This window comes from Clostridium sp. MCC353 (genome assembly GCF_018785315.1).
Taxonomy (GTDB): domain Bacteria; phylum Bacillota; class Clostridia; order Lachnospirales; family Lachnospiraceae; genus CHH4-2.
This window is the reverse complement of the sequence record NZ_WQPN01000012.1, coordinates 1-46,740: the sequence shown is the minus strand read 5'-3', so window position 1 is coordinate 46,740 and position 46,740 is coordinate 1. Positions and strand designations below refer to the sequence as shown.

Below are 46,740 nucleotides of genomic sequence, written 5' to 3'. Positions count from 1 at the left end.
AGGCGGCGGATGGAGGACCGTTCCAAACCCCCGGTCCTCCATCCGCCGCCTCGCCCCGCTTTCCTGCGTAACTTCCACAATTCAATTAATACCCGCTATTATAAATCTCCACCTCAATCCCCGGAAGCACCTCAATCCCGTTCTTCCTCAGTTTCAGCCACTCACTATAAGCCATCATAGCCGCTCCCGTACCCTTCTGCTCGTCGTGCACAACACCTTCCGCCAGATAATAAGCTACGGTTCCGTCCCTTCTGGGGTTATCCGCAGGCCCCAAGCCGGCTCCTACACACATGCCGCCCAGTTCCAGCTTGCCGTTTTTTATAGTGAACATCCTGGTTTCCAAGGCGATCAGGATTTCCTCTCCCTTCGCGCGGTAAACCGCCTCAGGAAGCACGCCTAACCGGCATCCTTTCAGGATGGAATATGCCACCATGGAGGAAGAAGAAGTCTCCAGATAGTTTCCTTCCACATCAGAAAGAGCGGTAAGCTGATAGAACAATCCGCTTTCTTTATCCTGGTATTCCAGCATTCCGTCTATGGCCTCTTTCCAAAGGTCCGCCAGAACCTTTCTGTAATCCTCCTGCTCCTCGGGCATCAGTTCATAGCAGTCCGCCAAAGCCATCAGATACCAGCCTGTGGCCCGTGACCAGAAATTGGGGGATAATCCCGTCTCCTTATCAGCCCAGAACATCTCCTTTTTCTCATCATACGCATGGTAATAGAGGTGTTTTTCCTCATCGTACAGGTATTTTCTGGCATTCAAAAACTGGTTGATGATGTCGCCGTAATTCTTTCCGCCGTCGAAATCATTTTCATACATCATGTAAAACGGCATGCCCATGTATAAACCATCTAGCCAGATTTGGTACGGATAGATTTTCTTGTGCCAGAAACTGCCGCATTCTGTACGCGGATGCTCCCGGAGCTGTCCCATCAAAAGCTCAATGGCTTTGCGGTAAGTTTCATTGCCGGTCCGTTTGTACAGCAGGTAGAGCACCCGGCCGGAAGGGATCTTATCGATGTTGTATTCCTTGGGATCATAATACATGATCCCGTCCTCTTTCACATAGCGGTCGATGAAATTGCGGATGCTGTCAAAGTAATATTCATCTCCTGTGGCTTCATACATGGCCTGGGCGCCGATCAGCACACATCCGTCCTCATAATTCCAAAAACAGCGGTCAAGCTGGTCAAATTCGTACATATAGTTTTTAATATAACGTTCAAATATCATAGTTTCAGTTATCCTTTCTCTTTCCTGATAAGCCGGGGCATTTATTTGCGCAGGCATTCGTTGAGAATTTCAGATTCTCAACTGAGATTCATCCTTGCGGCTCCGACACTAATTTTTCCACATGATACATTTCCACCGCCTCGCCTTCCTGGCCGTGTACTTTCACATCCTTCAGCTCCAGCTTTTTCACGTTGTTGATATAGATCCCCTTCCTGCTGCTGGGTTCCAGATCATCCATCATTGCCGCGTAGTCCGTCACCGGATCTTTTGCGAAGCTGATATCAATGTGTTCAAATTTCAGCTCTTCAATAGGCGCTTCCGGCAGCCCGTAGATAAAGGAGGCCGCCACATGGCAGTTTTTCGCCTCAATATTGGAAAATGTCATCTTACCGGTTGCCGGCGTCCGTTCATCCACTGGATAAGGTTCCTTGCTCTGGGCATAATCCGAGTGGCCGTCCGGGTCACAGCGGTTATAGAACGAGTTGATCACAAACGGCGTCAGCACCCCGTCCATTTTAATATTGTCAAAGGTGATATCGTCCAGCACCGCATCCTCGCCGCGGCCCCGGCGCGTCTTAACCCTAAGGCCTCTGTCCGTATCCTCGAACAGGCAGTCCCGGCACACCAGGCCCTGTACCCCGGCCGCGATCTCGCTTCCCAGGGTCAAAGCTCCATGGCCGTGTCTCATATAACACTGCCTGATCTCCAGGTTCCGGGATGTTTTCTTATATTTATGGCCCATATAAAACTTTCCTGACTTCACCGCTATACAGTCGTCCCCCAGGGAGAAATACACGCCCACGGCCTCCAGCCCGTCCACCGATTCCGGATCCATGCCGTCCGTATTAGGCGACACTTTGGGGTTGATGATCCTCAAATCAATCCATCTGGTATCATCGGAAAAATAAGGGTGAAGGTTCCAGGCCGGACTATTCTGTATGGTAAGTCCCTGTACCGTTATGTGGCTGCAATGGTTTAAAAAGATCATCCTCGGCCGGAATGCGCCGCCTGCCTTTTCCCTTCCCGTACCAGCCCACCAGTTGTCATAGCTGCTGTTGCCATCCAGAACTCCGCCTCCCGTAATCACCACATTGGAGACATTGATTCCCGTTATGATAGACGCAAACATGTCCAGCGGATTGCCTTCCCATGTACCCAGGTTATATTCCTCTTTTTCATCATAACTCTCAATCATACCCGGCAGAACCGGGAACCGGGGTTTCTCCGTAAATGCGGACAAAACCGCTTCATCGTCCAAATCGATGGTAATATCGCTCTTTAAAAACAGGCATACCACCTTGTAAACGCCCTTAGGCAGATAAACCCTTCCGCCCGCCGGACAGGCTGAAATGGCAGCCTGTATGAACAACGTGTCGTCGCTGACCCCGTCCCCTTTTGCTCCAAAACGCTTCACGTCCAGGGTCACAAATTCATAATCTGTCCGAAACGACTGAACTTCCGATTTTCCGTCTTCATTTTCAATCCATATCGTATATTCCGTGTCCGGCTTCAGGCCGGAAACTGTCTGAACCACACGGCCCGAGGTCATGACCGGTTCCCCATTGATATAAATCCGGTAATTCCTGCGGGCATACCAGATCCCATAATCTTTCACTTCAATCGTAATCTTTCTGGATGTTTGAAAAATGATGTTGAACTCCATACGAATCCTTCCCTCTGCCTATATTTGTCGTTTCCATTCTCCATATGCCATCATGCAGGCGGCCGCTCCGTGCTTATTGTCCGCTCTCTGCGGCTCGCCCAGATAGTATTCCGGGCTTCCGTCCCGCTCCTCTTTCGGCCCTAAACCGGCGCTGGCACAGATACCGTTCAAATGAAATTTCTTTTTCTCCACGGTAAACATCAGCGCCTCCAAAGCCATGAGGATCTGCTCTCCCAGCTCAAAATACTTCTCTTTTTGCAAAAGCCCCAGGCGGCAGGTCTTTAAAACCGAGTACGCCACCATGGCTGATCCCGAAGTCTCCAGATAGTTCCCGGGCAGGTCCGCCCTGTCAATCAATTGATAGAACAGCCCGCTTTCCGGATCCTGATATTTTAAAATACCCCTCAGAGCTTCTTTATACAGATCTCCCAGATACCGGAACTGGTCATAGGATTCCTCCGGAATGATCTCATAACAGTCCACCAGAGCCATCAAAAACCATCCTTCAGCCCTGAGCCAGAAACAAGGTGACAGCCCCGTCTCTTTATCCGCCCACACCATCTGCCGTTTCTCATCAAATGCGTGGTAATACAGTTGTTTTTCTTCATCATACTGATAACGCCTGACCCGTTTAAACTGGCCGATGATATCATTGTAATGTTTCCGTCCCCCATAAAGGGTATCGTATTTCAGGTAAAACGGCATGGCCATATAAAGGCCGTCCAGCCAGACCTGGTAAGGATAAATCTGCTTATGCCAAAAACTGCCCTCTTCCGTTCGCGGAAAATGTTTCAGGTTTTCCATGAACAGATCCATGGCCTTTCTGTACTTTTCATTTCCCGTCTGTTCATAGAGGAAAAAGAAAGCATTCCCGCACCTGAGCTGGTCCACATTATATTCAGATGGGTTAAAACCGGCCACAGAACCGTCCTCACCCACATATTTATCGCCAAAACACAAAAGGCTTTTCAGATACCGGTCATCCTGATCCGCTTCGTACAGGATCTTTGCGCCGGTCATGACGCAGCCGTCCTTATACGACCAAACTTCCGGATATTCCTGGTCAAACAGATCCAAATAGTCTTTAAAATATTTGTCAAATACCATAATGCCGCATCCGGGTATTCTTCTTTTGGCAGTTTTCCGTTAAAAATGCCGTCGGATTATGTAGTTTTACATTTGGGAAATCACGAAAAAACGGCTCATTTTTCACATGTGGAAAAGCTGTCAAAAATACCCCCTCCTCTCTCTTTTTCTTACTATTGTCTATTATAAATAATAAACGATAGAAAAAGAGGAAACTATTGGCAGATTGCCCTATAAACGGGGCGTATTTTTTGCACTTCCTACATTGTTTTCAAAATGAGCCGTATACATTGCATTTTCATTGCATTATTTTCAGATATGTAATATTTTGAAATGTCTAAGATTTTACTTTTCCTTCAAAAAAGCCGGAAAATTCGAGAAAAACATTCTCTCCCGTGCTCTTCATGAAAGCCGTTAAACCGCCTTCAAAGAAAGCCGCCTGTATGGAAACAGAGCTGGAATCCTCCCCTGTGATCTGGATTTTAATCATGAGGTCTCCATCCTCCGTCCATCCTCCGCTGGCCGCATATGACTGGCCGTAAAAGGGAAATTCCGAACAGACCCAAACCCCCATACCAAATTCCAGAACCCCTTCTCCCTGTTCACAGGAGTAGCGCAGCCGTCCTCTGCTTTTGTCCTCAGAGAAAGAGAATCCCATATTCTTAAAATAACCGCCTTCTTTTACGGATTCATATAAACCTTCCGCTTTCTCCCAGGCGGACGCGGGAATTTTCTTATTTTCAACCGGAGGCATGGAAAGCCGGGCCAAATATTCTTCCAGTTCCCCTTCTTTTCCGTCTTCCTCCATATCCAGATACGGAAAAATGCAGTCAAACACAGCATCCAGAACCTGTTGGTGGCCTCCTGTTACAGCCAGCGTATCCGCCGTGGTAACGCAGACCAGCTCCTGCTGGGGACAGCAGAGCACAAACTGCCCCCCCATGCCGTAACATCCAAAACAGCCATGGCGGAACTGCCAAAACTGGTATCCGTAACCCTGGCGTTCATCTTCACAATTTCTGGAACCTGCGGTCTGCGTTTGGCATTTGACCGCTTCCTCCAGATACCATTTGGGATAAATCTGCCGTCCCCCGTATTCTCCCTGACGCAGGAGCAGAATGCCTGTTTTCAGCAGATCCATGGGCGTTGCCATCAGGCCGCTGCCTCCTATGGAAACGCCGAAGGGATCTTTTTTAACATAAGATTCCGCTGAAAATCCTATCTCATTCAGACATTCACCCTTTAAGAATTCCAGAAGCTCCATTCCGGTCAGCTTTTCCACCAGAGCGCAGAGGGTATGGGCCGAGGACGTATCATAGGAAAAAATGGTTCCCGGCCTGTGATCCGGCTCCGTGATAAAGAAGCTCTCCACCCAGTTTTTCGTCAGATCCTTTTTGTAAGTGGTGCCCTCATGGCAGGTTTTCATCTCCAGCATATCCCGTATGGTCATGGACGCCAGCCAGGGGTGCACCGTTTGAGGAAGATATTCCTCAAAATACTTGATGACAGGATCATCGAGCCCTATCAGGCCCTTATCTGCCAAAAGCCCCACCGCCAAAGACGTAAAACTTTTCGTGATGGAATACATCCGGTGCAGACTGTGTTTTTCATAGGGAAAAGAATAGGCTTCTGTAATCACCTTTCCCTTTCTGTACAGCAGCAGGCTGTGCAAAGGCACATTCTGTTCTGCCAGGCGTTTCAGGCAGGACAGCACCGCCCCGGAAGGCACTCCTGATTCTTTTGGACTGCCAAATACTAATTCCTCCATAAGATCCCCCATCCTGTCTGTTATTTTCCTTCGTATGTGATCACGGATTCCACCGGATATCCGGCCAGTTTTTCTCTGCCGTTAAGCCCCGCAAGTTCCATTACAAAACAGATTTTCACCACAACTCCGCCCAGCTTCTCGATCAGTTTGATGATGGCCTCAATGGTTCCTCCCGTGGCGATCAAATCGTCTACAATCACGACCCTCTGGCCCTTTTTAATTGCGTCCTTATGCATCTCAATGACCGCGCTGCCATACTCCAGGTCATATTCCATGGAAATGGTCTCGCAAGGCAGTTTGCCCTGTTTGCGCACGGGAACGAACGCTTTGTGAGCCGCGTAAGCTACCGGCACGCCGAAGATAAACCCTCTGGATTCCGGCCCTACCACCACATCATAATCCGTATCTTTCAGTTTATCCAGAATGCCGTCGATGGCCAGATGAAGCCCGTCCGCATCCTGTAAAATTGTTGTTACATCCCTGAAAATGATCCCCGGCTCCGGAAAATCCGGTATGCTTCTCACATAATCTTCTACCTTTTTCATACGTTTCCTCACATTCCGCCGCATAAACGGCATTTTAATCAATATTATATTTTTTCATCTTCCGCCACAATGTAGTGGTGCTGATATGGAGCGCTTTTGCCGTCAGGCCCTTATTGCCGTTATATTTCCTCAAGGTATTTCTGATCAGCTCCTCGTAGGAATCTTCATAAGCCGGCGCTGCCTGTTTCATCTCATCCTTTTCCTTGTTTTCGTGATGCCCATATAGCTGATCCAGGAGCAGGGTCACATAATTATCCGTGATCGTCCGTTTACCAGCCGTCAGAATCAGCCGTTCACAGAAACGCTCTAACTGAACCCGGTTGCCCTCCCAGCTGTATTGGAGCATAACCCGTTTGGCCCCTGCTGTAAATACATGGAACTTGGAGTATTTTTCAATATATCTGGGTATATAAATATCGATCAAACGCTCCATATCCGTCTTTCTCTTCCGCAGGGGAGGGATCACCAGGGTGAGCGAATGAAAGATATAGTAAAGATCATCCCGAAACAGCGTCTTTTCCACCAGCAGATACAGATCTTTGGTGCAGGCGCCGATGATCCTCGTGTTGACATCCTGAATCCGTTCCAAGTCATTATAGATGAGTGTGTTGTTCTGAATGATATTATTTACAAAAAACTGGGTTCTCACCCCCATCTTATCCAGGGCGTGAATGACCAACGTACCATTGGCGGCGGCCATCAGCGCTCCCTGGGTGCGGTCTTTGGAGTCAGGGTTTAAAAACCGCTTTCCAAATAACAGGTCGATCTGGGCTTCATCCGAAAGACCGGCAATATTTACCGAGATATAAGGCCCTGATTTCCTCATGCTGTGGTTGTGTATGGCCTGGGCGATCTCTTCCCTTTCATCCCCGGATTCCCCTTTTATCAGAATGGGGCTGGTGGACAGCGCATAGCACTTGGCCATTTCTATGGTTTCCGGCATTCCTCTGGTCAGCGGCTCCAGGCTCTCAAAGGTATTGCGGGCCACATAACCGCGCAGATACTGGTCCTGCATCTGCTTTGTTTCATTGAAACCGGAGGAACGGTTCACCTTATTGCAGGAAATGATGGCTCCGTCCACTTCCTCAGCAATCACCACAGGAATCATAAGCACAACCATGTTCTCATTTCCAATTTTAACAAAGGTGGCATAGCTTTCCTTCGGGCTTTTCAATACCCGTTTCACAGCGTTGCTGTCCAGACCGTCAAGAACCGATGTAATCTTTTTCCCCACTACATCCGTCACGGACTTTCTCAGCATCAGTTCCATGGCATGATTAATTACGGTGACTTCCCCTTTTTTATTAACCTGGATCAGCCCATTAATAGCGCTTTCCAAAATGGATGTAAAATGGACATAGTTATTCCGCTCCACCTCGCTGACCCGGTAAAGGGCTTCCGCCTGGTTGATGGAATTGCGGACGGATTCTCCCGTAGAATTAAAATATCCCGTGACGATATTGCGGTCCTTCACATAATCCAGCACATTGGCCCCGCTTATGATCGCGTCTACTTTCTCCTCAATGGCAAGTTCCACCATCTGCTGGAAGTTATATCCCTCGTCCAGGGGATATTTCCGCAAATCCGCATCGAACAGTTCCCCCAGATGGGTGGTATCACAAAACATCTGTGAATTGCCCACCAGACCGATCCTGGGGTAATCCTTGCCAATCTTTTTCTTCATATCCCTTATTAAAATACCGATCTCCTGGGCGGTCAGAGTAATATCCACAACGGAAATGTTGGTATACTGGCGGATCAGGCTGGCCTGGCGGCCCCTGGCTATGATAATGTTAATCCCGTCCGATACCGCTTTCCTGGCTTCTGTAACAGCATCCTCGCCGCCCTCCGTCATCTTCAAAACCGTGATGTGCCCCGGATTCTCAGCCAGAATCTCCCTTGCCCTGTCATAAACCTGCTGATCCGGCGCAAAAAATGCAATTCCTGCCACTTTTCCTGTGTTCCTTTCTAAAAACGCGTTTCTGATTCAAAACGCGTTTCTGGCTAGTATGATCCATATTAAATGCCTTACTGATTCATACTAGTTATGAACAGTATCTTGTCTTTTTATAGAACGTTTCGTAACAGTTCAGACCTATCTGAATTGTTACAACGTTTCTTCATTCGCAGAATATCCGTTCCTGATAACATAACAATAAAACTGCCTTTGCCGTTTTTCACAGCAAAGACAGTTTTAGTATACTCCATTTAGAGCGCTCCTTCAAGTTTTTAATCACGAATATCAGCCAGATTTCTGCTTAGAATCCTGTTGCTCATAATTGGGGGGCTTTAACAGATGCCGCTGCGTCAGCCATCACAACCACACTCCAATCAATTCTTTCACACGCTTTTGCACACGCAATACCATCGCATACTCCATAAGATTCGGTATATTTTTTTTCGGATCTCTTACATAACCTTGTATTGCCTTATTAAAAATCTCTCTGTCCATTTTGTTCATGTTCCGAAGTACATCGCAAATGGTGCGGTCACGGTCATAGATACGGACATCGACAAAGTTAATAGTGCCTTTCGTTTCGCCAAGAGGCACTAGAAACGGTTCAACCCGGTATGCTTTTACAAAGGGATAGTCAATCTTTGTACGGCTTCTGGAGACATTTTTATCAATCGTAATATTCCACTCGGCAGGATTGCGGTCGCTGTACTGGTAGTAAAAGAGGGCAGTTTCCATACAAAGCACCGCATCGGGGAATAGACGGTTAATAATTTTAATCTCCTGTTCATCGTAGGTTTCTACCCAATGATAATAGCCCCGTTTGATTTTTTCAATAAAGCCCTCGTTTAATAGCTGCTGAATATCAGCATAGTAAATTCTGTAGGAATCAAGTTGGGCTGTTGTCATTATATAATCGTGTTTGGAAAAAGCATTCCTAACAACGTCTATCATTTTTTCATCAAGCATTGTCTTACCTCTATTAAACCACACGCAAATTTTTCATCGATTGTGTACTTTACTATAGTATATCCAATTTTCCCAAAAAGTCAACTTAGCAAAGCACGCATGATTGAATTTGGCAATGTTGTGGTTTAGTATAATGAAGGACAGAAAAAACGCCGACAGCTTCTATCATTAGCCAACGGCGCCTTTATGTAAAATCTTGCTTATTTCTTGCTAATTTTTCTGATACCCTATTCTATATTGTGTTTGAAAATTCATTTCCGTCATCTGCACGCCCCACTTTGCGGGAGATTTGCCCGAATTCGGTCAACGTAGCCCGCTACGCCTCCCTCGTTAGGAACAAATCACCCACAAACTGTGACGCACAGCTGCCAGAAAGTAATTTTCGAACACACTCTAACATCCCGTATTCTTCATCAGCTTCTTCACAATCTCATTCGCCTTCCCATAAATGTCTTCCGGCTCCTCCCCTACAAAGAACTCCCCGTTCTCATAGAGAATCTTCCCGTTAACCATAGTCAGCTTCACATTGGCCTTGCTGCCGCTGTACACCACATTTTTTGCGATATTGTTAAGCGGCTGCATATTGGGCTGGTGCAGATCTATCATGATCAAGTCCGCCAATTTCCCAGGCGCCAGCACATCGCAGTCCGTTAGGCCCATAGCGCCCGCCCCGTTCACAGTGGCCATGGTGAGCACCGAACCGGCCTCCACGGCGGAGGCGTCATTTTCCCGGATCTTGGCAAGTCCTGTCACCAAAAACATCTCACGGAACATATCCAGGCAGTTATTGCTGGCCGGGCCGTCGGTTCCGATGGCAACTGGGATATTCAGCTCCAGCATCCGCTTGATAGGCGCGATCCCGCTGGCCAGTTTCACATTGGACCCCGGATTCGTAACCGCGGTCAGCTTCTTTTCTGCGAATACAGCCAAATCCTCTTCCGTCATATGGACACAGTGGTATCCTCCGCCTCCATATTCAAACATTCCCAGGCTGTTTAAAAATACCGTAGGCGTCATGCCGCTCCGTTTTATACACTGCTCCACCGAATCCACAGTCTCGGAATTATGGTTAAACACAGGGGCATGATACTTCTGTGAAAGCTTCGCGATCTCTTCCAGCAGCGGCGTTTCCGCCGTATATTCCGCATGAAAGCCCAGGGTGTAGCTGATTAACTCATGGTAAGTATTATATTTTAAGAAGTTTTCTTCCACCGTTTTGGCCGTTTCCCCTGAAAATGATGTGATCGGGCAGCACAGGGCCGTCCTGAATCCCATCTCTATGGAAGCCCGGGCGATCTGGTCCGGGAAGAAATACATGTCGTAATTAGCCGTGATCCCGCTGGTCAGATACTCCAGTATGGCCAGTTTGGAAAGATGGTACACATCTTCCCCGCAGAGCTTTGCTTCCAGCGGAAACACCTGTTTATTCAGCCATTCTTCCAGAGGCAGGTCGTCCGCGCTGGAACGCAGGAAGGTCATGCCGGAATGGGTGTGGGCATCCTTGAATCCGGGCATGATCAGATTGCCGCGGGCGTCGATTTCCCGGTCAAAATTCATTTCTTCCGCCCCGGCCTTTGCCGGCCCCACATAGCTGATCCTGGTTCCGTCCGTCCAGACTTCCCCTTCCGTCACGGCGCATCCGCCGTCCATGGTCATAATCCGGGCATTATAAAATCTTATCTTCATCTTTCTTCCGCCTTTCCTCACCTGAACCGGTCCAGTCCCAAACGGATATACTGTTCCTTAGGCGCGTCATTTTCCTCCATGAGACGGATCATGCTGCGGATCATCCGCTCTTCATTCTCCGGATCATCGAGAGGGTGCTGCTGGCCCGGGTCATTTATCACATCAAATAGCATGTGGCCTCCGTCATAGAGGGAAGACGGCGGGAATCCCATGGTGGGGATCTTCTCCGTTCCCGGAACCGATAATACCTTCATTCCTTTTGTGAAGGAAAATCCGTCCACCAGTTCCATGTTCAGCAGTTCATCCCGGTCAAAGCTTTCCTTCATATGAACCGGCATCAGGGTGTAGTTGCTGAGATTTTCATTGTTGTGCTCCACTCCGGTATCACAGGCTCTCATATAGACATAGTGTCCGTCGGTGATGTTCACATGGCATCCATGCATTCCGAACAGCGCGTATTCCCTCACCGGTTCATCCCTGCTGATCACATCCGCCAGGGATTTGCCCATCACGTCTTTTGGAATCTCCACATGGAAATACTCCAAAAGTGTGGGACATAAATCGATGGTCTGCACCAGGGAATTTCTTCTTTCCCCCTTCTTTTTGCATCTGGGGTCCCAGATGAACAGAGGAATGTGAGCGATTTCATTGTAAAACGGCATCATCACCTTGCCCCACCAGTCGTGCTCGCTCAAAAGGAAACCGTGATCCGTATTGACGATCAGCATGGTATCCTCCCACATGTTATGTTCGTCCATCATGTCAATGACTTTTCCCAGATAGTGGTCGCACATGGACAGCACCGCCGCATACTCATTGATGCAGTGTTTCACCTGCTCCGGCGTCTCCCGGATCTTGTGGTAAGCCGGCCAGTCAAATACCGGGCCGTCATATCCGTCTGCATAAAGTTCTTTATAATTCTCCTGGCTGTAAAATGGTTCATGGGGATCAAATGCTTCCAGCTGTAAAAACCAGTTGTCCTCCCCGTGGTTACTTTCTATAAATTCCAATCCGTTTTTAAATGTGACCGCAATGGGCTGATCCTCTTCCTTCTGCATGTAAAGGCGGTTCACCCAGTCCTGTCTTCCCCAAAGCCCCGGCTTTCCGTCGATGCACTCGGGAATAGGGAAGTCCGGCAGATAGCCCTTCCAGCCGTCCCCTTCCTGTCCTCTGGCCCACTCATAGGAATTGTACTTCGTATGATAGTTTGCCCCGCCTTCTTCCCAGTAATGCCAGTGATCGCTGGCTAAATGGGTATACACCCCGTTATTTTTGAGAAGTTCCGGCATGGAATCGTCAAACGGTTCCATAGGGCCCCAGCTCCGGTGCAGGAAATTATACCTGCCGGTATGAAGTTCCCGCCTGGCCGGCATACAGGGCATACTGCCCACATAGCACTGGTCAAACACCACCGTCCGCTCCGCCAGCCGCTTGAAATTCGGCGTCTTCGTCCAGTCACATCCGTAGCTGGAGAGCATGTGGCGGTTTAATGAATCAAACATTACCATAATCGCTTTCATCTATCTAACTCCTTCCCGGCGTATGCCGTTAAAAGCTTATTCCAATGCGCCCCAGGGTATGAATTCTCAAACACACTCTAGTGTTCCAGCACCTCCCCAATTCCTGCCGGGGTAGATACATAACGCACTGCAAATATAATCACAAACAAAGTAACCGCATAGGGAATCATCTGCAAAATCTGTCCCGGAACCAATGCCGACGGAATCACAAGCTGCAAAGAATCGGCAAATCCGAAGAGCAGGCCTCCGCCCAGAGCTCCTAAAGGATTGAACCGGCCCAGGATGTTCACCGCCACAGCGATAAATCCACGGCCCGCCGTCATTTCACGGACAAACATGTTCACATGGTCGATGGACAAAAAGCTTCCCGCCATGCCGCAGACAGCTCCGGAAATCAAGATTCCCAGATATTTATAGCGGTTCACCTTCAAACCGATGGAATCGGCGGTGTGGGCGCTCTCCCCCACAATCCTCATCCGCAGCCCCGAAGGCGTCCTGAACAAATAAAACCAGGAGACAGCCACCACGATCAGCATCACAGGGATCAGGATTGACAAATCCCCAACTCCCGGCACGTGAATCCTTGGAAGGGTGGGAACCTGAGCCGAATTCGCCCTGGTCCCCCAGATCATCTGGGTCATGGAAGCCGTAAAACCTGAAGCAAACAGGTTAAAACCGATTCCGCAGATCACCTGGTTTACCTGGAACCGGATTGTAAACACTCCGAATAACAGGGAAAATATTAATGAAACCAGAATCCCCATAAAAAGCCCTAAAAACGCATTTTGGAACAGATAAGAGCCCAGAGCGGCTCCCCATGCGCCCATGAGCATAAATCCTTCCAGCCCAAGGGCCATGGTCCCGGACCTGGCCGAGAACGCGCCGCCCACTGCCGCCAATGTAATCGGCGTGGACATGCGGATGGTGGAAACAATCAAAATTAACAGCGTCACCTTCCAATCGCTCATGAAACCGCCCCCCTCTTCTTTTTAAAGATTTTTGAAACTCCTCCGTTTATCTGGCTGATCAGCTTAGGCGCGGCGATGAACACAATTACCAGAGCCTGGATGATCAGTATGTAGTCCATGGGGATATTTGCCACACGGTTGACCGACATAGCACCGGCTTTCAGGCCTCCGAACAGGATTCCTGAAACCAGGATAGCCACCGGATGGTTGGCTGCCAGAGCGGCCACCGCAATTCCCTCAAACCCGTATCCAGAGGAAAAGTTATCGATAAAACGGTAATGGACGCCCATGATCTGGCCCGCTCCGCACAGTCCTGCGATTCCGGCGCTTAAAAACATGGAAATCACCGTAACCGTCTTATAATTGATCCCGGCTGTCTCCGCCGCCAGACGGTTAAAACCTACCGTTCTCATGTGAAAGCCGAATTTCGTATATTTAATCACCAGCGCGATGATCACCGCCGCGGCCACCGCCATAAAAAATACGGCCGAAAGCTGATGATCCGGGAAAATCCTCCCGATCACCGAATTGTCATTGATCAGGGCCGTCTGTAGGGTGCTTTCATCGGCCCGCAGAGGCGATGCCACCAGATAGCCGCAGAAGTTCTGGGCGATGTAGTTGAGCATGATCGTAACGATTACGATATTGGAACCGAACTTCACGTCTAAAAATCCGGCGATTCCTCCGTAGAGGCCGGACGCCGCAAAAGCGGCCAAAAGTACCAGCGGCACACAGATAAATTTGGGAAGCCCCGGGAACATGGTTCCCACCACAGCCGCAGTCATGGCTCCCACATAGATCTGGCCCTCTCCGCCTAAATTCATGATGTTGGCCTGTTTTGCCACGGCAAAAGCCAGACCGGACAGGATCAGCGGCGTCGCATAGGACAGAGTGGTCAAAAAGGAATTCCTGCTGCCAAAAGCCCCTTTTAGAATCAACCCATAAACCTGGATCGGATTATAACCGCTGACCATAAAGAAGATCCCGCCTGCCACCAGGGCAAGAAACAGGGCCGCCAATACCTCCAACAGTTTCTTCGAACTGCTTTTTGCTTTATTACTGGTTAAGGACATCTGCATTCCCTCCTATTCCCTGGCCCCGGTCATCAGGGTTCCGAGACGGGTATCGTCAAACCGGTCCGCCTCGTCCTGTGCCACGATTTTTCCTTTGTAGAGCACCGCGATGGTATCGCTCAAACTCTTGACCTCATCTAAGTCAGCGCTGACTAAAAGCACCGCTTTCCCTTTGTCCCTGTAATCCAGGATCACGTTATGGATGTACTCGATGGCGGATACGTCCACCCCTCTGGTGGGCTGGGCACAGATCACCACTTCCGGTTCCTGGGCAAATACCCTGGCAATGACCACCTTCTGCTGGTTTCCGCCTGAAAGATTGCCAGTTTCCGTCTCACTGTCCTCGGCTTTGATTCCAAAACGGTTCAACTGTGTCTGCCCATAACTGCGGATGTTCTTCCAGTTCAGAATCCCGTGAGTGATGAAGTCGTCTTTATCCTCATATCCCAGAATCAGATTCTCCTTGATGCTCATATCCAGAACCAGCCCCCGGGTCATCCGGTCCTCCGGCACATGGCCGATTCCCGCCTGGATGAACTGATAGGCATTGCCCGACAGCGGCTTTCCACCCAGCCGGATTTCCATCTGGTCCGGTTTCCTGATTCCTGTCAGCGCCTCCAAAAGTTCCGTCTGTCCGTTTCCTTCGATTCCGGCAATTCCCAGGATCTCTCCCCTTCGAATGGCCAGATTTATATGGTCCAGTACGGGAATCTGCCCTTTTTTCAGGCACAAGTCCTTTACTTCAAACAGGACCTCTCCCATCTTTTCCGATCTGCGCTTCACCGAAAGCTGAACCTCCCGGCCCACCATCATCCGGGCCAGGCTGTCCTGGGAAGCGGTTTTGCTCTCCACCGTCCCGATCAGCTCCCCGTCCCTGAGAATGGTAACCCGGTCCGAAATCTCCAGCACTTCATACAGCTTGTGAGTGATAATGATGATGCTCTTTCCGGCCTCCCGCATCTGCTTTAAGGCCTCAAACAGTTCCTTTACCTCGATGGGCGTCAGCACAGCGGTGGGTTCGTCCAGGATCAGGATATCCGCCCCCCGGTACAGAACCTTTAAAATCTCCACTCTCTGCCGTTCTCCAACAGACAGATCCGAGACCTTTGCCTTTGCGTCCACACCAAAACCGTACTGCTCCGACAGGGCGTTCACTTCCTCCACCGCCTTGTCAAAATCAAAGCGAAGCCCCTTCTTAGGCTCCATTCCCGCCACAATATTCTCTGCCACAGTGAGCACGGGAACCAGCATGAAATGCTGGTGAACCATACCGATGCCCAATTTTATGGCCTCTGCGGAACCGGTGATCTCCACCTGCTTATCCTGATAATAAATTTTTCCTTCATTGGCCTGGTACATGCCGTAAAGAACTTTCATAAGCGTCGTTTTTCCGGCTCCATTTTCCCCTAAAAGGGCGTGGATTTCCCCCTTTTGCAGTTGGAAATCCACATTTTTTAAGGCCCGGACGGTTCCGAAGGTCTTCGTAATCTGTTCCATTCTTATGAGATCCATGGATACACTCCCTTATTTTACGTTCTGGCTCACCCAGTTATCTACTTCATCCGGGGTAGACGGAAGAACTACGTTCTCATCTAAGAACCATTTCTTCGCCTCTTCTACTTTGTCGATGATCTCCTGGGGGATTTTTACGTTGCTTCCTTCCACGCTATAGCCTACAGCCCCTTCTTTCAGGCCCCAGACCTTTGCGCCGCTCTTCCATGTGCCGTCGGCCACAGTCTTCACCTCATCATAAACGATGTTTGGAAGTTCATAGGTAGCCGTCGCGATAATTTCGTCCGGGCTGGTGCTGTTCTGGTTCACGCCGGTTCCGATGGCATATCCGCCGTCCTCTTTTGCCGCGTTAAACACGCCCATTCCGGAACCTCCCGCTCCCTGTAAGATGATGTCCACGCCCTGTTTGTACATGGAATCCGCCATCTCTTTCGCCTTGGCCGGATCGTTGAAGGAACCTACATAAGAGGCTGTCACTTCCACATCCGGGTTGGCGTATTTCGCTCCGGCGGTAAAACCGGCTACAACGGAGTTTAACAGCGGGATATCGAGGCCCATAACCGCGCCGATCTTATTGTCAGCGTTAATCTTGTCAAAACCTTCTTCTTTTGTTAAATATCCGGCCAGCACGCCGCATAAGAAGGACTGGTCGGCCCCGTTTTTAGAGATGGAGCTCACATTATCAAGAGCGACCACGGTATCGATGATTGTGAAGTTCTGTTTCGGATATTCGCCTGCAACCTGCTCTAAAGCCGATGCGGAATCAGCTCCCAGGGCCAGTACCAGGTCATATTCCCCGGTCTGGGCAAAATCTCTCAGCATGGTAACCACTTCACCGTTGGAGCTGGGTTCTGAATAATCATAGGTAATCTTCAAATCCGCTTTTGCCTTCTCCAGACCGCTGTTTACCATGTCGTTAAAGTTGTTGTCTCCCAAACCTGCTGTGGTATAGACCACTCCGATCTTGACGCCGCCTTCTGTTTCCTCAGGAATCTCAATTTTCTTGCCGCAGGCAGTCAGGGACATGGCCGCCAGTGATGCCGCCATCGCAAGCGCTGCTAATCTTGTAACTCTTCTCATAATCCGTTCCTCACTTTCATCTCTTTCACTTTCATCTTTCTCATTTCATTAATCAAACAGTTTTGCCAGACTTTCCGTATATGGCGCCCTGCAGATCCCTTTTTCCGTTACAATCCCTGCGATCAGGCTGTGGTCCGTCACATCAAAAGCCGGATTGTAGCATTTCACTTCTTCTAAAGCCATAGGCTTTTCATAGAATTTCTTCTTGATTTCATCCGGGTTGCGCAGTTCAATCTCAATATCCGCTCCGGTTTTGCAGTTCATATCTATGGTTGAGGTAGGGCCTAACACGTAGAATGGGATTCCATAGTGTTTTGCCAGGATCGCCACTCCGCTGGTTCCGATCTTATTGGCCGCGTCCCCATTGGCTGCCACCCGGTCACAGCCTACGAAACAGGCCTGTACCCATCCGTTCTTCATGACCATGGACGCCATGTTGTCACAGATCAGAGTCACGTCCACACCGGCTTTTGCCAATTCGTAGGAAGTCAGCCGGGCTCCCTGCAGAAGCGGCCTGGTTTCATCGGCAAACATGCGGAATTCCATTCCTCTCTCTTTTCCCAGAAGAATCGGCCCTAAGGCGGTTCCGTAACAAGATGTGGCCAAAGGCCCTGCGTTGCAATGGGTCAGGATGCCGTCCCCGTCTTTTACAAGGGTTAATCCAAACTCGGAAATGGCGCGGCACATGGCGATATCCTCTTCCTGGATCTTCCTGCTTTCGGCTTCCAGCAGGCATTTAATCTCTTTCACAGGCGTTCCCTTATGGCTTATCACCACTTCTTCCATCCTCTTTAACGCCCAGCTCAGATTCACCGCCGTAGGCCGGGAGGAATTTAAATATTCCTTGTGCTTCCTGAACGTTTCAAGAAAAACGTCATAGTCCTCCGTTTCAATGGAGCGGGCCAGCACATAGATGCCGTATCCGGCGCAGATGCCGATGGCAGGCGCTCCCCTCACCTTCAGTTCAAAAATAGCGTCATAAATATCCTCTGCCGTCTCCAGCGTCAGATATTCCGTAATGTTAGGCAGCTTTGTCTGATCGATAATAACGAGTTTTCCCTCTTCGTTCAGTCTCACATTATCAGCGCCTGCGGTTATTTCCTGATTCATCCTTCCTGTCCCTCCTATTCTCTTCCTATGAGAAAACCTGCTTTAAATTCGGGAGAAGAAAATGCCTCCCCAAAGTCTTTCAGGTCATATAATTTCACATCCGGCAGCTTTACGCGTCCGCTGGCCAGAAGCTTTAACGCCGGCTCAAATGGGCCGCACCTGCTCCCCACCAACGTGATCTCATTGACCACCAGGGAGGTCATATCCACGTTAGCCAGGCCGCTGTACGTGCTCTTTAATATGATGACGCCCTGTCTGCGCACAATCTTGAGCGCCAGTTCAATCCCGCTGGCCGAACCTGTGGCATCCACCACATTGTCAAAGGTTTCCTCCGTCTTTGTAACGGTCTTCCCGTACTCCTTAAACAGTTCCAGCTTTTCTTCATGCTTTCCGATCACCGTCAAATCCGTCCCGGTAAGGGCCAGCACCTGGGCGATCATAAAGGCCAGCCGTCCGTCTCCGATCAAAGCCGTCTTGGATTCCGGTTTGATATGTACCTGGGACAATATTTCCAGCGCCGCAGCCAGGGGCTCCGTAAATACCGCAACCTCTGTGGGAAGGCTTTCCGGCACCTCATGGAGCAGATGGTTTTCTATGGTCATGTACTCCGCAAAGCAGCCGTCCTTTCCGCCGCTCATGCCCAAAGTCCTGCGGCTTTCGCAGTGTTTCTCCCTTCCGGTTTTACAGTATAAGCAGTTCTGGCAGCCTGCGTTGATCTCTCCTGCCACCCGTTTGCCAACCCAGAACGGATCTTTGGATTCTTCCACAATGCCGATGAACTCATGTCCCATCACGCCTCTGAAATCCGGCCGGTATCCCTTTAAAATCTCTTTATCCGTGTTGCAGACCCCGCTGACTAAAATCCGCACCAGGCTTTCCGTATCCCCCGGCTTTGGTATCTCCCTGTCTTCCGTATAAACTGCCTGTGTTCCGTCATAACAAAGTGCTTTCACCCTTACGCCTCCTTTCCCATGCGGATAATTGAAGCGGTTACCAGTTGTTTAAAATCCTTTGAAACCCTCTGGGCCGTCTCATAAACCTCTTCATGGGACAGGGCCTGATCCGACATACCGGCTCCCAGATTAGAGATACAGGAAATTCCGCAGATTTTCATGCCCATATGGCTTGCAGCCACCGCTTCGCAGGCCGTGCTCATCCCCACTGCGTCCGCCCCCAGAATCCTGCACATCTTCACCGTGGCCGGCGTCTCGAATTCCGGCCCCGTAAGCTGGATATAAACGCCTTCGCGCACGGTCACTCCCAGCCGTCCGGCCTCCTGCCGGATGATCTGTCTCAGTTCTTCCTTGTAAACCGTGGACATATCGCAGAATCTGGGCCCCAGCTCGTCCAGGTTTGGCCCGATCAGCGGAGACGGCACAAATGTGGAAATCTGATCCCGGATGATCATAAAATCCCCTGCCTGGTAATCGTAATTGACGCTTCCCGCCGCATTGGTTAAAAACAAAATCTCCGCTCCCATGAGCTTCATCAAACGGGTGGGCAGCACCACGTCCTCCATGGAATATCCCTCGTAGTAATGAACCCGGCCCTGCATGAGCACCACCGGAACATCTTCCACCCAGCCGAAGATAAAACGCCCCTTGTGGCCCGGAACCGTGGAAACAGGAAAATCTTCGATGTCCTTATATTCAATCACTGCCTCCTGTCTGATCCCGTCTCCATAATCTCCCAGCCCGGAACCTAAAATCAGGGCCACCTTGGGGACAAACGGAATCCTGTCTTTGATACTCTCATAGCATTTCAATAACCGTCCGTAAGCATTGTCCATAAATAAACGCTCCTCCTATTCTTCTATAACAACCGGTGTTCCGACACTGCATGCCATATGGTAAATCTTGGCCGCATCTTCCAGATACACGCTGTTTATATACGCCTCATCCAGTGATCCTCCCACCGCTACCGCTCCGTGGTTGGCCATCAGGCACGCATTCTTTCTTTCCAAAACCGGCGCCGCGTTGATTCCAACTTCTGCGCTTCCCTGGGCCGCGTAAGGGCTGACCTCCACGCTTCCCTTTAAAAATGGGATCATTTCAATCAAAATCACAGGAATCTCCCGGTGCAGCACAGCAAAGCTTGTGGCATATGGGGAATGGGTATGTACAATGGCCTTAACATGAGGCAGCCGGCGGTAAATCTCCGCATGCATCCTCCATTCGGAAGAGGGTTTGTGGATTCCTTCGATCACATTGCCATCCAGATCGATGATAACCACATCTTTTTCTTCCATGATCTCATAGTCGTAAGAACTTGGCGTGATGAGGATATGCCCCTCATCCCGGCAGAATATGCTCATATTCCCGCTGGTGCCTGCCATCAGCTTTTCCCGGTAAGCCTTCTTCGCCGTCCCTACCAGTTGTTTTTTCATTTCCTCGTATTGATTCTTCAATGTTTTTCTCTCCATTTCTTCCGTTCTGTCCGCCAGGGTGTGATTGAACATTCATTTCTGCCATCTGTGCACTCCAGAATGCGTCAATTCCCGCATACGGTGACCTTCACCCGGGCTTCCTCCAGTTTTTTTGAAAGCACCGGATCACCCTCAAGAGGCTGTTCCACGATCAGATGCTGCACCGCTTCCAGGCCGCTCACGATAAACGCCGCGTGTCTGCCGATCTTGGTTCTGTCCGCCACAAAATAGCACTGATCCGCCTGCCGGATCATCTTCCTGCGCACGTCCGCCTCTTCCTGGCGGTAATCCGTAATCCCGGCTTCCACGCTGATGCCGGCGCTGCTTAAAAACACCTTGTCCGCATGATACCTCTCCAGCGCCTCCAAAACCATGCTCCCGTTAAATGATCCCGTATTCCGGTCCAGTTCCCCTCCCAGCATGAGAACCCTGACCTGGGGGTTTTTGGACAACTGGTATGCGGTGGCTAAGGAGTTGGTTATCACCGTAACTTTCATCCCCTTCTCCTCAATGGCCGAAGCAATGTATCTGGCCGTGGTGCTGCAGTCCAGTATGATGATGTCGTTTTTCGCGATAAATTCCGTACACTGACGCCCTAATGCGGTCTTTTCCTTTTGATAGAGCTGTTCTCTCACATTCACGGAAGTTTCATTTCCATAACCTTCTTTTAAATAAGCGCCTCCATGAACCCGGCAGATCTGCTGCTGCTTCTCCAGCTTTTCCAGATCTTTGCGTATGGTTTCCTCCGATACGTTCATGCCCTTGCTCAGTTCCGCCACCAGCACGATCTTGTTTTTTTCCAGTTTTTCCATGATGTATCTGGCCCGTTCCATTGCTATCATCCGCAATCCCCCTTCTGGTGATTTTCCCCACTTTTACCGTTTATTTGTTATTTCTTTATACATATTATACAACACGGATGGTGGTTGTCAATGCGTTTTTCTGTGTTTTTCTTTTATTTTTTGTGTTTTCCTTTGGTTTTTGGTTACAAAATTGGTTTTATCTGTGTTTTTCCAATTCTATTTTAAAATACAGTCCCGCATTTGTCGAACTTTGTCGAAAAAATACAGGTTCCTGTCAACAAGAAAGAATTCCGCTTGCGGGTTTCTCCGCCTGCGGCGGGCCGCTTCAGCGACATAATTCCCTACCGCCGCATTCTATGCGATACGCAGTGCGATCCCATAGCCAACAAAGCTGGCATAGGAGGGCTTTTATATTTCATAGGCCGCACGTTCCTATAAAATATAAAATATCCGGGAAATCTCTGTTACAAAAGATTTCCCGGATATTCCCTGTATCCATATTAATACAACACAGCCTCTATTTATGTACCACCGCTTCATACTCTTCAATCACGGTTTCCTCACCCTGGTAATTCTCATACCGGTGGGCTTCTTTATTAAAATACTGCCCTTCGAACACCCCGATCATCGTTCCCGACAATTCAAGGCATATTTCATTCTGACCGTTTTTCAGTATGCAGCCCGGAACCTCCCAGCGGTAACCGCTCCAGGCTTTGGTGCCCAGACAGCATCCGTTTATGATGAGAGTGGCGCTGTCCTGGAGCCAGGCATCCCTGATGACAAATTCCACGCTCTGTCCCGGCGCAGGCAGTTTTAAATCCATGCTGCAGCTATATGAAATTGTCCCCGCGTAATGAGGAACCTTGTCTCTGCGTCCGTCTTTCATGCATCCCCAGTCCGGCAGCTTTACCAGGCGGCTCATCTGGTTATCCAGTTCCACGCCGAAATTTCCCACGAGATAGAGAGGGCTGTTCAGGCCGTCAAAGGTTTTTGCCGCATTTACGGTTACTGTGATTTCATTCATTCCCGGTTTCAGGAAGCCGGTTATATCCGCAGCCTGGTTGTCGGGCAGGAACAGGCTCTTGGTCCTGAAGTCTTCTTGTCTGAGCTCATGGCCGTTGATACGGATCGTCCAATCCCCCCGTATTCCATAAGGCTCCATGACCAGATCCACCGGGTTCATGCAAATGCCTTCTTCCGCCGCTTCGAACCGGGTCTGATAGCAGTAGGCATCTTCCGTCAGCAGCAGCGTTTTCGGACATCCAAACTGCTTGCGGGGCTCAAGAGGGATCATCATCCGGCCTTTTTCAAGCTGGTCGATAACCGGCATCGGCTCTATGAGGCCGGCGGATTCCTGTCCGGTCCCTTCAGCTTTCAGCTCCCACCAGCCCAGGCGCAGGGCATTCTGCGACTTGAGTTCCATCTTCCACTCCCTGTCCAAAGAGATCTCCCAGGAAATATCGGCTTTTTGGGGCAGTTCCAGATATCCGTCTTCTCCCAGGCGGTAATAACCCGATTGAAGCGGTTCCATTTTCCATGTTCCCCGTATGATGTTTCCGCCAATCAGGCGCTCCCGGTCACTGGAATTCACAATGAAATACAGCCTGCTGCCGTCCGCCTCTTCATACTCCACAGAAAGGATATCCTCTGTTCCCAATCCGTCCGCGGCTTCCAGCCGGTATCCGCCGGCCGCGTTTTCCAGCCTGCGGCACAGCTCCTCCGGGGAGGCCCCATAAAAAGCATTGTCCCGGCCGGAAGAAAACCATTCTTTCATCCAGGGCCCCGGATCCTCCTTCATAATTCTTCTGTCCGCCAGGCATCCTTCCGCTCCCAGCATTCCTCCGGCTTCCGCATACTCCCTGATCTTCCGGAAACAATTGTCCTCTATATTTGTCATGGAAGGCAGGACGATGAGGGAAAACTCCTCTCCATTAATGGAAATGACGGTTCCATTTCTCCCCTTTTTCACCTGGCCATTTTCCAAAAGCTGGGGATCGATGATGTAATAATCTAAACGGTGTTCCAAAAGAGTTCGCTGAAGACAGCCAAATTCCTCTCTCAGCAGTTCCTTTTCCTCTTCCTTTGCCGTCCATACGGAAGTTACCGGATCTACCAGGAGCACGGGCACGTTTCTCTTACAGGTTCTGCTGGTATGAATCAGCCGGTCCGCATATTCGCTTAATAATTTCATATCCTTCCACCAGGGCATCTGATAAAATGCCGACGGCGGCGCGTCGTGTTTTTTCAGCCCGTTGGTGGTGTAATAATAAGCGTGGATCACGAACCAGTCCACCCCATGAACCGTCAGCCAGTCAAAGGTCCATTTCATGTCCTGAAGGGTCATTCCCCATCCGATGCTGTGGAACGCCTCGCACAAAGCCGCATCCCGTCCATAAAAATGCTCCGCGGATGAGATCATCTTCCCGTTGGCCCGGTATTTCCCCGGCGTCATGGCCGGTTTGGCCCCCACTTTCTGATGCCCCGCATCAATTCCGGGACAGTGGGCGAATTCCAGTTCTTTGCTCCTCAGTATGGGCTTTTCTCCGATAAAACGGACGCCATGCTCACAGCACCACTGGTAAACCTGCTTATCATAACTCTCTATAAACGCATCGGTGCACGTATTCCAATAAGCGTACAAAACCCGGTCCGTCATCTCCCCCATGGAGATGTCAAAGAGCACAGGCAGATATTCCAGAATGTCAATTCCCGTCCTCTCCCGGATCATATCCGGCAGAAGAGGGGACCAGGGGCGCTCCGGAGGAAACGCGGTGATTTCATCCGTAAAAATGCCTTTGATGGTCTTTCCAAACTCTTCGCCAAACCGTTTCCTGTACCTCTCATGGGTCGTTTCCAGAAAATGGCGGATCGCTTTGGGATTCATGGTATCCACATAGGTGTTGAAATATTTAAAACCAGTCATCACCACCTCGGTGAACACATAAATCTGCCACTTTCCCTCCGGCGCCGTCCACCACAGGCGTCTGGCCTGCTGCCCGGTAAAATACCGTTTGTGGTTGTATTCCGTCAGACCGCTGAACTGGAATACCTCTTCCTCATAGGCGGTCCCTATGTATTCAGACAGGTCCATCCCATGTTCCCAGTCTGTCACACCATTCATGGACGGATAAGCTTTTGCGGACAGGATTTTCCCCCACGGCATATCCATCACAACCGTTTCCCCCGGTTCCGCCAGATATTCTTTCTTATCCAGCATTTTGCACTGGTATTCCGGGTGGTCAAGGGTCACCTGCCCCGCGGTCACTCCGCTGGGATAAGGATATTCATCATAAAGCCACACTTCCATATCAAGTTTCGCCGCCTGTTCCACTGCCAGGTCTATGCGCTCAAAATACGCTTCCGACATGTAAGGGAGTTCCATTCCCTGTCTGGGATGAATGATAAACCCCTTAATTCCCTGATCGTGCATTTCCCCGATCTGGCGCACAATTTCCTCTTTATCCATGATCCCGTTCCAGAACCAGAACGGCTGGATTCCTAATTTCAAGTCATTTTTCCGCATCATACATCTGTTAAATCCTCCCGTAATAATTCTTAGAAACAAGAAAGCCCTCTTTTTCCAGCCGTTCCAGGTCAAACCGGTAAGGAAGCCCCGCACAGTCAGGGAAATAAAATCTTCCGTCCCTGCGCTCCGGCCTGATGTCCATATAATCCACCAGCGGCTGGTTACACGGTTCTAAAAATTCCGTTATGGCATTTTCACCCGCGTTGGCGATCATGATGGTAGAAAGCATGGGAAGCCCGCCGGTGGAGATCATGGCCCCGTATTCTTTGGCCAGCTTATTCACCTCCAGCCAGTCCTCAATTCCGCCGAAATTTGAAGCTGTGGGCTGAAAATGCTTCACTCCCGCCTCAGCCATGGGCTGGAACAGATAATGGTTCAAAAACGTCTCCCCCAGCGAAACCGGCACGCTGCACTTGGAAACCAGCTCCCGGTATCCCAGGAAATCATAGCTGTGAATGGGTTCTTCATACCAGGCGATATCGTATTCCTCCACCCGCTTGATGAACTCCAGGGCCTGATGCACGTTAAATGCCTGGTTGGCGTCCAATGCCAGCGAGACGTCCGGCCCAATGGTTTTCCGCACCAGCTTCACCCGTTCCACATCCCGGTCCAGTTTGGTCCCAAAATCCGTGGCCACTTTCATTTTCACCGTCTTATGGCCAAATGACAGAAACCGTTCCATCTCTTCGGCCAGTTCCTTTCCTTCCAAATGAGTGCTTCCGCCGCTTCCATAGACGTCCACCCATTCCCGGTCCGACCCCAGCAGTTTATGGGCCGGAAGCCCTTCCCGCTTGGCCGCAATATCCAAAAGGGCATACTCAAATCTTCCAATCTCCTTTGTGGTTTCCCCGGCCAGGCCGTTGTTCCTGAGTTTCCAATAGACAAAATCCACCCACTCCCCGAACGTCTTTTTTTCTCCGTTCAGAATCAGCGGAAGGATCCTTTCGGTCATAATAGAAGAACAGGGAATCTTTCCACTCACCCCGTCGCTGTCATAAAGTTCCAGCAAATGATCGATTTTTGTATACAAAAACGGCCCGCCCGTGGCATCATAAAAGGGCGCCTTCTGCGGGATCGGCTTTAAGGAATACACCACCGCCCGGTCAAATTTAATCTCAATCTTTCTATAGTCCATCATAATCCCCCTAAAAAACGTTCCCATTATACAGCAAGGGCTGCCGCAAAATGCACAATAACGAGTTTTTCATTATCTTTCCTGCATTTTACGACAGCCCTGTCATTTATTTGTTCTTGTTAGCCAGATATTCCTGCTGCATTTCTGTCAGCTTAGCTGCCCATCCGTCACAAACTTCCTGTGCGGTTTTGTCGCCCATCATAACGGCCTGGAAATCAGCTACGATGTCATTTTTAGCATACTCTGCATATCCGTCCAGATAGATCGGGAACTGCGCGAATACAATGCTTGGATCTGTTTCAAAATCTGCATATGTTTTGAAGTAAACGTTGTCTTTGTACCAATCCTGCTCATAAACACCTGTGTTAACCGGTACGCGGCCTTCGTTCTGGTCTACATATCCAGCGCCTTCAGCAGATGCTAAATACTGCGCGAATAAAATAGCTTCTTCCGGATGCTCTGTGCTCTTAAATACTACAGATCCCATAAATGTCGGGGATTTGCAGACTGCGATTCCGTCTTCGCCGGCCATCGGTTTGATCGGAAGGAAATTGCCTTCGCCCAGGTTTGTCTCATGTTCGGATACGGATGAAGAGTTGTGCATGATGTACTGAGCTGTACCTGCGCCGAACTCCGCTACCATCTCTCTGTAGCCGTTGGAGATCGCATCATGGGATACCAGTCCGTCTTTATAGAGGTTTGCGTAAGCGTCAAGGCCTTCTACAACCTTAGGATCGTTTAATGTGCTGGTTCCGTCTTCATTGAAGAAGGATTTCTGTCCGCCGTAGGATAAGATGAACATGAATAAGTTCTCAGCAGATCCTGAACCGCCTCTCAATGAGAAGTAGTATTTACCGTCTTTTGCATATTCCTTGCAGTATTCCTGTAACTGTGCAATGGTGGTTGCAGGCTCAATGCCCTGCTCCTCATGCCATTTTGTGTTATACCAGGAAGTTTCCTGTGTTTTGCCATATCCCAGCATGTACAGGTTATCATCCTGCGCATAGAATCTGGCCTGTTCGATGATGTTTGGAAGCATCTGGTCTTTCTCTTCCCACTGGTTGAAGGAATCGTCTAACTGAAGCAGAGCGTCCTGTGCAACTAACGCATATAAGTCTTTATCACTGATGGTACCTACGTCAGGTGTGCTTTCTGTAACAACTGCGGTGTTGAATTTCTGTGTGTAGGAATCAGATGCAAGACCTGTGTATTCAATTGTGATCCAAGGATATTTCTCCTCGAATTTTTTAATCAGTTCCGCATAAATCGGGTTGGATGTGGTGTTGCCGTCTCTGTGCCAGAATGTCAGAGTAACCGGCTCCTTGTCCGCGGCTGCCTCTGTGTCTTTTGCCGCTTCTGTGCCTTTTGCTTCGCCTGCCGCAGTGGTAGCTGCCTCTGCCGCTGTTGTAGCTGCTGTTGTCGGTTCGCTCTTGGCTCCGCCGCCGCATCCTGCTAACCCCATTACCATAGCTGCCGCTAAAGTTACTGATAGAATTTTCTTCATAAAATTTCTCTCCTTTTCCCTTTCTACATTGTTTGTTGTGTTTATATTTACCCCTTTACTGCTCCGGAGGATAAACCTGATACTAAATATTTCTGGATATAAGCGAATAATAACAATACCGGAATCAACGCCATCACACATCCTGCTGCCAGACATCCGTATGCCACGGTGAATTCACCCTGCATCAGTCTCAGTCCGATTGGAAGTGTGAAGAATTTTTCCTTGCTCAGGAATGTAAATGCGTATACATATTCATTCCAGGAACTTACGAATGAAAACGCTCCCGCCGCCACGATACCAGGTGCGATGGTGGGCACTACAATCTTGAAAATAGACTGCAAAATAGAACATCCGTCAATCTGCGCCGCCTCTTCAAGGGCCGGTGAAACTCCGGCTACGAAACCGCTCATCATGATCATACAGAACGGGATTCTTACGGTCGCATAGGTGAGGATCAAGGAATATGGGGAGTTTACAATTCCCATATTTCTGAAGATTACGAACAGCGGGATCATCAGCACTACGCCCGGGAACATCTGTGAAACCAGCAGGATCAGGTAAGAAACTCCTTTTCCCTTAAATTTATATCTGGCAATCGCATATCCGCCGAAAATGGAGATCAGGGTACATGCAATTGTGCTGACGCCGGTTACAAATACACTGTTGAAGAAGTAGTGGTCAAAGCCCATGTTTTCCCAGATATATTTGTAGTTGTCAAATGTAAATGGCGACGGCCAATATTTGATCGGCAGCTGCAGCATGGATGATTCTTCTTTAAAGGAGGTAACTACCGTCCAGTAAATCGGGAACATAATGAGCAGGAACAGAGCAATTAAAGGAATATTTACCGCTACAATACGGAAGATGCGTTTCTTTAACTTTTTCTTCTGGCCGTATGTCATTATAAATCACCTTCCTTTCCAAATCCTCCGACAAAGGCGTAAACCGCCGCAAAGACTGCCAGCATGATAGCCATCGTGGCCGCCATGGCGCTGGAATATCCGATATCCAGACCTTCATTAAACCGGGTCATCAGGTATAACGGAAGTGTCATCGTCGCATTGTTCGGGCCTCCTGCGGTCATACCTGCGATGATATCCACGATGTTGAATGTCCAGATGGTTCTAAGCATGGTTGTCAGAATAACCGTATTTTTAATGAGAGGCATTGTAATGTGTGTAAATTTATACCAAGTACCGGCTCCGTCCACATCGGCTGCCTCATAATAATCTCCCGGGATCGACTGAAGAGCCGCCAGGAACGATACAGCGAAGAACGGGATGCCTCTCCATGTTGTGGTGAAGATCAGAACGCCTCTCGCTCTGGCTCCTGTCGCAAACCACGGAATCCTTTCACTGATAATGCCAAGTTTCATCAGCAGGTCATTTACAACACCGGTCTGTCCGGTAAACATGTAGCTGAACACAAGGGCAACTACCATACCGCCGAACGCCCATGGGGAGAACACGATCATACGGTAAATCTTACGTCCCTTAAATTCAATATTCATCAGGATTGCAACCGCAAGTCCTAATGTAGCCTGCAGAATAACGTTCCAAAATGTCCAGATCAAGGTATTGTATAAGGATTTATAAAATACCGGATCTTTTAAAAGCGCCTGATAGTTTTCCAACCCGATAAAGCCGTAATCCTTTGGCCTGGTAAGAATGTAGTTATGAAAACTGTTGTAAAATGTCATGAAGATCGGGTAGAACATGAATACCGCGATCATTGCCATAGCAGGCAGAAGCATTAAATACGGGGCGCTTCTTTTCGTCATAATTCCACTTTTCTTTTTCATCTGCTTCAATTCCCTCCTTTTTTATTTTTCTGCGTAATAGGTTTTAAACCCTTCCAGCAGTCCGTCCCTCTCCAGTTTCTCTATATCCATCCGCTGGGGATTTCCCGGAACGTCTGTCTGAACGTAGAATTTTCCATCCTTTTCTTCCGGCTGGAATAAGGTATATTCCCCAACCGGGGCCGTAATCGGCTCGTGGAACTCTATGTATTCATCCTCGCCATACAAACAGCCGAAAATCGCATTTAAATAAATTCTTCCCCCTGAGGAGAACCGCACTCCGTTCTCCCGCGCCATATCCCTGATTCTCAAAAGATCATCCATTCTGGACATTCTTCCCACAGACGGCTGCAGGTGGGTTACACCCTTTTCAATATAAGTTTCATATGCATAAGAGATTCTCATGGATTCCCCAAATGCCAGTTCCATATCAGGAATCATCTCGTGAAGCCGCTTGATGCCGTTCATATCATGGGCATGGATCGGTTCCTCAAACCAGGCCGGACGGTATGGCTCGATCATCTTGGCGAACTTATAAGCGTCTTCCACGCTCCACCGCTGGTTCGCGTCCACAGCGATATCAATCTTATCGCCTACTGCAAGTCTCACCTTTTCCAGACGCCTTACATCCCTCTCCATATTAGTTCCGTCATCGCTGCCCACCTTAAACTTAACGGTGGTATATCCTTCGCTCACATAGCGGGTCATATCATCCACCAGCTCTTCATCTTCCAGAAGAAGGGATCCGCCGCCTTTATAAGCAGCCGCCCAGTCCTTGGTGGCACCCATGAACCGGTGAAGGGGCTGTCCCGCCCTCTGGGCCAGGATGTCTAACATCATCAGTTCCAGTTGTCCAACCTCTACCACCTGGCTGCTCTGAAAGCCGCCGTTTCTGAATTTCCAGTAAAGGGTATCTTTCCATTCTTTGAACGTCTTAGTCTCACCATTTAAAATCAGCGGAAGGATGGTCGCCACAAAGTTTCTCGTGCAGGACAGATGGGCACATGCGCCTTCACTGTCATAAAGTTCAATACAGCCCTGCTCTGGTGCAAATTTACCAAAACCTCCGGTTCCATCTTTAAATGTTTTCGGCAGGGGTATTGGTCGAAAGCTATAATACTTTGCATGCGTAAATTGTATTTTATCAGTAAATTCAAACAATTCTTTTATCCTCCCTTACTAACTTTTCTGGATTTTTTGTTTATTATTCTGTGTTCGAGATGTTTATAGAATACTTTTTTGTCTACTTTTCATCAATTGTAAAAACCAACAATTCAGGCTCAGGCTTTTGTACACTTTGTCCAAACATTACAATTTTCTCTTTTTTCTTTTCAATTCTATTTCACTTTCTTTTCATCCAGGATTTCTTTTTGCAAGATTTCGGGGGATTTGTTTGCAGGTCTTTAAAAAATCTTTGGTTTATTGGCGAAAGAAACGCCGGGAAGACGGGGAACCGGGGGTGGGAACAAGGGCAGGCGGCGGACGGGGAGGAGCTGGGGAGCACGGGGGGCTGATTCCGACCGTTAAGTGGAACTAAGGCTTTCAGGATGAAAAAAGGCGGTCCGATGCCCATTCACGGTAAACTCCTGATGACTTTACCGTTCAGGGGCATCTCAGAAACTGACTCGGTATTCAGTTTCTGCCCGCCTTTTTTCATCCTGAAAGCCTAAGTTCCACTAAAACGGTCTCCACATGCCCCCCGTGCTCCCCAGTTCCTCCCCGTCCGCCGCCTGCCCTTGTTCCCACCCCCGATTCCCCGTCTTCCCGGCTGTGTGTTGGCTGCGCTGAGTTTTAAAAGATTTATAGAAGGTTCCAGGGTGTGTTTTAATTTTAATGATGTGGACATTCATATCAAGAATTTTATTTAGGGGTGAAGGCTTTTTAAGAAATGCCTTGAGGTTTTCATGCGAAACGTGAAGGCATTATTGAAAATTTGAATGGAAAACTTGTATTTAATCTAAATTCCGGAAAGAACAGCAGGAAAGAGGATGTGAGGCAGGCCGGGGGGGCGGTGGCGGCAGCCAGGGGCGCAGGTGGCCGGAGCGCGGGTTCGCGGTGACAGCGATTTGTTCCGGCCGTCGGTATCTCTTGGGCTGAAAAAAAAGGGAAATGGAGGGGAAATCGCTGACCTCAAAGTCAGCGATTTAGAGAGCCTGAATCGAAAATTTCTTCAGAAATTCCCGATGAATGCTCCCGGTACCCTTCATTTCCCTTTTTTTCAGTCCTAGAGATGCCCCAGCCGGAACCATGAGCTGTCACTGCGAACCCGCGCTCCGGCCTCCTGCGGACCTGGCTGCCGCCACCGCCTCCTGGCCTGCCTCACGTCCTCTTTCCGGCGTAACTTTCACGAATAACCTTAAATTATCTCTGCTCTTTGCAGCAATAATTCCGCACCTTTACCTTAAACATGGTCACCGGCGCCACCATCTGCTCGTTGAATTCAAATTCTTTCCCGGTCTGGTGTTTCATTATGATGTGGAATCCATCCATCTTCTCCTTGGGATTCTCTATAAAACAGGCCTCTCCGGTTCCGATGATGCTGGCATATTTAAAGCTGTGCCTGCACGCCGTATCCGCTTCTATAAGATTGTGATTGCAGTCCATCTCAAATCCAACAATCTGGTTGGTCTTTAAAATATCCATCCGCCTGCCTTCCTTGGCACAGTGGAAATATAAAGTCAGATCTTCCCCATCCAGAGAATATCCGAAATTCATGGGCACAATATACACTTCGCCCTCATCGTTCAAACCAACTCTGCAGACCTTACACTGATCCAGAATTTCCATTATCCTGTCAAATTCTACGACTTCCCTATCCACTCTTCTCATCTCATTCCCTCATTCTTCTCACCGTCTCGGATGCGCTCCGGCATAGGCTTCCCTCATAGTTTCTTTCTGAGAGTACATGGTATACATCTGTGTCGTGGCCATATCGGAGTGGCCCAGCATAGCCTGGACAGCTTTTATATCGGCTCCGCCCCGGATCAAATGGGCGGCAAAGGAATGTCTCAGCGTATGAGGCGTGATGTCCGCCTGAATCCCCGCTTTATCCCCGTAAAACTTTATTATTTTCCAGAATCCCTGACGGCTCATGGCCTTGCCGTTGCAGTTGGTGAACAGCCATTCCGACTCCTCTCCCTTTAAAAGAGATTCCCTCGCGTAGTTGATGTAATCACTGAGGGACTGTCTGGCCACTTTTCCAAATGGAATCGTCCTCTCCTTGCTGCCGTCCCGGCACACAATAAAGCCCACAGGGAGATTGACATCGGACACCTTCAAATGAATCAGTTCCGACACCCGGATTCCGGTGGCATAGAGGAGTTCCAGCATGGCCTTATCCCGGATTTCCTTTGGGCCATGCCCTTCCGGCTGGTTTAACAGGCAGTTCACTTCGTCCACGCTGAGGATCACCGGCGCTTTTTTCTCAATCTTCGGCGCTTTTAACAGCTCTGCCGGGTCCCGTTTAATATTGCCCATTTTATATTCATAGTTAAAAAATGATTTGATGGATGCCAGCACTCTTGAAATGGTGGTGGTCGCCTTGCCTTCTTTCTCCATGTACAGGATGTAGGAATTCAGGCTGGTCTTAGTCACCTTGTCCACTTCCTTTATCCCCTTTTCCTCCATGAAGGCAGCAAGCTGCATCAGATCTCTTTGATAGGAAAGTTCCGTATTCCGGGAGATCTGTTTAACCTCCTTCATATATTCAATAAAGCTTTTTATCTCCATCTTCATCATTCTACCCCTGCTCCACAAGTCCCATAATTATGCCCAAAAAAGGGCTTTGCCTTACATTATATATAGTATTTTCCATAAAATCAAACGTTATTTTCCCACTTGGAGGGCATTTTCAGCCTACTTAACATAAAAAAATACAACATATTGGCAGCCGGACTTTTACAGCTCCCAATATGTTGTAAATTTTTTATAAAAATTTTTTTAATTTTTTTTTAATTTCAGAAGAATAAACTCATAATTACGGGATTTACCATGGTCTCCATGCAGATTCCCACCATCAGTAAAAGAGCAATCCCTAATACCGCGCTGACACGGACCTGATGCTTTTGTTTGGAAGCCCAGCCCGCCAGGATAAACCAGATCAGCAGGTAAAACAGATAATGGGGCAGCAATGTGGCCAGATAACACGGCAGACCCATAAGCCCCTTCTGGCAGGTGATCATTGACAAAATAATGCTCCCCGACAGTCCTCCGTAAAAAGATAAAAAGTAAAACCAGGGAACGGACCATGAGGTCACTGACATCAAAATAATTAAAACCACCCTGCCCAGCCTCTGCCGGGCCACATATAAGATCAGGTTCGCCTTATCCGGGCTTCCCGGGCCCGCTGTCATATCCAGAAAAAGACTGCCCAGCATCTGGGGTGTTCCGGCAAACTGAGGTTTCCATATATTGATTAACAGCGTACCGCATCCAGTTCCCACTATGAACCAAATTAAAAGCCAATCCCAATAATTAATCCGTTTAAGCATGAGCACCGGTCCAAATCATCTTTATCTCAATCTATGAATCATTGTCCCGGATTATGCCAAACTCCGGTTAAACAAGATATCTTGCAGCCGATCAGCCGTCCGACCTGCTGCAGTATTTTCTTGCGTAAGCCATGATGGCCGCAATGGTCTTGCCATCCGTAATTTTACCGCTGAATATCAGTTCCTCCAGATCTTTCACATCCCAGGCTTCCACTTCAATGCACTCGTCTTCATCCAGATTCTGCTTGGAAGGAATCAAATTCTTAGCCACAAAGATGTCAATGGCTTCATCACAGAATGCCACCGTCGTATTCACGCTGATCAGATACTCCAACTGGTCTGTTTTAAAACCTGTTTCCTCTTCCAATTCCCGGTATGCACAGTTAATCTTGGGTTCCTCCGGCCAATCCAGGGCTCCCGCCGGAATCTCCAGGGTCATCCGGTCCAATGCGTTGCGGTATTGGCGCACCATCAGTATCTTCCCGTCATCGGTTACAGGGACAACCGCGGCCGCTCCGTTATGATGGATGAAATCCCAATGGGCTTCATGGCCGTTTGCCACAACGGTGTCCTCATAGATTTTCAGGATGGTACCCTGATATTTTAATTCACGGTTCAAACGTATTACTGGCTGTGTCATAGCTGTTTCTCCTTTATTTTCATGAAAGCAGCTACTAAAGACGCGATGCGCTGACTTTAATAGCTGCCCTGCAATATTTTTTAATTATATTTCACGGTAATATTTTCAGTGAACATTTTTCAGTAATTCTTTCATTTTATGTTAGAACATTTTTCATAACAGGCGTCTGTGGCTTTCATCACCGCATTGCGGAATCCATATTCCTCCAGCGCGGCCACACCTGCAATGGTGGTTCCTCCCGGCGAACAAACCCGGTCCTTTAAAAGCCCTGGATGCTCCCCTGTTTCCAATACCATCCTGGCGCTGCCGATCAGGGTCTGGGCCGCCATCTCATAGGCAGCGTCCCTCGGCAGCCCGTATTTCACCGCGCTGTCGGCCAAAGCCTCGATGAACATGTAAACATAGGCCGGCGAACTTCCGCTGACACACACCACAGCATTGATCAAACGTTCTTCCACGATCTTCATCTTGCCAAATGACTGGAAAAATGTGCTGATCGTTTCTTTCTCTTCCTCATCAAACAAAGCCGGATCATAACATACCCCTGTCATCCCCTCGCCTAACAGGGCAGGCGTATTGGGCATGGCCCGCACAATCCTCTTCTCAACTCCCAATTTCCGCTTTAACTGTTCTATGGAAATTCCCGGCGCAATGGATATGATCACATGCTTCTGCTTCACCACATTCATAATCTGGTCCAATACCACATCGTAGTACTGGGGCTTCACGGCCAATACCAGATACTTTACCTGGTTCGCGCATTCCGCGTTGCTTTCCGCATAACGAACCCCTGTTTCCCGGCTCACCTGCTCCATTCTGGCTTTGTTGACATCCGTAAACAGGATATCTTCTGCAGGATAAACCTTTAATAAACCTTTCATAATCGCATAGCCCATATTGCCCATGCCGATAAAACCAATTACAGCCATTGTGTTACCTCCACTGCCCTTTTGTTTTGTCATAAACCGGTTATAATATAAACTTCCCGTTTATAGTATGTGCTGCCGGTTTGTAGTATGCACTTCCGGTTGTAGTATGCACTTCCGGTTGCCCTATGCACTTCTGTTTGCCCTATGCCGGTTTATCATACGTTTTCCGTTTCCTCATACGTCTTCCGTCTCATCATATCAGTATAATTATGTCAACCGTTTACTGTACAAGAACTCCATTGGCATCCACAGTATATCCGTCCGGTGTTTGTGTATTAACCAGCATATTCCCTCTGGCTGTATCACAGTAATACCACGCTCCATTCCATTCAATCCATCCGGTGCGCATATATCCGTTTTCACCGAAGAAGAACCATTCATCGCCGATTTTCTGCCAGTTGTTGGCGGTGAAGCCTCCGTCCGGATTCCTATACCACCATCCCACAGAATCCTGAACCCATGCTCCCGGGTTGGTGAAAGGGGTTCCTGCCGCAATGGCATTCCTGATCTGCTCTGCCATGGCCGAATCAATATCAACAGAAGAAGAGTTCACCCACTCCCCTTTTTTATCCGTTTTTATTTTATTGACCGGACGCACTTTATAGCTGTATTTTCCCGGCCGTCCCATGCTTGCCGTGAAATCAAACTGATTGTCCTCAGCCTTCTTGCTTCCGCCCACAGGTTTGCCGTCCCTGTAAATTCTCACTTCATAGCTGCCGGCTCCCGTAGCCTCATCCCAGGAGGCCTGAGTGGTTCCCGCCCATCCCGCGGACTGGACTTCTCCAACGCTCTCCGCCAGCGACGGCAGTTTAACGGTGATAATAAGGGTTTGGGAAGAATTTTCCTTTGTCGCAGTCACATAGGACGCGCCTTTCAGCTTCACTTCGCTGGCCTTCTTCAGGGAAAAATAATATCCTTCTGCCGCATACAAATAGATCTTCGCCTGCGGAATATCATCCTCATACCACTCAAAACCGCTGTTGGTAAACTCGTAATCGCCTACGCTGTATTTCGCACTGCTGCTCTCAACGTCCAGACCGTCATTTTCGATTTCATCGCCTACCTGAATATCACAAGTTATAGTTAATGATACAGATGTTATTTTCTGTTTGGTGGCCCCTAACGCCGGTATTGCTGTCATCCCCGCAAGCAGGCTTGCCGTGAGAATGATTGCCAGTATCTTTTTCATCCTTTATCACTCCTCATTTTGTTATATTATAACTGTATTACGGAAAACTTGACGTGTCAATGTAATTTTCTACGGATCAAAGATAAGAAAGAGAATTGTAAGAAAAATGAAAAAGAGGGGAGGGGAATTCCTTATTTTGTTTTTACCTTCTGTTTCAGAAGTTCCGTCATTTCTTTCATGCGCTTTTCCCTGGTTTCAGGCTGTTTGGCGCTGTAGACATAACGGGCCCAGTTTCTCTGATAGCCCGGGGTAAGGCTCCTAAAAAATGTAAGAGCATCCTTTTCTTGGGCCAATTCCTGTTCAATCTGCGGAATATATTGGATGTAATCTCCTACCGATTGGCTGGCGGAACGGGATGCGGTTTTCTGCGCTGTCCTTTTTATTCCAATGATGGTATAAGTGTCGTCCAGTTTCACCATCTGATTGAATTTATACAGGCTGTCCTTAATATAGCCGTCTTCATCCACTTCCAATGCCGGAAGAATCTGATCCCGATGTACATAGGTGTCCATTTCGGTATTCCCTTTTTTAGGGTAGGCGATCAACAGCCGGCCTTCCGGGACGAGTTTTTCTCCCCGTACCAGTTCCATCGTCTTTTCTTTCAGTTCTTCCAAATCCTTAACGAACAGCACAATTATATTAACAGGCTCCCCGGGGACATTTTCCAGAATTTTAAATTCTGAAAAATATGATTCGTGGGGGCGGTTTAAAACAGTTAATGGACGGCTGGGGTCTAAACGGAGTTTTTCTGTTAATGATTTTGGCATAGCGGCCTCTTTTCTGCATATTAAGCGTTCATAATTCATGTTTGCGGGTATCTGACAGATTTCATTTATCATAATCCTTTGATTTAAATCATGTTTCATTTACCCGCAGATTATTCACCGCCGCCCTTGTTATCACTGCCATTTCTCAACTTCAAAGGTTTCATCTCCGTAATAACAGATATAATTATCCCTTTTCCATCCGTAAACCGTATCGCCTGATCCGCCTTTTTTCTGTCTTCATCATATAAATAAACGCGGAAAGCCTGGGCTGTAGATAAATCGATGTCTGTTTTCCCAAGACTTTCCCCGTTCTTCTCCTCATAGGCTTTTAAATCATACTGATATGGAGACGTTTCTTTCACGCCCAGATTTGACACGCTCGGGCCGGATGCATTATACTTCACAATCACATACCCATACCGGTCGGCCCCATCTGAAAATGTACAGCAGGCATCTAAGGCGTCTACTGCTTGTCTGCAGCCTTTTTGATATCAATGATCCCCTTTGCCATATCTATCATTTCTTCTTCCGTAACCTTTTTATTGATATCGATCAAGTGATAAAAGATGTCATCCTCGGCCCATGCAAGATAATTGGCATACTGGCTGTCGAAATATAATTCCACTTCCCCATATTTCGTTACATGGGAATTTTCCGGAAATACCTGGAACTTATGGGGTTCGGCAGAATACGTAACGGACTTCACGTTTCCATCCTTATCCCTGTCGTACTTAAAACTTATCCCCTTTGTTTTATTTGTAATATTACCGTTGGTATCCATATCAAATGACTCCGTAATGCTTCCGGAAATGAATTTAAATCCGCCGGCAAGGGCATCCGCGGTCTTAGGCACGAATCCTACATCCTTTTGCAGTGTTTCCGCATCGGGAATCTGGGAATAGTCCTCTGACGAAACGGAAGATGTGGATGATACTTTCACCGTTCCTCCGCCTTCCGCGGCCGCAAAACAAGGAATTGTATTCATTAATAAAGAACCGGTGAGCAGTACTAAAACAGCTTTTTTGATTTTCATCTTTTCACTCCTCCAAAATAAAATTTATATTCTAAATTTTAACGGAGATATCTCTAAAAGTACTCTAAACCGGCATTTTTTATCAAATAATTCTGTAAGATATCAGTTAACGCGGCGCATATTCCCGCAGCACGGTGTATAAGCGAACCGGATCAACCGGTTTTGGCACAAAACCGTTCATACCGGCTTCCCTGGCGGCCTCTTCATCTTCTTTAAAGGTATTGGCTGTCATGGCGATAATCGGCACATCAGCGTCCGGACGGCCGCTGGAACGGATATCCATGGCCGCCTCATGGCCATTTTTGACCGGCATCCGGATATCCATGAGAACTGCCTGGAACCGGCCCGGTTTGCTGGAGAGAAACAGCTCCACAGCCTCCTGGCCATTGGACGCACGGCATACGTTTACGCCCTGCATGGCAAGGAGTTCCTGGGCAATTTCTGCGTTGAGGTCATTATCCTCTGCCAGCAAAATGTTCATACCGTTCAGGTCCGGCTCCTGACCCACGGATTCCGGCTCCGGTTCCTGAGTTACGGCCCCCAGAGGGAACCGTAACGTCATATAGAACTCGGACCCCTTTCCCAGCTCACTTTTCACGTTAAGGTCTCCTCCCATCAGTCTCGCAATGCTGCGGCTGATCGGCAGGCCCAGCCCGGTTCCCGCGCTGTGGGACACTGATGGTTTCAACTGTTCAAAGGAAGCGAAAATCCGTTCCTGGTCTTTCGGTCCGATACCAACGCCAGTATCCTGTACGGAAAAATGATACTCCACGGTTTCTCCGTCAAATCCGGTTTCCTCCGCCCTTAAAATGATCCTGCCTCCGGGCTGGGTAAATTTAACCGCATTGGAAAGCAGGTTTGCAAGTACCTGGCGCAGGCGGATTGGATCCCCTTCCAGCCAGTCATGGCTGATCTGGCTTTCCGTCTGGAGCCGCAGGCCTTTCTGCTCTGCCTGGGTGCTCATCATTTCTTCCAGTTCATTCAGCACAAGGGACAGAGAAAATCCTTTTTGTTCAATCTCCATCTTCCCATTCTCAATCCGTGACATATCCAAAATGTCATTGATCAGTGCCAGCAGGTATTTGGAGGAGCTGTGAATCTTTTTCAGCTTATCCTCAATTTCCGGCGGCACGTCCTCTGCCATACAGGTCAAATCGGCAAGGCCGACGATGGCGTTCATCGGCGTGCGGATTTCATGGCTCATTTGGGAAAGAAATCCGCTTTTTGCCTGGCTCTTGGCTTCCGCCGCTTCCAGCCTGCTCTGCATGAGGGCATTTTTCATCCGGCTTCTGATAATAAGCAGGATTATTGCCATGATCAAAAACAGCACGCATCCCAGAATCAGAACACTGGCAAGGGGGTTGGCGTAGATCAAATCCTGAATTGAAAGCCTGGTATAGCCTACAGATACCAGATTGCGGTCCAGAATCGCCGCCTTTTCCTCAGTGGAAATATTTGCAACCGCCTTATTTAAAATCGTAAGAAGTTCCGGCGCAGCCGGTCTTGCGATGGCAAAAGCGACGTCCGTACTATCACTTTCCCGGGTCACAGGAGCCACGTTCAGATAACGGTGGTTCTGCAGTTCCTGTTCCAGCATTGCGGAAATACCGTAGATATAATCCACCTCGCCGTCATTGACCGCCTTCAGCATTTCCGTAACCGTATCATAGCTGCGGACTTCCCCCGCCTCAAAACTTACAGGCAGCAGCCTGCCGTTTAATATACCGCAGGTCAGCCCCGGACCGGGATAGCCGCCAAGTTTATTCTTTATAACAATGTTATTTAAACTGATATACGGCTGCGTCAGGGCTAAACCATCGTCAAACGCCTGTTCACTCCTGCTCAGATATCCCCCCAGAATATCCGCCTTTCCCTGCTGCACCATGCGGAGGCAATCCCCATAATTATCTCCGTAAACATAGGAAAACTGAAGGCCGGTAAAATCGCTGATTTTTTCAAGCAGTTCCGGAAGAACCCCTTTGTAAACCTCTGCCGGATTGCCTTCACAATAAAATGGATGCCAGTTAGGAGGAACCGCCACTGTAAGGTTCCTCTTTTCCTCTATATAGCGCACTTCACTTTCGTTCAATTGAATGTCCGCCATTCTTACATCCGGAAAATTGACATAATAAGATGTTTCCGCAAAGCCGGGCGTGGATTCCAGAATATGCTGAAGCGCCATATTCAAGCCGTCCAATACTTCCGTATTACCCACAGTCGTTACGATATAATAGGGCTGTGCCTGGAAGGAAGTGACCATGCGGAACTCCCCGCCGATCTCCAGATCATTGCCCAGCAGCATATCCACTTCACCGGAACGGAGATTTTCATACAGGTTTCCATCTTTCATATCCTCATAAGAATAATATCTGAGCCTGCAATCCAGGTCGTTGCTGGTAAGGAACTCGTTCAAATATCTGATTTTATCCCCTGCCCTCTCATAAACTCCTATTGTCTTTCCATTTAATGATGATAAATCATATCCCAAAAGGCTGCTATCATCCCTGCGGCAGAGCAGTACAGCCCGGCTCCTGCCCGTATTGTAATCGGGATAAGCAAAAAATTCCTCAAATCCCGATGAATAAAACGCGCCTCCCATCAGGTCAAACTTCCCTTTTTGAAATTCATCAACTATATCGTCATTATTGACTTCAATATATTCATATCTCCAATTGGTGTATTTGGCAATCTCATTGAGATAATCCACCACCAGACCTTTTCTGTTTCCGTACTGGTCGGTTTCACAGAGCCCATCCAAGTCCGGAAACGCTACTTTCAGCACCGGCTCTTCCGGAGTTTGGGCGGCTGCCGTACCTGCAGCCAACAGGACAAATATGCCTGCCGCTATCCACACCGCCATGTATGCCAGACGGCGGAATTTTCTCTTATTCATATCGTTTCTCCATTTTTCACAATGATCCCGCTGGAATGCAAAAGCCCCAGCTCTGCTGTCAATGCGCAAAGGCCGTGGTAAACGCCACCCAATCAGGCTCCATTCAGCTTCACACTTATTTCAGTATATCAAAATGGGGTAAAAAGGGCAACCTTTAAGGCGAAAGATGGTACAGGGATCCTTGGGGACAAAAAAATACCCTAAAACCATCTGAACATTAAATTCATATGGCTTTAGGGTATTAATCATTTCACTCCGAACAATTACTTCGCGTAATCCGTTACACGCGATTCACGGATTACGTTCACCTTAATCTGACCTGGATATTCAAGAGAATCTTCAATACGCTTTGAAACTTCTCTTGCAAGCAGTATCATATCGTCGTCGGACACCTGTTCCGGAACTACCATGATACGGACTTCCCGCCCTGCCTGGATGGCAAAGGACTTGTCCACGCCCTTAAAGGAATTTGTAATATCTTCTAACTGTTTTAATCTGTTTGTATATGTTTCCAGGGTCTCTCTTCTTGCACCAGGTCTTGCAGCCGATATGGTATCCGCTGCCTGAACGATGCAGGCGATCAAACTTTCTGGCTCAACATCGCCATGATGGGATTCTACGGAGTTGATTACTACCGCAGATTCTTTATATTTTCTGCAAAGTTCCGCACCTAACTGTATGTGGGAACCTTCCATATCATGATCGATGGATTTACCAATATCATGTAACAAACCAGCACGTTTAGCCAGACGTACATCCACACCGATTTCCGCAGCCAGCAGTCCTGATAACTGGGCCACTTCAATGGAATGCTTCAACGCGTTCTGTCCGTAGCTTGTTCTGAATTTCATCTTACCAAGCAGCTTAACTAACTCAGGATGAATACCGTGAATACCCACTTCAAGAGTTGCGGCTTCGCCTTCTTCTCTCATGTTGGTTTCCACTTCTTTTTGTGCCTTCTCTACCATCTCTTCGATTCTAGCCGGATGAATACGTCCGTCTACAATCAAACGCTCCAATGCAATTCTTGCAACTTCTCTTCGAATTGGATCAAAACCGGATAATACTACCGCTTCCGGAGTGTCGTCGATAATTAATTCCACGCCGGTCATGGTTTCTAAAGTACGTATGTTGCGTCCCTCTCGTCCGATGATACGGCCTTTCATCTCATCATTCGGGAGCTGCACAACTGAAACTGTCGTCTCTGCAACGTGATCTGCAGCACATCTCTGGATGGCTGTAACCACATAATCTTTTGCCTTCTTATCAGCTTCTTCTTTTGCTTTGTTTTCAAGTTCCTTAATTAATTTCGCAGTGTCATGTTTTACATCTTCTTCAACAGATTTTAAAAGATATTCTTTTGCTTGTTCGGAGGTCAAACCGGAAATACGTTCCAGTTCCTGTATCCCTTTCTGATAGAGTGTATCTACTTCAGCACTCTTTTTATTCAGGCTTTCCTCACGAGCAGCAAGACCTGCCTCGCGTTTCTCCATTGCTTCGGACTTTTTGTCCAGGTTCTCTTCTTTGCTCAATACACGTCGTTCATAACGTTGAAGCTCAGCTCTTCTTTCCTTAGTTTCTTTTTCTAACTCATTCTTAGTTTTTAAAGATTCCTCTTTTGCCTCCAGGAGAGCTTCACGCTTCTTTGTCTCTGCAGTCTTTAACGCTTCATCTATAATTTCCCTAGACTTTTCCTCAGCACTGCCAATCTTGCTTTCATACGCATTCTTGCGGTAAGCTGTTGCCAGTACCCAGGTAACAGGAGCCACGACAATCATCGTAATCAATGCAGCTATTATTACTTGTGACACAGGAGCACCTCCTTATTAAGTTTTCATTGTACAAGAATACAACACTACAATTTTATACCGTTTTATACATTATGTCAAGTATATCCATGCTATACTCACCATTCTTAGACAAAATGTGTAACAGTTCTGACAAGTCTGAACTGTTACCAAAATTCACTGTTTAATAATCGTTGTCGCAAAATTGTCCAATTACTTTCGAGATAGTCTCATAAGAGAAGCCCTTCCGTCCCAATGCAGCCATAATTTTTTTCTTCTCTTCTATAGAAGCGTTCTCTCCGTCATAACGGCGTTTCCTGAGGAAATCCCGGATCTGCTGCGCCTCGTCAACAGGGGTTTCCTCCATGATGTCTGCGATGAGATCCTGTTCGATCCCCTTTTTTTGGAGCTCATATGACAATTGACGCCTGCTTTTCCTGCAGGCGCCATTTGCCACATATTGCCTGGCATAGCGTTCATCATCTATGTAATGGTAATTTTTCACAGCGGCAATGGCATGATCCACTGCCTCCTGAGGATAAAAACCGTCTTTCAGTTTTTGGCGCAGTTCCTTTTCCGTCTTATCCGATGACTTCAAGAGGAAAACCACTCGTTCCCGCGCTCTTTTAAACAGGATTTCATGGAGAATCTCTTCGTACTGTTCCGGTTCCAGTTCTCCATCCGCTTCTATCTGGTAACGTTTGACCTCACCTTTGTAGAGCACGATTACAATTTCTTCATCCAGCAGTATCTTGTACCTTCTTTTATCAAGAGGTGTTACCGATGTAACCTGCATATCTATGCTTCCGTCTTCTCTTCTGCCTTCACAGCCGCTTTTGCCGCTTTTTCAGGCTTGGAATTCTCTGTTTTCCCCTCTTCTTTGGCTTCCACGGCCTCTACGGCCCCGTTAAGCCCGTAATGGGCGCGCACTTTGTTCTCAACCTCTTCACATACCTGTGGGTTCTCTCTCAGATAAATCTTGGCATTCTCACGCCCCTGTCCGATCTTCACGCCGTTGTAGGCATACCATGCGCCGCTCTTTTCAATAATATTCTCCTTGGCAGCCAAATCCAGCACATCGCCTTCTTTGGAAATACCCTGTCCGAACATGATGTCAAATTCCGCTTCTTTAAACGGAGGCGCGATCTTATTCTTAACCACCTTAACGCGGACACGGTTGCCGATCATCTCTCCGGCCTGCTTCAGCGTTTCGATACGGCGCACATCCAAACGGACGGAAGAATAAAACTTCAGCGCCCTTCCTCCAGTGGTCGTCTCCGGGTTTCCAAACATAACTCCAACTTTTTCACGGAGCTGGTTGATGAAAATAACCGTACAGTTGGACTTGCTGATCACAGCCGTCAGCTTACGAAGGGCCTGTGACATCAGACGGGCCTGCAGACCCACATGGGAATCCCCCATATCGCCGTCGATCTCCGCCTTGGGCACCAGGGCAGCTACGGAGTCCACAATCACAATATCAACGGCTCCTGAACGCACCATGGTCTCGGTGATTTCCAGTGCCTGCTCTCCGTTGTCCGGCTGGGAGATGTATAAATTATCAATATCCACGCCGATATTCTTGGCATAAACAGGATCCAGCGCGTGCTCCGCATCAATAAATCCGGCAATGCCGCCTCTCTTCTGCACCTCTGCCACCATGTGAAGGGCTACGGTTGTCTTACCACTGGATTCTGGTCCGTAAACCTCGATCACCCTTCCCTTAGGCACGCCGCCCAGCCCCAATGCGATATCCAGGCTTAAAGAGCCGGTTGGTACGGTTTCTATATTCATATTAGCCCCTGAATCACCAAGTTTCATCACAGAGCCTTTTCCATATGCTTTCTCAATTTGTGTCAAAGCCGCGTCCAGGGCTTTCATCTTCTCATCTTTATTCATCTCCACACCTCTCTGCCTGCATTCAGGCCACGATCCGGAATACGTTCAAAAATCATCTGCTCCGGCCTCAACATTCCACTCTGCCGGAGTCAATTCCAAACATCTTCCAGAACGAACAAATGTTCTTTTTCATAGATAATACTATATTATAGTTGGCCGCAATTGTCAACCGGATTTTATCTTATTTCTCCCTTTTCAGTTAGTATTCACCTATCCTATCTGTTCACAATCCAAACTCAGGGCGGCACTGCACACAAAACTCAAAAAACAGATACACTCAACCTGCATCCCTCCATTCTATCTGCTTTTATTCATTGGAAAATTGGCGAACTGCCGAAAACAGGACGGAACCGTCCTGGAAAATACTTATTTAGTATATCATATAAATGTGATTCCAACAATACCTTTAACCCTTTCCCATAAGAAAAATACCCGGATTATGCAATAGTCCAGACAGCCTTTTTCCCGCCGTCTGTCATCAAATTATTAAGAATATCAAAATAGACCCTCCCGACGTCTTATGCTAAAATAACATTAACGGAGGTAAACGTGAGGGAAATAATCCCGACGGCTTATTTTTCTTACCCTAATTTGTGCCGGAGCCACAAATTCGAACCGCATCTGAGAATCTGGAGTTCTCAGTTCATACCTGCGCAAAAAACGCTCCGTGTGGAGGATTATATTATGAAAAAAATAGGAGCAGCCGCCCTCTCCCTGCTGCTGGCTGCACAACTTAACGCCTGCAGCGCCGTCATTTCCGGGGAAACACCGGCTGCATCCGCTGCCGCCCCCACCACTGTAAACAACGTTGATCTACCATCCCCGTCCTCTGATCCGGCAGCACAGGAAGTTCAGCCGGATACTCTGCAAAAACTTTACATTGACTATCCTCAGACAGCAGGCTATCGGGAAGCAGTCGCATTTATCCGCGAATCAGAACTGCCTTATTCCGAAAAGAAGTTAAACGGCAGCCGAATCATAAAAATCGCCTTAGAGGAATCCGGCACAGACATTTCCCTTCCCGCCGTGGATACCTTCAGAGACTATGATTACATACTGGTTGATTATCTTTATCCTAAACAGGAAAATAACCGGACTGACAATTTAGACAGCTATATCTTCGCCGGAATATCCTATATAACGTCAAACGGAAACTTCCTGTTAGAAAGCCATGCTGAAAATGTATTCATTACCAAGGACGGCGAGCTGCTCGATTTCGACACTTCATCCACCCGCCAGGAACAGATGTCATTTTATCTTAATCTTATAAACGCTGATTCCTCCAACACACATTCAGAACCGGTAAGCCAGGACATAAAAGCATGTATCGACGCGAAAATGGCTTCTTTTGAAGAAGAATGTACGCTGACTGATTTATGGTATGACAAAGAAAAATCCGAGGCTTTGGCCGATTCTTACATGAAATACGGCCGAGGCGCCTCAAACGGCGCAACACGCGAAAATGTCATTGTCATTCTCTCCACCCTTAAAACCGGAGCCAATACCTGGAGTTTCGAACCCAATGCCGTGTATACAGATTGGAAATGGATTCTGATACGGGATAATCCCCATTCAAACTGGGTTGTGGACGACTACGGTAATTAGGGGGAATCTTTATTTAGTTGATTGGCAAAAGTAACGCCATGGATCCTGGGAATGGGGACGGACGGGGGTGGAGGCCTGCTTGGCGGTTTGACGCCGGACGGAGCGGAATCCGTTGGCGATGAAAACCGGCTTCCAACCGTAAGTGAAAC

At 48.3% G+C, this 46,740-nt stretch carries 39 protein-coding genes; 2 read left to right on the top strand and 37 right to left on the bottom strand.

The features are described from left to right. Nucleotides 1-85: 85 nt before the first annotated feature. From GPL15_RS02980 to GPL15_RS02950, 7 genes are all read right to left on the bottom strand, one after another. Nucleotides 86-1,234, bottom strand: a complete 1,149-nt coding sequence (locus GPL15_RS02980) for a glycoside hydrolase family 88 protein (RefSeq protein ID WP_215695860.1) — start codon at nt 1,232-1,234, stop codon at nt 86-88. An 88-nt stretch (nt 1,235-1,322) separates the two neighbouring features. Then, entirely contained in the window at nt 1,323-2,897 is a 1,575-nt protein-coding gene (locus tag GPL15_RS02975) for a glycoside hydrolase family 28 protein (protein ID WP_215695858.1), read from the bottom strand. A gap of 18 nt (nt 2,898-2,915) precedes the next feature. Beyond that, nucleotides 2,916-4,004 (bottom strand): glycoside hydrolase family 88 protein, encoded by a 1,089-nt coding sequence (locus GPL15_RS02970; RefSeq protein WP_215695857.1) that lies wholly within the window; start codon nt 4,002-4,004, stop codon nt 2,916-2,918. A gap of 316 nt (nt 4,005-4,320) precedes the next feature. After that, nucleotides 4,321-5,751, bottom strand: coding sequence for a serine hydrolase domain-containing protein (locus tag GPL15_RS02965; RefSeq protein WP_215695855.1), 1,431 nt, complete (start codon nt 5,749-5,751; stop codon nt 4,321-4,323). Nucleotides 5,752-5,771: 20 nt separating this feature from the next. Next, nucleotides 5,772-6,296, bottom strand: a complete 525-nt coding sequence (locus GPL15_RS02960; protein WP_215695853.1) for an adenine phosphoribosyltransferase — start codon at nt 6,294-6,296, stop codon at nt 5,772-5,774. Nucleotides 6,297-6,330: 34 nt separating this feature from the next. Further along, nucleotides 6,331-8,247, bottom strand: a complete 1,917-nt coding sequence (locus GPL15_RS02955; RefSeq protein ID WP_215695851.1) for a sigma 54-interacting transcriptional regulator — start codon at nt 8,245-8,247, stop codon at nt 6,331-6,333. 363 nt (nt 8,248-8,610) lie between these two features. After that, nucleotides 8,611-9,219 (bottom strand): type IV toxin-antitoxin system AbiEi family antitoxin domain-containing protein, encoded by a 609-nt coding sequence (locus GPL15_RS02950; RefSeq protein ID WP_215695849.1) that lies wholly within the window; start codon nt 9,217-9,219, stop codon nt 8,611-8,613. A gap of 239 nt (nt 9,220-9,458) precedes the next feature. On the opposite strand from GPL15_RS02950, the gene GPL15_RS27870 reads away from it, so the two are divergent. Beyond that, nucleotides 9,459-9,728 carry a DUF6783 domain-containing protein gene (locus GPL15_RS27870; RefSeq protein ID WP_346344885.1) on the top strand — a complete coding sequence of 90 codons (270 nt, stop codon included), beginning with the start codon at nt 9,459-9,461 and terminating at the stop codon, nt 9,726-9,728. Here GPL15_RS27870 and GPL15_RS02945 read toward each other — a convergent pair. The 30 genes from GPL15_RS02945 to recA all read right to left on the bottom strand — a co-directional run bounded on the left by GPL15_RS02945 (nt 9,613) and on the right by recA (nt 44,986). Continuing rightward, nucleotides 9,613-10,905: an amidohydrolase gene (locus GPL15_RS02945; protein WP_215695847.1), complete on the bottom strand. Its 1,293-nt coding sequence runs from the start codon at nt 10,903-10,905 to the stop codon at nt 9,613-9,615. The genes GPL15_RS27870 and GPL15_RS02945 overlap by 116 nt on opposite strands. Before the next feature lie 17 nt (nt 10,906-10,922). Further along, nucleotides 10,923-12,425, bottom strand: coding sequence for a sulfatase (locus GPL15_RS02940; RefSeq protein WP_215695845.1), 1,503 nt, complete (start codon nt 12,423-12,425; stop codon nt 10,923-10,925). Nucleotides 12,426-12,502: 77 nt separating this feature from the next. Beyond that, on the bottom strand, nt 12,503-13,393 hold the full coding sequence (locus GPL15_RS02935; RefSeq protein ID WP_215695843.1) for an ABC transporter permease: 891 nt from the start codon (nt 13,391-13,393) through the stop codon (nt 12,503-12,505). After that, complete coding sequence (locus GPL15_RS02930) at nt 13,390-14,466, bottom strand: ABC transporter permease (protein WP_215695841.1); 1,077 nt, start codon at nt 14,464-14,466, stop codon at nt 13,390-13,392. Before GPL15_RS02930 ends, GPL15_RS02935 begins: the two co-directional genes overlap by 4 nt. A 12-nt stretch (nt 14,467-14,478) precedes the next feature. Next, complete coding sequence (locus GPL15_RS02925) at nt 14,479-15,978, bottom strand: ABC transporter ATP-binding protein (protein ID WP_215695839.1); 1,500 nt, start codon at nt 15,976-15,978, stop codon at nt 14,479-14,481. 12 nt (nt 15,979-15,990) lie between these two features. Next, complete coding sequence (locus tag GPL15_RS02920; RefSeq protein WP_215695837.1) at nt 15,991-17,058, bottom strand: BMP family ABC transporter substrate-binding protein; 1,068 nt, start codon at nt 17,056-17,058, stop codon at nt 15,991-15,993. Nucleotides 17,059-17,106: 48 nt separating this feature from the next. After that, nucleotides 17,107-18,168: an S-methyl-5-thioribose-1-phosphate isomerase gene (mtnA, locus tag GPL15_RS02915; RefSeq protein ID WP_215695829.1), complete on the bottom strand. Its 1,062-nt coding sequence runs from the start codon at nt 18,166-18,168 to the stop codon at nt 17,107-17,109. Nucleotides 18,169-18,182: 14 nt separating this feature from the next. Further along, entirely contained in the window at nt 18,183-19,121 is a 939-nt protein-coding gene (locus GPL15_RS02910; protein ID WP_215695827.1) for an alcohol dehydrogenase catalytic domain-containing protein, read from the bottom strand. Nucleotides 19,122-19,123: 2 nt separating this feature from the next. Continuing rightward, the gene (locus GPL15_RS02905; protein ID WP_215695826.1) at nt 19,124-19,957 is read right to left on the bottom strand and encodes a purine-nucleoside phosphorylase; all 834 of its coding nucleotides are present in this window, start codon (nt 19,955-19,957) and stop codon (nt 19,124-19,126) included. A gap of 15 nt (nt 19,958-19,972) precedes the next feature. Next, entirely contained in the window at nt 19,973-20,575 is a 603-nt protein-coding gene (locus GPL15_RS02900) for a class II aldolase/adducin family protein (protein WP_252198062.1), read from the bottom strand. 83 nt (nt 20,576-20,658) lie between these two features. Continuing rightward, complete coding sequence (locus tag GPL15_RS02895; protein WP_215695824.1) at nt 20,659-21,435, bottom strand: DeoR/GlpR family DNA-binding transcription regulator; 777 nt, start codon at nt 21,433-21,435, stop codon at nt 20,659-20,661. Nucleotides 21,436-21,913: 478 nt separating this feature from the next. Next, nucleotides 21,914-24,922: a glycosyl hydrolase gene (locus GPL15_RS02890; protein ID WP_215695823.1), complete on the bottom strand. Its 3,009-nt coding sequence runs from the start codon at nt 24,920-24,922 to the stop codon at nt 21,914-21,916. Nucleotides 24,923-24,929: 7 nt separating this feature from the next. After that, nucleotides 24,930-26,060, bottom strand: coding sequence for a mandelate racemase/muconate lactonizing enzyme family protein (locus tag GPL15_RS02885; protein ID WP_252198061.1), 1,131 nt, complete (start codon nt 26,058-26,060; stop codon nt 24,930-24,932). A gap of 103 nt (nt 26,061-26,163) precedes the next feature. Continuing rightward, nucleotides 26,164-27,561, bottom strand: a complete 1,398-nt coding sequence (locus GPL15_RS02880) for a sugar ABC transporter substrate-binding protein (RefSeq protein WP_215695821.1) — start codon at nt 27,559-27,561, stop codon at nt 26,164-26,166. Between the two features lie 47 nt (nt 27,562-27,608). Beyond that, nucleotides 27,609-28,463, bottom strand: a complete 855-nt coding sequence (locus GPL15_RS02875) for a carbohydrate ABC transporter permease (protein WP_215695819.1) — start codon at nt 28,461-28,463, stop codon at nt 27,609-27,611. Further along, a complete protein-coding gene (locus GPL15_RS02870; RefSeq protein ID WP_252198060.1) occupies nt 28,463-29,362 on the bottom strand; it encodes a sugar ABC transporter permease in 900 nt (299 codons plus the stop codon). The genes GPL15_RS02875 and GPL15_RS02870 overlap by 1 nt, the downstream gene beginning before the upstream one ends. Nucleotides 29,363-29,383: 21 nt before the next feature. Further along, a complete protein-coding gene (locus GPL15_RS02865; protein WP_215695817.1) occupies nt 29,384-30,520 on the bottom strand; it encodes an enolase C-terminal domain-like protein in 1,137 nt (378 codons plus the stop codon). Nucleotides 30,521-31,720: 1,200 nt separating this feature from the next. Then, a complete protein-coding gene (locus GPL15_RS02860) occupies nt 31,721-32,188 on the bottom strand; it encodes a pyridoxamine 5'-phosphate oxidase family protein (protein WP_215695815.1) in 468 nt (155 codons plus the stop codon). Between the two features lie 18 nt (nt 32,189-32,206). Further along, the gene (gene xerD / locus GPL15_RS02855; protein WP_215695862.1) at nt 32,207-33,094 is read right to left on the bottom strand and encodes a site-specific tyrosine recombinase XerD; all 888 of its coding nucleotides are present in this window, start codon (nt 33,092-33,094) and stop codon (nt 32,207-32,209) included. A gap of 221 nt (nt 33,095-33,315) precedes the next feature. Further along, nucleotides 33,316-33,849, bottom strand: coding sequence for a stage II sporulation protein M (locus GPL15_RS02850; RefSeq protein ID WP_215695813.1), 534 nt, complete (start codon nt 33,847-33,849; stop codon nt 33,316-33,318). A gap of 91 nt (nt 33,850-33,940) precedes the next feature. Next, entirely contained in the window at nt 33,941-34,489 is a 549-nt protein-coding gene (locus GPL15_RS02845) for an NUDIX hydrolase (protein WP_215695811.1), read from the bottom strand. Nucleotides 34,490-34,620: 131 nt separating this feature from the next. After that, on the bottom strand, nt 34,621-35,418 hold the full coding sequence (gene proC, locus GPL15_RS02840) for a pyrroline-5-carboxylate reductase (protein WP_215695809.1): 798 nt from the start codon (nt 35,416-35,418) through the stop codon (nt 34,621-34,623). A 220-nt stretch (nt 35,419-35,638) separates the two neighbouring features. Next, the gene (locus tag GPL15_RS02835; protein WP_215695807.1) at nt 35,639-36,607 is read right to left on the bottom strand and encodes a cell wall-binding protein; all 969 of its coding nucleotides are present in this window, start codon (nt 36,605-36,607) and stop codon (nt 35,639-35,641) included. Between the two features lie 131 nt (nt 36,608-36,738). After that, nucleotides 36,739-37,374, bottom strand: coding sequence for a YdeI/OmpD-associated family protein (locus tag GPL15_RS02830; protein ID WP_215695805.1), 636 nt, complete (start codon nt 37,372-37,374; stop codon nt 36,739-36,741). A gap of 110 nt (nt 37,375-37,484) precedes the next feature. Next, complete coding sequence (locus tag GPL15_RS02825) at nt 37,485-37,778, bottom strand: hypothetical protein (RefSeq protein ID WP_215695803.1); 294 nt, start codon at nt 37,776-37,778, stop codon at nt 37,485-37,487. 59 nt (nt 37,779-37,837) lie between these two features. After that, complete coding sequence (locus GPL15_RS02820) at nt 37,838-38,407, bottom strand: hypothetical protein (RefSeq protein ID WP_215695802.1); 570 nt, start codon at nt 38,405-38,407, stop codon at nt 37,838-37,840. Nucleotides 38,408-38,513: 106 nt separating this feature from the next. Beyond that, a complete protein-coding gene (locus GPL15_RS02815; protein WP_215695800.1) occupies nt 38,514-41,300 on the bottom strand; it encodes a transporter substrate-binding domain-containing protein in 2,787 nt (928 codons plus the stop codon). A 263-nt stretch (nt 41,301-41,563) separates the two neighbouring features. Then, nucleotides 41,564-43,078 carry a ribonuclease Y gene (rny, locus tag GPL15_RS02810; RefSeq protein WP_252198063.1) on the bottom strand — a complete coding sequence of 505 codons (1,515 nt, stop codon included), beginning with the start codon at nt 43,076-43,078 and terminating at the stop codon, nt 41,564-41,566. 193 nt (nt 43,079-43,271) lie between these two features. Further along, a complete protein-coding gene (locus GPL15_RS02805) occupies nt 43,272-43,883 on the bottom strand; it encodes a RecX family transcriptional regulator (RefSeq protein ID WP_215695788.1) in 612 nt (203 codons plus the stop codon). Nucleotides 43,884-43,885: 2 nt separating this feature from the next. Then, nucleotides 43,886-44,986 (bottom strand): recombinase RecA, encoded by a 1,101-nt coding sequence (gene recA, locus GPL15_RS02800; protein WP_215695786.1) that lies wholly within the window; start codon nt 44,984-44,986, stop codon nt 43,886-43,888. A 684-nt stretch (nt 44,987-45,670) separates the two neighbouring features. Between recA and GPL15_RS02795 the strand changes: the two genes are divergently transcribed. Then, the gene (locus GPL15_RS02795; RefSeq protein WP_215695783.1) at nt 45,671-46,591 is read left to right on the top strand and encodes a DUF4829 domain-containing protein; all 921 of its coding nucleotides are present in this window, start codon (nt 45,671-45,673) and stop codon (nt 46,589-46,591) included. The last annotated feature ends 149 nt before the right edge of the window (nt 46,592-46,740 follow it).

Excerpts from the sequence above, each read along its gene's own strand:
- GPL15_RS02980 (WP_215695860.1), bottom strand. The coding sequence starts at position 1,234 with ATGATATTTGAACGTTATATTAAAAACTATATGTACGAATTTGACCAG.
- GPL15_RS02975 (WP_215695858.1), bottom strand. The coding sequence starts at position 2,897 with ATGGAGTTCAACATCATTTTTCAAACATCCAGAAAGATTACGATTGAA.
- GPL15_RS02970 (WP_215695857.1), bottom strand. The coding sequence starts at position 4,004 with ATGGTATTTGACAAATATTTTAAAGACTATTTGGATCTGTTTGACCAG.
- GPL15_RS02965 (WP_215695855.1), bottom strand. The coding sequence starts at position 5,751 with ATGGAGGAATTAGTATTTGGCAGTCCAAAAGAATCAGGAGTGCCTTCC.
- GPL15_RS02960 (WP_215695853.1), bottom strand. The coding sequence starts at position 6,296 with ATGAAAAAGGTAGAAGATTATGTGAGAAGCATACCGGATTTTCCGGAG.
- GPL15_RS02950 (WP_215695849.1), bottom strand. The coding sequence starts at position 9,219 with ATGCTTGATGAAAAAATGATAGACGTTGTTAGGAATGCTTTTTCCAAA.
- GPL15_RS02945 (WP_215695847.1), bottom strand. The coding sequence starts at position 10,905 with ATGAAGATAAGATTTTATAATGCCCGGATTATGACCATGGACGGCGGA.
- GPL15_RS02940 (WP_215695845.1), bottom strand. The coding sequence starts at position 12,425 with ATGAAAGCGATTATGGTAATGTTTGATTCATTAAACCGCCACATGCTC.
- GPL15_RS02935 (WP_215695843.1), bottom strand. The coding sequence starts at position 13,393 with ATGAGCGATTGGAAGGTGACGCTGTTAATTTTGATTGTTTCCACCATC.
- GPL15_RS02930 (WP_215695841.1), bottom strand. The coding sequence starts at position 14,466 with ATGTCCTTAACCAGTAATAAAGCAAAAAGCAGTTCGAAGAAACTGTTG.
- GPL15_RS02925 (WP_215695839.1), bottom strand. The coding sequence starts at position 15,978 with ATGGATCTCATAAGAATGGAACAGATTACGAAGACCTTCGGAACCGTC.
- GPL15_RS02920 (WP_215695837.1), bottom strand. The coding sequence starts at position 17,058 with ATGAGAAGAGTTACAAGATTAGCAGCGCTTGCGATGGCGGCATCACTG.
- mtnA (WP_215695829.1), bottom strand. The coding sequence starts at position 18,168 with ATGAATCAGGAAATAACCGCAGGCGCTGATAATGTGAGACTGAACGAA.
- GPL15_RS02905 (WP_215695826.1), bottom strand. The coding sequence starts at position 19,957 with ATGGACAATGCTTACGGACGGTTATTGAAATGCTATGAGAGTATCAAA.
- GPL15_RS02895 (WP_215695824.1), bottom strand. The coding sequence starts at position 21,435 with ATGATAGCAATGGAACGGGCCAGATACATCATGGAAAAACTGGAAAAA.
- GPL15_RS02890 (WP_215695823.1), bottom strand. The coding sequence starts at position 24,922 with ATGATGCGGAAAAATGACTTGAAATTAGGAATCCAGCCGTTCTGGTTC.
- GPL15_RS02885 (WP_252198061.1), bottom strand. The coding sequence starts at position 26,060 with ATGATGGACTATAGAAAGATTGAGATTAAATTTGACCGGGCGGTGGTG.
- GPL15_RS02880 (WP_215695821.1), bottom strand. The coding sequence starts at position 27,561 with ATGAAGAAAATTCTATCAGTAACTTTAGCGGCAGCTATGGTAATGGGG.
- GPL15_RS02875 (WP_215695819.1), bottom strand. The coding sequence starts at position 28,463 with ATGACATACGGCCAGAAGAAAAAGTTAAAGAAACGCATCTTCCGTATT.
- GPL15_RS02870 (WP_252198060.1), bottom strand. The coding sequence starts at position 29,362 with ATGAAAAAGAAAAGTGGAATTATGACGAAAAGAAGCGCCCCGTATTTA.
- GPL15_RS02860 (WP_215695815.1), bottom strand. The coding sequence starts at position 32,188 with ATGAGAAGAGTGGATAGGGAAGTCGTAGAATTTGACAGGATAATGGAA.
- xerD (WP_215695862.1), bottom strand. The coding sequence starts at position 33,094 with ATGAAGATGGAGATAAAAAGCTTTATTGAATATATGAAGGAGGTTAAA.
- GPL15_RS02850 (WP_215695813.1), bottom strand. The coding sequence starts at position 33,849 with ATGCTTAAACGGATTAATTATTGGGATTGGCTTTTAATTTGGTTCATA.
- GPL15_RS02845 (WP_215695811.1), bottom strand. The coding sequence starts at position 34,489 with ATGACACAGCCAGTAATACGTTTGAACCGTGAATTAAAATATCAGGGT.
- proC (WP_215695809.1), bottom strand. The coding sequence starts at position 35,418 with ATGGCTGTAATTGGTTTTATCGGCATGGGCAATATGGGCTATGCGATT.
- GPL15_RS02835 (WP_215695807.1), bottom strand. The coding sequence starts at position 36,607 with ATGAAAAAGATACTGGCAATCATTCTCACGGCAAGCCTGCTTGCGGGG.
- GPL15_RS02830 (WP_215695805.1), bottom strand. The coding sequence starts at position 37,374 with ATGCCAAAATCATTAACAGAAAAACTCCGTTTAGACCCCAGCCGTCCA.
- GPL15_RS02820 (WP_215695802.1), bottom strand. The coding sequence starts at position 38,407 with ATGAAAATCAAAAAAGCTGTTTTAGTACTGCTCACCGGTTCTTTATTA.
- GPL15_RS02815 (WP_215695800.1), bottom strand. The coding sequence starts at position 41,300 with ATGAATAAGAGAAAATTCCGCCGTCTGGCATACATGGCGGTGTGGATA.
- rny (WP_252198063.1), bottom strand. The coding sequence starts at position 43,078 with ATGATTGTCGTGGCTCCTGTTACCTGGGTACTGGCAACAGCTTACCGC.
- GPL15_RS02805 (WP_215695788.1), bottom strand. The coding sequence starts at position 43,883 with ATGCAGGTTACATCGGTAACACCTCTTGATAAAAGAAGGTACAAGATA.
- recA (WP_215695786.1), bottom strand. The coding sequence starts at position 44,986 with ATGAATAAAGATGAGAAGATGAAAGCCCTGGACGCGGCTTTGACACAA.
- GPL15_RS02795 (WP_215695783.1), top strand. The coding sequence starts at position 45,671 with ATGAAAAAAATAGGAGCAGCCGCCCTCTCCCTGCTGCTGGCTGCACAA.